At 72.2% G+C, this 57,671-nt stretch carries 49 protein-coding genes and 5 pseudogenes (1 of these 54 cut by a window edge); 24 read left to right on the top strand and 30 right to left on the bottom strand.

Annotated features, from left to right (window positions below; all coding sequences use genetic code 11):
- Window positions 1-498, bottom strand: partial view of a non-reducing end alpha-L-arabinofuranosidase family hydrolase gene (locus tag ABZ671_RS13815; RefSeq protein ID WP_357856404.1) — the beginning only. Its footprint begins 957 nt before the window's first position; 498 of the gene's 1,455 nt are visible here — the first part of the coding sequence; its start codon is at window positions 496-498; its stop codon lies beyond the left edge, outside the window.
- Between the two features lie 443 nt (window positions 499-941).
- Here ABZ671_RS13815 and ABZ671_RS13810 point away from each other — a divergent pair, with 443 nt between their 5' ends.
- Window positions 942-2,588, top strand: a complete 1,647-nt coding sequence (locus tag ABZ671_RS13810; protein ID WP_357856401.1) for a ricin-type beta-trefoil lectin domain protein — start codon at window positions 942-944, stop codon at window positions 2,586-2,588.
- A 123-nt stretch (window positions 2,589-2,711) separates the two neighbouring features.
- Complete coding sequence (locus ABZ671_RS13805) at window positions 2,712-3,989, top strand: APC family permease (protein WP_357856399.1); 1,278 nt, start codon at window positions 2,712-2,714, stop codon at window positions 3,987-3,989.
- 11 nt (window positions 3,990-4,000) lie between these two features.
- On the opposite strand, the gene ABZ671_RS13800 is transcribed toward ABZ671_RS13805, so the two are convergent.
- The 5 genes from ABZ671_RS13800 to ABZ671_RS13780 all read right to left on the bottom strand — a co-directional run bounded on the left by ABZ671_RS13800 (window position 4,001) and on the right by ABZ671_RS13780 (window position 8,094).
- On the bottom strand, window positions 4,001-4,309 hold the full coding sequence (locus ABZ671_RS13800) for a PadR family transcriptional regulator (protein ID WP_357856396.1): 309 nt from the start codon (window positions 4,307-4,309) through the stop codon (window positions 4,001-4,003).
- 87 nt (window positions 4,310-4,396) lie between these two features.
- The gene (locus tag ABZ671_RS13795; RefSeq protein WP_357856443.1) at window positions 4,397-4,768 is read right to left on the bottom strand and encodes a metalloregulator ArsR/SmtB family transcription factor; all 372 of its coding nucleotides are present in this window, start codon (window positions 4,766-4,768) and stop codon (window positions 4,397-4,399) included.
- 138 nt (window positions 4,769-4,906) lie between these two features.
- Window positions 4,907-6,646 (bottom strand): multicopper oxidase family protein, encoded by a 1,740-nt coding sequence (locus ABZ671_RS13790; RefSeq protein WP_357856393.1) that lies wholly within the window; start codon window positions 6,644-6,646, stop codon window positions 4,907-4,909.
- The gene (locus ABZ671_RS13785; protein ID WP_357856390.1) at window positions 6,643-7,095 is read right to left on the bottom strand and encodes a DUF6220 domain-containing protein; all 453 of its coding nucleotides are present in this window, start codon (window positions 7,093-7,095) and stop codon (window positions 6,643-6,645) included. Before ABZ671_RS13785 ends, ABZ671_RS13790 begins: the two co-directional genes overlap by 4 nt.
- Window positions 7,096-7,104: 9 nt before the next feature.
- Window positions 7,105-8,094 (bottom strand): carboxymuconolactone decarboxylase family protein, encoded by a 990-nt coding sequence (locus tag ABZ671_RS13780; protein WP_357856388.1) that lies wholly within the window; start codon window positions 8,092-8,094, stop codon window positions 7,105-7,107.
- Between the two features lie 142 nt (window positions 8,095-8,236).
- Between ABZ671_RS13780 and ABZ671_RS13775 the strand changes: the two genes are divergently transcribed.
- The 3 genes from ABZ671_RS13775 to ABZ671_RS13765 all read left to right on the top strand — a co-directional run bounded on the left by ABZ671_RS13775 (window position 8,237) and on the right by ABZ671_RS13765 (window position 10,766).
- A complete protein-coding gene (locus ABZ671_RS13775) occupies window positions 8,237-9,367 on the top strand; it encodes a sensor histidine kinase (RefSeq protein ID WP_357856386.1) in 1,131 nt (376 codons plus the stop codon).
- Complete coding sequence (locus ABZ671_RS13770) at window positions 9,364-10,026, top strand: response regulator transcription factor (RefSeq protein ID WP_357856383.1); 663 nt, start codon at window positions 9,364-9,366, stop codon at window positions 10,024-10,026. The genes ABZ671_RS13775 and ABZ671_RS13770 overlap by 4 nt, the downstream gene beginning before the upstream one ends.
- Window positions 10,027-10,118: 92 nt before the next feature.
- Entirely contained in the window at window positions 10,119-10,766 is a 648-nt protein-coding gene (locus ABZ671_RS13765; RefSeq protein WP_357856380.1) for a LysE family translocator, read from the top strand.
- Here the strand turns inward: ABZ671_RS13765 and ABZ671_RS13760 are convergent.
- The 5 genes from ABZ671_RS13760 to ABZ671_RS13740 form a co-directional block, all read right to left on the bottom strand.
- Window positions 10,747-11,529, bottom strand: a complete 783-nt coding sequence (locus ABZ671_RS13760; RefSeq protein WP_357856377.1) for a polyprenyl synthetase family protein — start codon at window positions 11,527-11,529, stop codon at window positions 10,747-10,749. The genes ABZ671_RS13765 and ABZ671_RS13760 overlap by 20 nt on opposite strands.
- A 1-nt stretch (window position 11,530) precedes the next feature.
- Entirely contained in the window at window positions 11,531-11,878 is a 348-nt protein-coding gene (locus tag ABZ671_RS13755) for a hypothetical protein (protein WP_357856374.1), read from the bottom strand.
- A gap of 84 nt (window positions 11,879-11,962) precedes the next feature.
- Window positions 11,963-12,781 carry an RICIN domain-containing protein gene (locus ABZ671_RS13750; protein WP_357856371.1) on the bottom strand — a complete coding sequence of 273 codons (819 nt, stop codon included), beginning with the start codon at window positions 12,779-12,781 and terminating at the stop codon, window positions 11,963-11,965.
- A 488-nt stretch (window positions 12,782-13,269) separates the two neighbouring features.
- Window positions 13,270-14,946 carry a hypothetical protein gene (locus ABZ671_RS13745; protein ID WP_357856368.1) on the bottom strand — a complete coding sequence of 559 codons (1,677 nt, stop codon included), beginning with the start codon at window positions 14,944-14,946 and terminating at the stop codon, window positions 13,270-13,272.
- Between the two features lie 53 nt (window positions 14,947-14,999).
- Window positions 15,000-15,713, bottom strand: a complete 714-nt coding sequence (locus ABZ671_RS13740; RefSeq protein ID WP_357856365.1) for a GPR1/FUN34/YaaH family transporter — start codon at window positions 15,711-15,713, stop codon at window positions 15,000-15,002.
- Between the two features lie 180 nt (window positions 15,714-15,893).
- Between ABZ671_RS13740 and fdh the strand changes: the two are divergent.
- The 3 genes and pseudogenes from fdh to nrfD all read left to right on the top strand — a co-directional run.
- A pseudogene (gene fdh, locus ABZ671_RS13735) lies at window positions 15,894-18,962 on the top strand (formate dehydrogenase); the annotation flags it as partial.
- A pseudogene (locus tag ABZ671_RS13730) lies at window positions 18,959-19,466 on the top strand (4Fe-4S dicluster domain-containing protein); the annotation flags it as partial. The pseudogenes fdh and ABZ671_RS13730, both read left to right, overlap by 4 nt.
- A 10-nt stretch (window positions 19,467-19,476) precedes the next feature.
- The gene (gene nrfD, locus ABZ671_RS13725) at window positions 19,477-20,238 is read left to right on the top strand and encodes an NrfD/PsrC family molybdoenzyme membrane anchor subunit (RefSeq protein ID WP_357856362.1); all 762 of its coding nucleotides are present in this window, start codon (window positions 19,477-19,479) and stop codon (window positions 20,236-20,238) included.
- Window positions 20,239-20,368: 130 nt separating this feature from the next.
- On the opposite strand, the gene ABZ671_RS13720 is transcribed toward nrfD, so the two are convergent.
- Complete coding sequence (locus ABZ671_RS13720; protein ID WP_357856359.1) at window positions 20,369-20,992, bottom strand: hypothetical protein; 624 nt, start codon at window positions 20,990-20,992, stop codon at window positions 20,369-20,371.
- Between the two features lie 179 nt (window positions 20,993-21,171).
- Between ABZ671_RS13720 and ABZ671_RS13715 the strand changes: the two genes are divergently transcribed.
- From ABZ671_RS13715 to ABZ671_RS13685, 7 genes are all read left to right on the top strand, one after another.
- The gene (locus ABZ671_RS13715) at window positions 21,172-22,401 is read left to right on the top strand and encodes a sensor histidine kinase (RefSeq protein WP_357856440.1); all 1,230 of its coding nucleotides are present in this window, start codon (window positions 21,172-21,174) and stop codon (window positions 22,399-22,401) included.
- Window positions 22,398-23,057, top strand: coding sequence for a response regulator transcription factor (locus tag ABZ671_RS13710; RefSeq protein WP_357856356.1), 660 nt, complete (start codon window positions 22,398-22,400; stop codon window positions 23,055-23,057). Before ABZ671_RS13715 ends, ABZ671_RS13710 begins: the two co-directional genes overlap by 4 nt.
- A gap of 399 nt (window positions 23,058-23,456) precedes the next feature.
- On the top strand, window positions 23,457-25,268 hold the full coding sequence (locus ABZ671_RS13705) for a hypothetical protein (protein WP_357856353.1): 1,812 nt from the start codon (window positions 23,457-23,459) through the stop codon (window positions 25,266-25,268).
- A 134-nt stretch (window positions 25,269-25,402) separates the two neighbouring features.
- A complete protein-coding gene (locus ABZ671_RS13700; protein ID WP_357856351.1) occupies window positions 25,403-26,611 on the top strand; it encodes a branched-chain amino acid ABC transporter substrate-binding protein in 1,209 nt (402 codons plus the stop codon).
- A gap of 51 nt (window positions 26,612-26,662) precedes the next feature.
- Entirely contained in the window at window positions 26,663-27,397 is a 735-nt protein-coding gene (locus tag ABZ671_RS13695; protein ID WP_357856348.1) for a hypothetical protein, read from the top strand.
- Between the two features lie 101 nt (window positions 27,398-27,498).
- Window positions 27,499-28,176: a YcnI family protein gene (locus tag ABZ671_RS13690; protein ID WP_357856345.1), complete on the top strand. Its 678-nt coding sequence runs from the start codon at window positions 27,499-27,501 to the stop codon at window positions 28,174-28,176.
- Window positions 28,177-28,309: 133 nt separating this feature from the next.
- Window positions 28,310-30,082 carry a DUF1003 domain-containing protein gene (locus tag ABZ671_RS13685; protein ID WP_357856342.1) on the top strand — a complete coding sequence of 591 codons (1,773 nt, stop codon included), beginning with the start codon at window positions 28,310-28,312 and terminating at the stop codon, window positions 30,080-30,082.
- A gap of 15 nt (window positions 30,083-30,097) precedes the next feature.
- On the opposite strand, the gene ABZ671_RS13680 is transcribed toward ABZ671_RS13685, so the two are convergent.
- Together ABZ671_RS13680 and ABZ671_RS13675 are read right to left on the bottom strand one after the other, a co-directional pair.
- Window positions 30,098-30,796: a response regulator transcription factor gene (locus ABZ671_RS13680; protein WP_357856339.1), complete on the bottom strand. Its 699-nt coding sequence runs from the start codon at window positions 30,794-30,796 to the stop codon at window positions 30,098-30,100.
- Window positions 30,793-32,037 (bottom strand): sensor histidine kinase, encoded by a 1,245-nt coding sequence (locus ABZ671_RS13675; protein ID WP_357856335.1) that lies wholly within the window; start codon window positions 32,035-32,037, stop codon window positions 30,793-30,795. The genes ABZ671_RS13680 and ABZ671_RS13675 overlap by 4 nt, the downstream gene beginning before the upstream one ends.
- Before the next feature lie 325 nt (window positions 32,038-32,362).
- On the opposite strand from ABZ671_RS13675, the gene ABZ671_RS13670 reads away from it, so the two are divergent.
- The 7 genes and pseudogenes from ABZ671_RS13670 to ABZ671_RS13640 all read left to right on the top strand — a co-directional run.
- The gene (locus ABZ671_RS13670; protein ID WP_357856332.1) at window positions 32,363-34,444 is read left to right on the top strand and encodes an MMPL family transporter; all 2,082 of its coding nucleotides are present in this window, start codon (window positions 32,363-32,365) and stop codon (window positions 34,442-34,444) included.
- Window positions 34,445-34,489: 45 nt separating this feature from the next.
- Window positions 34,490-34,969: a DUF6220 domain-containing protein gene (locus ABZ671_RS13665; protein WP_357856329.1), complete on the top strand. Its 480-nt coding sequence runs from the start codon at window positions 34,490-34,492 to the stop codon at window positions 34,967-34,969.
- A complete protein-coding gene (locus ABZ671_RS13660) occupies window positions 34,966-35,835 on the top strand; it encodes a hypothetical protein (RefSeq protein WP_357856326.1) in 870 nt (289 codons plus the stop codon). The genes ABZ671_RS13665 and ABZ671_RS13660 overlap by 4 nt, the downstream gene beginning before the upstream one ends.
- Before the next feature lie 8 nt (window positions 35,836-35,843).
- Window positions 35,844-36,722, top strand: coding sequence for a multicopper oxidase domain-containing protein (locus ABZ671_RS13655; protein WP_357856323.1), 879 nt, complete (start codon window positions 35,844-35,846; stop codon window positions 36,720-36,722).
- A 19-nt stretch (window positions 36,723-36,741) separates the two neighbouring features.
- Window positions 36,742-36,999, top strand: a pseudogene (locus tag ABZ671_RS13650) (SRPBCC domain-containing protein); the annotation flags it as partial.
- Complete coding sequence (locus tag ABZ671_RS13645; protein WP_357856320.1) at window positions 36,996-37,346, top strand: metalloregulator ArsR/SmtB family transcription factor; 351 nt, start codon at window positions 36,996-36,998, stop codon at window positions 37,344-37,346. The pseudogene ABZ671_RS13650 and the gene ABZ671_RS13645, both read left to right, overlap by 4 nt.
- Window positions 37,347-37,371: 25 nt before the next feature.
- Window positions 37,372-37,636, top strand: a pseudogene (locus ABZ671_RS13640) (SRPBCC domain-containing protein); the annotation flags it as partial.
- Window positions 37,637-37,705: 69 nt separating this feature from the next.
- Here the strand turns inward: ABZ671_RS13640 and ABZ671_RS13635 are convergent.
- The gene (locus tag ABZ671_RS13635; protein ID WP_357856317.1) at window positions 37,706-37,855 is read right to left on the bottom strand and encodes a hypothetical protein; all 150 of its coding nucleotides are present in this window, start codon (window positions 37,853-37,855) and stop codon (window positions 37,706-37,708) included.
- Window positions 37,856-37,914: 59 nt separating this feature from the next.
- Window positions 37,915-38,844: an RDD family protein gene (locus ABZ671_RS13630; RefSeq protein ID WP_357856314.1), complete on the bottom strand. Its 930-nt coding sequence runs from the start codon at window positions 38,842-38,844 to the stop codon at window positions 37,915-37,917.
- Between the two features lie 104 nt (window positions 38,845-38,948).
- Here ABZ671_RS13630 and ABZ671_RS13625 point away from each other — a divergent pair, with 104 nt between their 5' ends.
- The gene (locus tag ABZ671_RS13625; protein WP_357856311.1) at window positions 38,949-39,950 is read left to right on the top strand and encodes a stage II sporulation protein M; all 1,002 of its coding nucleotides are present in this window, start codon (window positions 38,949-38,951) and stop codon (window positions 39,948-39,950) included.
- 5 nt (window positions 39,951-39,955) lie between these two features.
- Here the strand turns inward: ABZ671_RS13625 and ABZ671_RS13620 are convergent, their stop codons facing one another.
- The 5 genes from ABZ671_RS13620 to ABZ671_RS13600 are packed head-to-tail and all read right to left on the bottom strand — an operon-like array spanning window position 39,956 to window position 45,089.
- A complete protein-coding gene (locus ABZ671_RS13620) occupies window positions 39,956-41,323 on the bottom strand; it encodes a DUF58 domain-containing protein (RefSeq protein ID WP_357856308.1) in 1,368 nt (455 codons plus the stop codon).
- Window positions 41,324-41,333: 10 nt separating this feature from the next.
- A complete protein-coding gene (locus tag ABZ671_RS13615) occupies window positions 41,334-42,332 on the bottom strand; it encodes a MoxR family ATPase (protein ID WP_357856305.1) in 999 nt (332 codons plus the stop codon).
- Window positions 42,329-43,615, bottom strand: coding sequence for a DUF4350 domain-containing protein (locus ABZ671_RS13610; protein ID WP_357856302.1), 1,287 nt, complete (start codon window positions 43,613-43,615; stop codon window positions 42,329-42,331). Before ABZ671_RS13610 ends, ABZ671_RS13615 begins: the two co-directional genes overlap by 4 nt.
- A complete protein-coding gene (locus tag ABZ671_RS13605; RefSeq protein WP_357856299.1) occupies window positions 43,612-44,307 on the bottom strand; it encodes a DUF4129 domain-containing protein in 696 nt (231 codons plus the stop codon). The genes ABZ671_RS13610 and ABZ671_RS13605 overlap by 4 nt, the downstream gene beginning before the upstream one ends.
- Window positions 44,304-45,089: a hypothetical protein gene (locus ABZ671_RS13600; RefSeq protein ID WP_357856296.1), complete on the bottom strand. Its 786-nt coding sequence runs from the start codon at window positions 45,087-45,089 to the stop codon at window positions 44,304-44,306. The genes ABZ671_RS13605 and ABZ671_RS13600 overlap by 4 nt, the downstream gene beginning before the upstream one ends.
- A gap of 281 nt (window positions 45,090-45,370) precedes the next feature.
- Here ABZ671_RS13600 and ABZ671_RS13595 point away from each other — a divergent pair, with 281 nt between their 5' ends.
- Window positions 45,371-48,283, top strand: coding sequence for a BTAD domain-containing putative transcriptional regulator (locus ABZ671_RS13595; protein WP_357856293.1), 2,913 nt, complete (start codon window positions 45,371-45,373; stop codon window positions 48,281-48,283).
- Here the strand turns inward: ABZ671_RS13595 and ABZ671_RS13590 are convergent.
- From ABZ671_RS13590 to ABZ671_RS13550, 9 genes and pseudogenes are all read right to left on the bottom strand, one after another.
- On the bottom strand, window positions 48,198-49,322 hold the full coding sequence (locus ABZ671_RS13590) for a zinc-ribbon domain-containing protein (protein ID WP_357856290.1): 1,125 nt from the start codon (window positions 49,320-49,322) through the stop codon (window positions 48,198-48,200). The two genes, ABZ671_RS13595 and ABZ671_RS13590, sit on opposite strands and share 86 nt — an antisense overlap.
- Complete coding sequence (locus ABZ671_RS13585) at window positions 49,319-49,843, bottom strand: phage tail protein (protein WP_357856287.1); 525 nt, start codon at window positions 49,841-49,843, stop codon at window positions 49,319-49,321. The genes ABZ671_RS13590 and ABZ671_RS13585 overlap by 4 nt, the downstream gene beginning before the upstream one ends.
- A 20-nt stretch (window positions 49,844-49,863) precedes the next feature.
- Window positions 49,864-51,822 carry a putative baseplate assembly protein gene (locus ABZ671_RS13580; protein ID WP_357856284.1) on the bottom strand — a complete coding sequence of 653 codons (1,959 nt, stop codon included), beginning with the start codon at window positions 51,820-51,822 and terminating at the stop codon, window positions 49,864-49,866.
- Window positions 51,819-52,229, bottom strand: a complete 411-nt coding sequence (locus ABZ671_RS13575; RefSeq protein ID WP_357856281.1) for a GPW/gp25 family protein — start codon at window positions 52,227-52,229, stop codon at window positions 51,819-51,821. Before ABZ671_RS13575 ends, ABZ671_RS13580 begins: the two co-directional genes overlap by 4 nt.
- A 5-nt stretch (window positions 52,230-52,234) precedes the next feature.
- Window positions 52,235-52,516 carry a PAAR domain-containing protein gene (locus ABZ671_RS13570; protein ID WP_357856278.1) on the bottom strand — a complete coding sequence of 94 codons (282 nt, stop codon included), beginning with the start codon at window positions 52,514-52,516 and terminating at the stop codon, window positions 52,235-52,237.
- Between the two features lie 21 nt (window positions 52,517-52,537).
- On the bottom strand, window positions 52,538-54,373 hold the full coding sequence (locus ABZ671_RS13565) for a VgrG-related protein (RefSeq protein ID WP_357856275.1): 1,836 nt from the start codon (window positions 54,371-54,373) through the stop codon (window positions 52,538-52,540).
- Window positions 54,363-55,139 (bottom strand): LysM peptidoglycan-binding domain-containing protein, encoded by a 777-nt coding sequence (locus ABZ671_RS13560; protein WP_357856272.1) that lies wholly within the window; start codon window positions 55,137-55,139, stop codon window positions 54,363-54,365. Before ABZ671_RS13560 ends, ABZ671_RS13565 begins: the two co-directional genes overlap by 11 nt.
- 4 nt (window positions 55,140-55,143) lie before the next feature.
- Window positions 55,144-55,581 carry a phage tail protein gene (locus ABZ671_RS13555; protein WP_357856268.1) on the bottom strand — a complete coding sequence of 146 codons (438 nt, stop codon included), beginning with the start codon at window positions 55,579-55,581 and terminating at the stop codon, window positions 55,144-55,146.
- Between the two features lie 46 nt (window positions 55,582-55,627).
- Window positions 55,628-57,671: pseudogene (locus ABZ671_RS13550) on the bottom strand (hypothetical protein); the annotation flags it as partial.

Genomic DNA, 57,671 nt, shown 5'->3' with positions numbered 1-57,671 from the left:
TGGGGGCGAGCTGGGCGGGGCAGTGGTGGGTGGGGCAGAACTTGCCGGCGGGGTGGTGCTGGGCGGCGGGGTGCTCGTGCCGCCGGTGCAGGTGGTGCCGTTGAGCGCGAAACTGGTCGGCGTCGGGTTGCTACCGGTCCACGAGCCGTTGAAACCGAACGACACGCTGGCGTTGGTCCCGATGCTCGCGTTGTAACTGACGTTGGCGGCCCGTACCTGGCCGCCGCTCTGGGTGACGGTGGCGTTCCAGTACTGGGTGACCTGCTGCCCGGCGGTGTAGGTCCAGGTGAGCGTCCAGCCGTTGACCGGGTCGCCCAGGTTGGTGATGGTGACGTTGGCGCCGAAGCCGTCCTGCCATTGCGATGACACCTGGTAGGTGACCGAGCAACCGGCGGCGGCCGCGTCGGCGGGCAGGGTCACGGCGGCGGCTGTGGCGGCGGCGACCAGACCAGTGGTGGCGGCGAGCGTTGCCGCCCTGGCTTTCCAAGTGGTGCGCATCAGGGATCCTTCCGTGGTGGTGGAGTGCCGGCCCGGACGGCGAGGAAGAAGAGCTCAGGCGGAAGTACGGCGGGGAGGGAGCCGGCCGTCCAGATCCGAGCACCGTGGCCGCCGGGTGCCCTCGGGGACTGCCGATACGGCCGCGATCGTTCGATGGCGGCGTGGGACCGGTCGGGACTCTGTCACCACCCGTCGATCCGGATGTGTCCGGTGCCCTTCGACGGCCGGCGATCCCGAGCGGGAGGGTGCCCTCGACTCCTGAGCGCAGAACATAGCATGTTATCGATAACAAGCTCAAGGTTGGACGGTCTGGTGCGGAGCTTTCGCGGCGATGATCGAGCCCGCGTCGCTGGTGGCAATCCATCCATGGATTGTGATGTTAGCGTTCACAGGGTACGTTGCCCGATGGGATCCTGAAGCATGTTCCGCCGGAAGGAGATTCGATGAGACAGCTCACCTCGGGCCGCCGCTGGGCGGCCGGCGTCGCAGCCGGGCTGCTGCTGGCCGGCACCCTGATCGGGCTGCGCCCACCCGCCGCGCTGGCCCTGGACAACGGCGTGGCCCGCACCCCGCCGATGGGTTGGAACAGTTGGAACTCGTTCGGCTGCAACATCAACGAATCGCTGATCCGGCAGACCGCCGACGCCATCGTGACCAGCGGTATGCGTGACGCCGGCTATCAGTACGTCGTGGTCGATGACTGCTGGTTCAACCCGAACCGGGACTCCGCCGGCAATCTTCAGGGCGACCCCGGTCGGTTTCCCGGCGGCATGAAGGCGCTCGGCGACTACCTGCACAGCAAGGGCCTGAAGTTCGGCCTCTACCAGGTGCCGGTCGACAAGACCTGCGCGCAGTACTTCGGTGGCTACCCAGGCGCCACCGGCAGCCAGGGACACGAGGCACAGGACGCCCGGCAGTTCGCCGCCTGGGGCGTGGACTTCCTCAAGTACGACTGGTGCTCCCCGAGCGGCACCATCGACCAGCAGGTGGCCACCTTCGCCAAGATGCGCGACGCCCTCGCCGCCACCGGCCGGCCGATCGTCTACAGCATCAACCCGAACAGCATCCACGCGAAGACCGGGCCGCAGCGCAACTGGGGCGACGTGGCCAACATGTGGCGGACCACCGAGGACATCACCAACGCCTGGGACACCGGCCAGACCAACGGCTACCCGATGGGTATCCAGAACATCATCAACGTCACCGTGCCGCTCGCCGGGTACGCACGCCCCGGCGCGTTCAACGACCCCGACATGATGGAGGTCGGCCGGGGTGGCATGACCGACGCGGAGATGCGCAGCCACTTCGCGATGTGGGCGGTGCTCGCGGCACCGCTGATCGCCGGGAACGACGTGCGGTCCATGACATCGGCGACTCAGAGCATCCTGACCAATCGGAACCTGATCGCGATCAACCAGGACAGCCTCGGCCTGCAGGCCACTCAGATCTCCTTCGACGGCACCCGCCGTGTGCTGGCCAAGAAGCTGGCCAATGGCGACGTCGCCGTAGCGCTGTTCAACCAGGGCAGCACCACCACCACGATCTCCACCACCGCGTCCGCGATCGGCAAGAGCGGCGCCAGCTTCACCCTGCTCGACGCGTGGACCAACGCCACCAGCACCACCGGCGGTACCATCTCCGCCAGCGTCCCCGCGCACGGCACGGTGGTCTACCGGGTCAGCGGCGGCGGCACTACCACCCCACCCCCGACCACCAGCGGCACGCTGGTCAGCGCCGCTTCCGGTCGCTGCCTGGACATCCCCCAGAGCAACACCGCCAACGGCACCCAACCGGTGATCTGGGACTGCAACGGTGGCGCCAACCAGCGCTGGACCATCAGCGAGGACACTCTTCAGGTGCTGGGCAAGTGCCTGGACGCGCCGCTGAACGCCACTCCGGGCGCCAAGGCGCAGCTCTGGGATTGCAACGGTGGTGCCAACCAGCGCTGGAACCGGAACTCCGACGGCACGATCCGGGCCCAGCAGTCTGGTCTCTGTCTCGACGTCAACGGCGCGGCCACCGGCAACGGCACCACCGTGATCCTCTGGACCTGCACCGCCGCCGCGAACCAGCGGTGGACCCTCAGGTAGGGCCCGCGGAGCACCCGGCATGACTGCCTCGCCGTTCGGCGTCGCCAGTTTGGCATCCGATATCGCGATTCGATATCTGTCCCCTAGTGTAGGTGGGGATGCGGGCGCGTCGGAGGAGGGCACATGGGCGGGGGAGCGACCACGGCGGCGGCATCGGGGGAGCTGCGACGGCGGTTGGGGACGTTCGACGCGGTGGTGATCGGTCTCGGGGCGATGATCGGCGCGGGCATCTTCTCCGCCTTCGCTCCGGCCGCGCGGGCCGCCGGCTCCGGTCTGCTGGTGGGTCTGGCGGTGGCGGCGGTGGTGGCGTACTGCAATGCGACGTCGTCGGCGCGGTTGGCCGCCCGCTATCCGGCCTCCGGCGGCACCTACGTCTATGGGCGGCAGCGGCTGGGTGACTTCTGGGGCTACCTGGCGGGCTGGGCGTTCGTGGTCGGCAAGATCGCCTCCTGCGCGGCGATCGCGCTGACCGTCGGCCTCTACGTCTGGCCCGCTCAGGCGCATGCGGTGGCGGTGGCCGCCGTGGTGGCGCTGACGGCGGTGAACTACGTCGGGATCCAGAAGTCCGCCCTGCTGACCCGGGCGATCGTCGCCACCGTGCTGGTGGTGTTGACCGTGGTGGTGGCCGCCACCCTCGGTTGGGGCGCGGCGGACATGACCCGGCTGAACGTCGGTGCGGACGCGACCGTCGGCGGCGTGCTGCAGGCGGCGGGCCTGCTGTTCTTCGCCTTCGCCGGCTACGCGCGCATCGCCACCCTCGGTGAGGAGGTCCGCGACCCGGCCCGCGTCATCCCGCGCGCCATTCCCCTCGCGCTCGGCATCACCCTCGCCGTCTACGCGGTGGTGGCCGTCGCGGTGCTGCTGGTGTTGGGCCCGCAGCGGCTGGCCGGCGCCGCCGCACCGCTGTCCGACGCGGTCCAGGCCGCCGGTATACAGCAGTTGGTGCCGGTGGTGCGTCTCGGTGCCGCCGTGGCGGCGCTCGGCTCGTTGCTGGCGCTGATCCTCGGCGTGTCGCGTACCACCCTGGCCATGGCCCGCGACCGTCACCTGCCGCACGCGTTGGCGGCCGTGCATCCCCGGTTCGCGGTGCCCCACCGTGCCGAGCTGCTGGTCGGAGCCGTGGTCGCGGTGCTGGCGGCCACCGCGGACCTACGCTCCGCGATCGGCTTCTCCTCCTTCGGCGTCCTTGTCTATTACGCCATCGCCAACGCCTCGGCCTGGACGCTGTCCCGGTCGGAGGGCCGTCCGCCCCGGATCATCCCCGTCATCGGGTTGGCCGGCTGCCTGACACTCGCCTTCGCCCTGCCGGCCGCCTCGGTGATCTCCGGGGCGGCCGTGCTGACTGCCGGCGCCGCCGCCTACGGCATCCGCCGCCTGGTCACCGGACGCCGGCACCGGTAACGATCGGCCGCTCAGGTGCGGGCGTCGTCGCCGAGGACCTCGCGGGCCAGCTCCCGCAGCGCCCGGCGGTCCTCGGCGAGCGCCTGCTCACCGGCCTCGGTCGCCCGGTAGACCCGGCGGGTACGCCCCTCGACGACTCGCTGCTCGGAGACCAGCAGCCCGTCGGCCTCCAACCGGTGCAAGGTCGGGTACAGGGTGCCGGGGCTGATGTCGTAGCCGTGGCGGGCCAACTCCTCGGTCATCCACGCGCCGTGGATCTCCTGCTCCGCCGCGTGGTGCAGGATGTGCAGCCGCACCGCACCCCGCTGAAACTCCCGCACCCGGTCCACCCCCATGCGCAAGAAGTCACGAAACCGATATCGGCATCCGATCTTACGCCGGCCGGGAGCGGTGCCCCTACCCTGCCGTCAGCGCGCCTTCTTCGTCGCCCGCTTCCGGGGCGGTGTCAGCAGGTCGGCGATCGTCGCGATCGCGGACGGCACGAGCCGGTAGTACGCCCAGACACCCCGCTTCTCGCGCTCGAGCAGGCCAGCCTCGGTGAGGATCCGAAGGTGATGACTCACGGTCGGCTGGGAGAGGCCCAGCGGCGCGGTGAGGTCACTCACGGACGCCTCGCCCTCCGGGGCGGACTGGATCAGACTGAGCAGTCGCAGCCGGGCCGGATCGGCAAATGCCTTCAGCACTCCCGCGAGCCGCTCGGCATCGGCGCGCTTGATCGGCTCGCCGGCAAGCGGCGAGACGGCAGGTGCAGTAGTTTTCGCAGTTCCCACGCCTTCTATCGTTGCACCAACACCATCGATAGGCCGGTCGAATCAGGACCCAGCCATCATCAATTTCCGACGCCGAAGGACCGGCCACGGCTGAGGTCGGCCCGAACGTGAAAGGATTACGGCACGGCGGCGGAACCCGTTTCGGGGTCACCGGTACATCAGGTGCAGCAGCATCCCGGCGTCGGCATGCGCCAGATTGTGGCAGTGGTTGGCCCACATCCCGGAGTTGTCGGCCAGGAACGCCACCTCCCAGACATCGCCGGGGCGTACGTCGAACGAGTCCAGCCACAGCGGACTTCCGGTCGTCGGCTTCCCGTTGCGAGACAGCACCAGGACGTGATGGCCGTGCAGATGCCACGGGTGCACCACCAGGGATCGGTTCACAATCGTGAACTTGACGACGTCGCCGAGGCGTACCACCTGCGGCGGGATGTCCGGATCGGCCGCGCCGTTGACGGTGTGGGCGTACCGCGGAAGCAGCCCGTGCAGGTCGAGGCCGCGATCGAGAACCAGGGTGAACTCCCTGTCGAACCGGGACCACGGCACCGGAGAACTGACGCCGTAGGCGAGTGGATCCAGCACCGGCCACGCGCCGGTCGCCGTGGAAACCGGTCCGGTCGAGTAGACCGGCCGCCCGTCGACGAACAGCGCCACCGGCGTGGCGGGCGCGGTGAACACCAGGTCGTAGCGACCCCCGGCCGGGATCAGCACGGCGGTGCCCACCAGCGGCGTCGGGCCGCGCAGGTCGGACCCGTCGATGGCGGCGACCCGGAACGGGGCCCCGGCCAGGGCGTACCGGTGGGTCGTGCTGTCGGTGTTGATCAGCCGCAGCCGCACGGGCACCCCGGCCTGGACGGGCTCCGTCTCCGGCGCGGGCAGCGGAAGCCCGGACAGCGTGTGCACCGGCACCGTGACGTCGACGCCGGTCACCGGCGCCGGGCGCACCACCAGGACACCGTAGAGCCCCATGCGCACCCCGACGTCGGATACCGCGTGCGTGTGATACCAGTACGTGCCGGCCTGATCGGCGCGGAACCGGTAGACGAACTCCTGCCCGGGCAGCACCGCGGCCTGCGTCACGCCGGGCACCCCGTCCTGACCGTTCGGCACGTCGTACCCGTGCCAGTGCAGCGTGACGCCCCGGGCGATGTCCCGGTTGCGGAGCGTCACCGCCAGGACGTCGCCGACGGTGGCGGTCAGTTCGGGCCCGGGAACCTGCCCGTTGAACGCCCACGCCGCGACATCACGCCCGCGCACCCGCACCGTGGCGGTCCCGGCCGTCAGGGTGACCCGCCTGGTCGGTTCGCCCACGGCCCGCGCATCCCCAGGTCGATGATCATGTCGTACGGCGGGAGCAGCGCCCGGGGCGGCGGCCAGCCCGGTTCCGGTCAGCAGCGCCGCGACCGCCACCACGAGGGCCGCCCGGGACACCGACCGCGACGGGCGCGCGCCCAGGGCCCGCCACGAGACGGCGGTGGCCGCGACGACCCCGGCGACCGCGAGCAGTCCCACGCCCGCCGACGCCGGATAGCCGTGCAGAACCGTCACGAGCAGGGCGGCGCTCTGGGCGTACCCGGCGAAGAGCAGCGAAACCGCGGCGGACCGGATGTCGGCCGGGGCACGCAGCAGCCGCGACCCGGCCACGACCACCGCCGCGAGTGACAGCGGGGCGGCGATGAGGATCTTCTCCGCCGCGAACCACCAGCCGGCCCTGGCGAGCGCGGTGATCGTGATCGCGCGGGCCACCGTGGCGAGCAGCGCGAACGCGGCCAGCCCCAGCGCGAGCCGACGGCGCCGGGCGGCCGACGCGGCGCCGCCGCCCAGCCACCCGGCGGCCGCGAGGACCGCGATCAGGAGGTCGGCCACGACCAGCGAGCCGACGGTCACGCGGACACCTCCTGCCGAACGGTCACCGGGGCGGTGTCGGCCGGCACCGGACGGGCCAGCTTTCGCGCCGCCCGGTGGACGCCGACCACGACATGCACCGCGATGATTCCGTTGAGCGCGTGCAACCCGGCGACGGTCAGGCCGACCCAGGTACTCGTGCCGGCGGCGTCGGTGGACGCGTTCGCGAGCATCGCGATGAGCCCCTGCAGGACGACGAGACCGAGCGGCAGGATCGCCAGCCCGATCAGCCGCCCCGGCGCCTTCGCCAGCACGGCGAACAGGGTGGTGAGCAGGATGAGAACGGGGATGACCGCCATCCCGGTGACGCTGTGCAGGGCATACGCGCCCTCGCCCGCGGGCCTGGTGAACGCGCCCACGGCGGCGAAGACGAACTGCAGAACGAACGCGACGAGCAACACGGTGGTGACGACGACGAGGGCCTTGCGCATGGTGACCTCCTACAGATGAGCCGGGGACAGGGCCTGGGCGACGTGATCGGTGGCCGTGATCGCCCCGTACGCGACCAGCCGCACGAGGTCGGCGTCGTCCGGACGGGACAGCCGCCACCGGGCGACGTCGTCGGTGCTGATCGCGTCGGGCGCGAACGCCGCCAGCAGCGCGATCCGGGTCCCGACGCGGTCCGCGCCGGGCAGATCCCGGATCAGCTCGGCGGCCCACTCGGCGGGCCGGGCCGGGTGCCGTCCGTCCTCCCACCGCACGGTGGCTGTCACGGTCCGACGCGCCACGTCGCCCAGAAGCTCGCCGCCCTGCGAGGCGACCTTCCTCAGCGACGCGTACGCGACGCCGACCGGACTGTCCCCGGCCCAACCCGGTGGTGCCACCGTGCCGGCGTCGAGGAGCGACAGGCCGCGACCGGGCTCCTTCGGCTCCCGAGCCGTCCTGGCGTAGAGCCGGCCCCCGACGGACCGCACCATCGGGGAGCGCTGCAGGCCGCCGGGCAGCAGATCCGGATCGAGCAGCGCCGAGACGATCCGGTTGATGAAGTGAAAGGCGAGCAGCGTGCCGGTGACCTCAGGCCGGTGCGGGCTGGACCAGTCGGCGGCCATCGGGCTGCGGCTGGCCTCGGCCCAGGCGACGAACTCGGCGTGCCTGGCCTCCGGTGGCGTCTCGCCCCGGGCGACGACCTCGGCCAGCTCGTGCTCGCCGAGCGCGTGCAGCAGCATCACGTGCGCGTCGACGCAGAACCGGCAGCGGTTGGCCCGGGACACCGCAGCCGCGACGAGCTCTCGGTCGACCCGGGAGGCGTCCCCGGCAAGCAGGGCCTCGCGCATCAGCGCCCACGTCGCGGCCAGCACCTCGGGCGCGGCCGAGAGCGCCTGAAAGGTGGGCACCGGCCCGAGGAACTCGTCCCGCAGCTGCCGGTAGACCTCGGCGGTGAGACCGGTCGCCGCCGACGCCTTCGCCGGGGTGAAGAAGCGGTATGTCATGGGATCGATGCTCGCCTCGACGGGCCGGGAAAACGTCGTGCTGTCATAGGCACTTGCCCGGCCCTCGATACCGCGTCCGCGGTACGTCCACCTACCCCAAACGCGGGATGCCGCCGGGCGGCGGGCGTTCTACAGTTCGGCCATGCGCCGCGACCTGCCGTACGCTCTCAGCGGTTTCCTCCTCGGCGTCTTCCTGCTCGGCACCACCGCGCTCGCGGCGGACGCCGCACCGGTGCGGGCGATCGACGTCGTCCTGGTCCTGGTCATGGCGGCGGCCCTGGCGGCGTGCCGGCGGTACCCGGTGGTGGCGCTGACCGTGGTGGGCGCCGCCATGCTGGCCCTCCACGTCCGGGTGCACCCCGGGGCGCACGCCGCGTTCCCCGTCCTCGGCGCGGTCTATGTCGCCGCCTGGCGGGGCCATCGATTCGCCCCCGCCCTGGCCAGCCTCGTCTTCCTCGGCGGCTTCCTCGCCCACGACATCTCGACCGCGTCCGCCGACCAACCCGGCGAACAGATCGTCGAGCGGACCGCCCTGCTGTTGGGCTGGTTCGTGGCGGCCAACGTCGCCGGGCTCGTCTCAGGCCAGCGCCGGGCATACCTGGAGCAGGTCGAGCAGCGGGCGATCGAGGCCGAACGCACCCGCGAGGAGGTGGCGTTGCGTCGCGCCGGGGAGGAGCGGCTGCGCATCGCCCGGGACCTGCACGACTCGCTGACCCACAGCATCTCGGTGATCAAGGTGCAGGCCGGGATCGCCGTGCACCTGGCCCGCAAGCGCGGCGAGGCGCCGGCGGCCGCGCTGCTGGCGATCCAGGAGGCCAGCGGCGCCGCCATGCGGGAACTGCGGGCGACGCTGGACGTCCTGCGCTCGCCCGAGGACGGCGACCGCGTCGGGCTGGCCCGGCTGGGCGAACTCGCCGAGCGGACCCGGGCGGCCGGCGTGCCGGTGCAGGTGACCGCCGTCGGTCAGCCCCGGGACCTGCCCGCCGAGGTCGACCAGGCCGGGTACCGCGTCGTCCAGGAGGCCCTGACCAATGTGGCCCGGCACGCCGGCTCGGCCACCGCCCAGATCCACATCGAGTACGCCCCGGCGCAGCTGACCGTCTCGGTGACCGACGACGGCCAGGCGTCGCCGCTCCGGCCGGTGACCCAGGGTGTGGGCCTGCGCGGCATGCGGGAACGGGTCACCGGCCTGGGCGGCACGCTGCACGCCGCCGCCCGCGACGACGGCGGGTTCGCGGTACGGGCCACCTTTCCGTTGCAGGAGCCGGCATGATCCGGGTGCTGCTCGTCGACGACCAGGCGTTGATGCGGGCCGGCTTCCGGGCACTGCTGGACGCGGAGGACGACCTGGCGGTCGTCGGTGAGGCCGCCGATGGGGCGTCGGCCGTCGAGCTGGCGCGACGTCTGCGGCCGGACGTCGTCCTGATGGACGTGCAGATGCCGGGGCTCGACGGCATCGAAGCCACCCGGCGCATCGCCGCTGACGGCGACCTCGCCGCGATCCGCGTCCTCATCCTCACCAACTACGGGCTCGACTCGTACGTCTTCGCCGCGCTCCGCGCCGGCGCCAGCGGGTTCCTCCTCAAGGACGCCGACCCCGCCGACCTGCTGCAGGCCGTCGCCGTCGTCGCGCGCGGCGACGCGCTGCTCGCCCCGGCGGTCACGCGTACGCTCATCAGCGAGTTCGTCGCCGGCCCGCCGCCGGCCGACCCGACGGTCGGGCGCGACGTGCTGACCGCCCGCGAGCAGGAGATCCTCGAGCTCGTCGCCCGAGGCTTGAGCAACGACCAGATCGCCGAGCGCATGGTGATCAGCCCGTTGACCGCCAAAACGCACGTCAACCGGGCGATGACCAAGTTGCACTGCCGCGACCGTGCCCAACTGGTCGTGTGGGCGTACGAGTCGGGTCTGGTCACGCCGCGTCGCCGGTGACCCCACAACCGCCGCGCGGCGCGCCTCGTCTGTTCCGTTCGTGAGAACCGGTCGGGAAATACGGCTGGAACTGTGCGCCCTCCGGTGGTTGCATGATCTTCATGGTGTCTGCCGACCGATTGCTCGCTTTCACGGCCATGTCGTTCCTGCTGATCCTGATCCCTGGGCCCAGCGTCCTGTTCGTGATCGGACGAGCGCTGGCGCAGGGGCGCCGCGCCGCACTGACCACGGTGGTGGGCAACACGGTCGGCGCGTACACCCTCGTCGTGGCCGTGGCCCTGGGGATCGGCTCCGTCGTGGAACGCTCGGTCGTCGTCTTCACCGCGCTCAAGCTGGCGGGAGCCGCCTACCTGGTGTACCTCGGGGTCAAGGCGTGGCGCGAGCGTGCATCGCTGCAGGCCTCCTTCACCGATGTGGGGGCATCGCGCGGAAGCCTGCGCACCTTCTGGGAGGGCTTCACCGTCGGTGTGTCGAACCCCAAGACCATCGTGTTCTTCGCCGCCGTGCTGCCGCAGTTCGTCGACCGCGCTCAGGGTCATGTCGCGGTGCAGATGCTGGTGCTCGGCCTGGTCTTCAACCTGGTCGCGGTCGTCTCCGACAGCGCGTGGGGTCTGGTTGCGGCCACCGCACGGGACTGGTTCGCCCGCTCACCGCGACGGCTGTCCCTGATCGGCGGGGTCGGCGGGCTCACCCTGATCGGCCTCGGCGTCACTGTGGCCGTCACCGGGCGCAAGGACTGAACCATCTGCCGCCGTCCGTCCGTGCGAGCTGGATTCGCGCGAGGAAGCGGGCATAGTCGCCGATCAGGTTGAGCGCGTCGTCCTGGATCTGGAACGCGGCGCCCAGATAGCAGCCGTAGCGGTCCAGGACGTCGACCCCGTTGTGCTGGCCGGTGGCGGCGACAAGGATTCCCGTGCGACACGGGTAGATGCAGGTGTACCAGGAGGTATTCTTCAGGCACATGCGGTAGTAGTCATCAGCGTCGAGGTCACACACGTTGTCGCGGATCCACCCGATCTCGATTGCCTGCCCTTCCAGCGAGTGGCGCAGCATGAGCTCGGTCTCTTCGAACAGCCGCCACGCGATCCCTGAGCCGAGTGCACCGCGGTTGGCGGCGAGCCGCTGTAGCGCAAGCAGGTTCGTCATGTTGCCGACGTTGAGGGCGACGCCGACGCCGTACTCGGCGTGCAGGGTCTGTGCCCCGCGCCGCTGCTCGCTCTCGTCCTGAATGTCGTCGTGAATGAGGAACGCGTTGTGGAACAGCTCCACGGTTACGGCGGCGTTGAGCCCCACCGAAGGCGTGCCGCCGAACGCCTGGCAGGTCGCGAGGCAGAGTGCGGCGCGCAGCCCCTTGCCCCACCGCCGTGGGTACTCGGCCACCAGGTCATAGAGGTAGTGCGGCCCGCCCTCGGGCACGTCAGCAAGCAGCGCGCCGATCGCGAGTGTGCGATAGCGCTCCAGCATGGCCGTAACGTGGCCGTCAGCCTCGCCGGTGGTCGACACGTCACTTGTCGGACGACGCCGGGTTCTGCGACGCCGACGAGGCGAGCCGGTCCACCAGCCCGTTCGCCATGTCCGGTACCAGCCGCGCGAGGTTGAGCACGCTGCCGAGGGCGTCGTGTGCGTCTGACGTGTACCGGCGGATGACCTCACCGCGCTGGTCGTCGGACGTCTTCAGCTGTGCCACGACGGTGTCGATCAGTGCGTGCCCGTCGGTGCGGACCCGTGTCACCAGTTCGTCGAACGCCTCCGGGTCCACCTTACGGTCGGCGCTCAGCTTCTCCTCCAGCCGTCGCGCGCTGGCCAGGCCCGCCGCGAGCTCCTCCTCCAGCACGGTGGCCGCATGTGTCACGGTCTCTGAAGGGTTGTGTCGAGCGTGTCCGCGCCCGGCGGCGCGGGCTGAGGTCAGCGCCCCGCGGGGCCTGTTGTCACGCGGTCAGTTCCACAGCTGGAAGAGGTCGCTGCCGGAGCAAGCCCACTGGATGATGTTCCCGTTCTGGCCGACGTCCGATGCCTGAGCGTCCAGGCACGTCCCGCTACCGGCGTTGTGCAGCCCGGCGTTGGCGTCACCGTTGGTGTTGAGCTGCCCGCTGCCGGAGAACCACCACCGCTGGAAGGCATCGCCCGTGGTGTTGCAGGCCCACTGGAAGATCGCGCCGCCGTTGCGTACGTCGGACGCGTTGGCGTCCAGGCAGGTGCCGGCACCGACGTTCTGGAGCACCGGGTTGTAGTTGTTCGCGCCGACCACGACGCGCCACTGCTGGTAGCTGTCGTTGCTGTTGCAGGGCCACTGGGCGATCCGCCCGCCGTTGCGTACGTCCGACGAGATGGCGTCCAGGCAGGTGCCGGCGCCCCGGTTCTTCAGCTGGAACGAGAACCCGGTGATCGCGTCGCGGGCCGTGTCCAGGTAGTTCCTCCACGCCCCGTTGTTGTACGTCGACCACGGGGTCCAGTTGCTGCCGTGGCTGGAGATGTTCCACGCCGCGTTGGCGTTGCACTGAACCTGGTAGGCGCAGGCGTCACTGACCTCGGAGTGCCAATAGTTGTTGATCTGCCACAGACCCCGGTCGATCGAGCCGGGGTTCTGGCCCTTCGCCGACGGGTTGCAGCTCGACTCGGCCATGGCGACCGCAACGGCGACCACGATCTTCCGGACGTTGCCCGCTGAGGTGCTGATGTTCTCGGTGTACGAGAAGCCGGCCTTGGCGGCCACCTTGGCGCAGACCGTGGCAGCGGCGGAGGCCGCAACCGTCATGCCCGTGGGCGTATCCGCCCCTGCGCCCAGCGACGCCGGCACCTGCCCGGCGGGGGCGACGGTACCGCCGGCGGCCGAGGCCGAGGCCGCACCCAGCGGGACCATCAGTACGGTGGCCAGTGCCGCGACCAACAGTCGCCCCGGCCGGATCAAGCCGGCGCTCCACCGCCACGGGATCCTTCTGCTTACCGGCTCAGATCGCACACATGCCTCCTCAGACGAGGTTCTGTCCGTTAAGGACTGAGGCGGTCGCCCCGCATCTTTGATGCGACGGGCTCGCCGCGACCATGTTACATGGAGGCATTTAAATATAGGAATTATGACTCGGGTCGGTTCACCCGCGAGTTCGCGCGGCCGACCTGGCTCTGCTGCGGGCACGAGAGCCCTGAGCCACCGTCCGGCGAGGGCGAGGAAGTCGTTGTGGTCGGCGACCGTTGACCAGCCAGTCGCGCCAGTAGGCACGAGCCCGGTATGGGCGCGCTCGGGAATCAGGCGTGGCAGTGAGGCAGGCCGTCATCGGCCGCAGCGGAGTCGACGAGGGAGAGCCGCAGCGGCGGGGCCTGCCAGGCGACCGCCGTGGCCCGCAGCACCCGGTACACGCCTGTTCCGGCTGCGGGTATCTCCTCGCCGTCAAGAAACGCGACGATCTGTCGCCGGACGTCACCGCTGTCGTACGCGCCGCCGTGCAGGGTGTCCACCAGGACGAAGGGCACCTCGACCGGGCCGCCGGGACGGTCGGCGAGGGCGGCGTCGAGGGTCACGAACGCTACGAGGCGGGTTCCGGGGACGGGGCAGAACATCTGGTCGCGGTAGCGCTGGGGGTTGTCCAGGAGCGAACGGAGGAACGGTGCGTCGGTGTCGATCCGCAGGCCGCTGGACCACCTGACAGCCGCCATGATTGCCTGCAGTTGGGCTCCGGCGGCCAGCCCCCAACCGTGCCGGGCGCCGGGCGGCGGATAGTTCGCCACGGCGGGATTGGGCAGGGCATTGAGCAGAACGGCCGCTACCACGTCCGGGTGCGGGTGGGTCTGCAGGTAGGTTCGGACGACGAGGGTGCCCTCGCTGTCTCCGAGCAGCGCCACGGGTTTGCCCGTGCGGCCGTGCAGCTTGGTGACCTGGACGTCGAGCAGTGCCGCGCTGCGTTCCAGCGACTGCTGAGTCTGCTCGGGCCGATACGGCAGCGGTCGCCCTTGTTCGTCGACACCGGCGTAGGAGAACAGCTCGATCGGAATGCTGTCGGCAACCTGCCGGCCGCCATCGATCGAGCCGCCGTCACCGGCGGAATCAAATCCGTCGACGTAGATGATTGCCGGGGGCGGGTCTCCGTTCTGCCGGGCAGGTAACGGTGCCGGCGGTTGCCGTTGCCCGGCATCCTGGACGGCGGCCCGGCCCAGGAACCCTGCCGGGGCGATGCCGACCACGAGCCCGACGGCAACCAGCGGAGCGACCGGGACCCGGGCAAGCCGGACGCGAGCCGCGAGCGCCGCTGCGAGCAGGCGGCGCCACAGCCAGGCGTTCACCGCGCCGGCGGCGGCTGCCAGCACAATCGGCAACGGGCCGGGCGTGGTGGACACGAGCACCGATGCGGTGGTCAGGATCAGGAACGCCAGCACGATCCAGAGCGCGCCGGCCAGCGGCGGCGCCCCCTGCCACCAGGTGGACACCAGGCCGGCCCGCTGCATGACGAGGGCAAGCACGAATATCGAACCCACGTCGCCGATGAAGAACCAGGACAGGGATGTCGTGCTGAGTGCCACCGAGATCGCAGCCCAGGGCAGCATGACGACCGCCAGCGCAGCGCTGCCGGTGACGCCGGTGAGGAGCGCCCGGCCCCACGTTGGTCGGGGTCGTAGATGTGACGGCCAGGCAACCAGCACGATCGCGGCGGTCCACAGGCCCCGTACCACGACCACGACGGCAAACTCCCCGGCGAACTGTGGCCACGAGTCGTGGTAGACGGAGATCCATCGCAGGTCATGGAAGATCGCGAAGGGAGGTGGGGCACTGGCCTGCGGGGCGAGCCCCACCGCGGAACGTAGCCCGTAGCTGGTCGACAGCGCCGCCGCCAACGTTGGCGGAAGCACGGTGAGGAGCAGGAGCGCCAGGATGCGTCCGGACGCCGGTCGCAGCCGAACCATCGCGCCGACCTCCTGCCCGCCGGCCATGCCGCCTCGTGGGCGCTGCTGCGGCTACTCCCACCTGCGCCGTCCCGGAGCGATCACTGACCGACCTTGACGCCCGGTTCACCGGACACGAACTGGATGACCTGCCGCGGCGACCGGCCCGGCACATTCGGGCCACGCCGCTTGCCCAATGGCAGGACGACGCGGCGCCAGGTTCCCTCCAACATCATCGCCGTGGCCACATACCAGCCCAGAATGGCCGAGGCGATGAAGAACCAGGCGCCCGCTGTCCGCCAGCCCGAGATGTTGGCGATCTGACCGATCGCGAGGCAGGTGGCACCGGCGGCGAGCGTCGCCAGCACGGCGGCGAGCCCGAGATTCTCCGCCAGCGCGGCCAACGCCCCGGACCAGGTGATGGCGGCGAGGGCCACGAACCAGTACCCGAGCGCCACGAACGGGGTCGGCGGCGCCAGCACCCCGACGGCCACCAGCAGGTACAGCAGTCCGTACGCGAGCCAGAACGAACCCCAGATGCCGCGCATCGCGGTGGCCAACCCGTCCCGTGCCCGGTACGCCCACATGCCGGCCAGCAACTGGGCCAGTCCGCCGGCGAACGCGGCGAAGGGGAACAGGAACACCGGCGTCGTCGTCGTGTTGCCGTACCAGCCCGCGAGGTTGGTGGCGACGATGAAGGTGGCCGCGGCGAAGCCGAAGAGCCCCAGGATCGAAGGCGCCGCGACGGGTTGCAGGGAAATCTGGGCATGGTTGCGCCAGAAGTCGAAATCACCATCAGCGTCCGGCTGTGCCATACGAGTCATCACAAGCCTCTCTCGTACGCTTCCCCTGGGTGGAACGCCGTCGATAGTTGCGCGCGCATACCCACCGCGAGCGGCTCTACACAAGCCCGCGCCCCCGGTGGCCGGTTGCAGGCCTCTTCGCCGAATCGTGAAACCTCCGGCCAAACCGGGGCAGTTGGCGGTAGACAGAGTAGCCGGGGCCGGCTGTGCCCGAAGGCGCCGCGACCAAGCAACTGGTCACCAACCCGCTGCGCCAGACGCGGGTGCGCTACCGCCGGCCCTACGGCACCCGGTGGGAGGACCTGGACCTCGACACGGCGATGGACATGATCGCCGACCGGGTCATCGCGACCCGCGCGCAGACCTGGACCGACCGCGACGAGCAGGGGCGGCGGCTGCGCCGCACGATGGGCATCGCGGCGCTCGGCGGCGCGACGCTCGACAACGAGGAAAACTACCTGATCAAGAAGCTCGGCACGGCGCTGGGCGCGGTGCAGATCGAGAATCAGGCCCGCATTTGACACTCTTCCACCGTTCCCGGTCTGGGAACCTCGTTCGGTCGCGGCGGCGCCACCACCTTCCAGCAGGATCTGCAAAACTCCGACTGCATCGTGATGCAGGGCTCGAACATGGCCGAGTGCCACCCGGTGGGGTTCCAGTGGGTCATGGAGGCGAAGGCGCGCGGCGCCACGCTCATCCACATCGACCCTCGGCTGACCCGCACCGGGGCGCTGGCCGACGTGCACGTGCCGATCCGGGCCGGCACCGACATCGCGCTGCTCGGCGGCCTGATCAACTACGTGCTCAGCAACGGCCTCGAATTCCGCGAGTACGTGGTCAACTACACCAACGCGGCGACGATCATCAACGAGGAGTTTCAGGACACCGAGGACCTCGACGGGCTCTTCTCCGGCTGGCGGGACGACACCTCAAGCTACTCGACGGACAGCTGGCAGTACGAGGGCGTCCGCGTGGCGAGCGCGGCCGGCAAACGGGAGCAGGGCGCCAAGCAGCGGCGGGAGGCCGGTGAGCAGCGGTCGCACCAGCGGCACGCGACCGAGCGGGGCCACGAGCACGGCAGCCACGGCGCCTCGTTGACGGACCTGCACAAGCTGAGCCGGGACGAGACCCTGCAGCATCCGCGATGCGTGTTCCAGCTGTTGAAGCGGCACTACCGCCGCTACACCCCGGAGGCGGTGGCGAAGATCTGCGGCATCCCGGAGGAACTGTTCGGGCAGCTGGCGCGGGCGGTGACGCAGAACTCCACCCGGGACCGGACCACGGCCTGGGCGTACGCGGTGGGGTGGACCCAGCACACCGTGGGGGTGCAGTACATCCGGGCCGCGTCGGTGCTGCAACTGCTGCTGGGCAACATCGGGCGGCCCGGCGGGGGGATCATGGCCCTGCGCGGTCACGCCAGCATCCAGGGCAGCACCGACATCCCGACGCTCTACAACCTGCTGCCGGGCTACCTGCCGATGCCGCACCCGGACACCCACGGCAGCCTCGACGCGTACGTCGCCGACGACTCCGCCGAGACCGGCTACTGGGGCAACATGCGCGCCTACGCGGTCAGCCTGCTCAAGGCGTACTGGGGGGATGCGGCCACCGCCGACAACGACTTCTGCTTCGACTACCTGCCGCGCATCACCGGCGACCACAGCACCTACAAAACGGTGCAGGCGCAACTCGACGGCACCTGCAAGGGCTACTTCCTCAACGGCCAGAACCCGGCGGTCGGGTCGACCAACGCCCGGGCGCAACGCCTCGGCATGGCGAACCTCGACTGGCTCGTGGTCCGGGACTTCGCCCTGATCGAGAGCGCCACCTGGTGGCAGGACGGCCCGGAGATCGAATCCGGCGAGCTGCGGACCCGGGACATCGGCACCGAGGTGTTCTTCCTGCCCGCGGCCGCGCACACCGAGAAGGACGGCAGTTTCACCAACACCCAGCGGATGCTGCAGTGGCACCACAAGGCGGTCGACCCGCCCGGCGACGCGCGCAGCGACCTGTGGTTCTGGTATCACCTGGGCCGGCGGATCCGGGCGAAGCTGGCCGGTTCGACCGCCGACCGGGACCGCCCGATCCTCGACCTGAACTGGTCCTACACCACCTCCGGCCCGCACGAGGAGCCGAGCGCCGACGAGGTGCTGCAGGAGATCAACGGCCGGCGGGCGGACGGCTCCTGCCTGTCGACGTACGAGGAGCTCGCCGATGACGGCTCCACCGCCTGCGGGTGCTGGATCTACTGCGGCGCGTACGCGGCCGGGGTGAACCAGACCGCGCGGCGTAGGCCGCACACCGAGCAGAACTGGGTGGCGCCCGAGTGGGGCTGGGCCTGGCCGGCGAACCGCCGCCTGCTCTACAACCGCGCCTCCGCCGATCCGCAGGGCAGACCGTGGAGTGAGCGTAAGGCGTACGTGTGGTGGGACGCCGAGGCGAAGAGGTGGACCGGGCACGACGTGCCGGACTTCCAGCCCACGAAGCCGCCGGACTACCGGCCGCCCGAGGGCGCGAAGCGGCAGTACGCCCTGTCCGGCATCGACCCGTTCATCATGCAGGCCGACGGGAAGGGCTGGCTCTACGTCCCGGCCGGGCTGTCCGACGGGCCGCTGCCGACCCACTACGAGCCGCAGGAGTCACCGGTGCCGAACCTGCTCTACGGGCAGCAGCAGAACCCGGCCCGGGAGACCAGCCGGCGGCGGGACGTCGACCCCTACCAGCCCAGCGGCGACGACACGGGCAGCGGCGTCTTTCCGTACGTGCTGACCACGTACCGGCTCACCGAGCACCACACGGCCGGCGGGATGAGCCGCTGGCTGCCGTACCTGTCGGAGCCTGCAGCCGGAGATGTTCTGCGAGGTGTCTCCCGAGCTGGCCGCCATCGTCGGGCTGGACCACCTCGGCTGGGCCACCATCGTCACCGCCCGCAGCGCCATCGAGGCGCGGGTGCTGGTCACCGACCGGATGGTCCCGGTGCGGGTGCACGACCGGATCGTCCACCAGGTCGGGCTGCCCTACCACTGGGGCCGCAACGGCATCACCACCGGCGACTCCGCCAACGACCTCACCCACATGTCCCTCGACCCCGATGTGCACATCCAGGAGGTCAAGGCCCTCACCTGCGACATCCGGCCCGGCCGCCGTCCCCGCGGCCCCGACCGTCGTCACCTGGTCGAGGATTACCTGCGGCGTGCCGGGATCACCGCGGCGACCGGCACCGCGCACCGCACCACGGAAAGGCACGGCGAACCGGCATGACCGACAACCTGCTGGAGGGTACGAGGGACCCGGCTCCCGACGCCGGCTACCCGCAGCCGCCACCGCGCATGGGCTTCTTCACCGACACCTCCGTGTGCATCGGGTGCAAGGCGTGCGAGGTCGCCTGCAATGGAGTGGAACCTGATCCCGGAAGACGGGCTCTCCCTGCTCGGAATGTCGTACGACAACACCGGCATGCTCGGCGCCGACACCTGGCGGCACGTCGCCTTCATCGAGCACGACCGCCCACTCGGCCGGCAGAACAACGCGATCGCCCTCATGCCGACCGGCCCATCCGCGGGCGCGCACAACGAGCTGATGGTGGCGGACGGGCGTACCGAACTGCGCTGGCTGATGGCCAGCGACGTGTGCAAGCACTGCACCCACGCCGCCTGCCTGGACGTGTGCCCCACCGGCAGCCTGTTCCGCACCGAGTTCGGCACGGTGGTGGTGCAGGAGGACATCTGCAACGGCTGCGGCTACTGCGTGCCCGCCTGCCCCTACCCGCCCGGGCATGCGCCGCGCCGCCCGGCTCATCTCGGGCGGCGCGACCGGGCTGTCGCTCGCGGTCCTGATCGGTGACCTCGGCCGGCCCGGGCGTTTCGTGCACATGCTGCGCGTCGTCAAGCCAACCTCACCGATGTCGATCGGCACGTGGCTGCTCGGCGCTTTCAGCCCGCTCGCGGCGGTCGCCGCGCTCGACGAACTCTCGGCCGTGCTGCCCCGCCGCGGGGCGGACCTCGTCGGGCGCCTGGCCCGTCCGAGCGGCCTGGCCGCCACGGCCGTCGCCCCCGCGATCACCACGTACACCGGCGCGCTGATCGCCAACACCGCCGTGCCGGTATGGCACGAGGCGCACCGGGAACTGCCGTACCTGTTCGGGGCGAGCGCGCTCGCGGCGGCCGGCGGCCTGGTGGCCGCGACCTCTCCGGCGCGCGAGGCGGCACCCGCCCGGATCGCCGGCATCGCCGGAGCCGTGGCGGCGCAGGAGCTCCACCGGGCCATCCACCGCCGGCTCGATACGGTGGCCGAACCGTTGACCGACGGGCGACCGGGCCGACTGCTACGCGCCTCCCGCTGGTGTGCCCGCACCGGAACAGCTCTGCTCGCGACCTCGGCGATCCGGCCCAGCCGGGCCCTGGACGTGGTAGGTGGACTGGCGCTGGCCGCCGAATCCGCGCTGACCAAGTTCGCCTACTTCCATGCCGGCACCGCGTCCGCCTCGGATCCGAAGTACACCGTGCTGCCGCAGCGCGAGCGGTCGCAAGGAGGTTGAGCAACTCGCCTGAGTCGCACCGGCGCGGGTCGGGTCGATCTAAGCGATATGCCCCTGAGTCATATCTATCTCTCAGGGGCATATCGCTCAACAGGGGAGCGGCTGGCCCAGCGGACGCCGCGGACCGCCGTCAGACGGCGGCCGGCTCGACGACGTTGCTCGTGGCGACCTCGCTGCGGTCGCGTACGGCGTAGACGCCGATCGCGAACAGCACGGCGAAGAAGACGTCGTCGGGAAGGATGAACCAGGCCCCGGGCAGCCCGAGGGCGCCGAGCAGGCACGACACGATTAGCGCGACACCGATCCACCACGGCAGCGCCCGGGCGCGCAGCACCGCGATGCCGAGGCAGATCGCGCCGACGACCAGGCTGAGCAGCGCGACGCCACCGAAGATGGTGAAGCCGGTGGGCTCGTCGGTGGGGATGCCGCCGTGGTCGACCAGGTACGGCTTCACGAACGCCTCGATGACGCCCTCGCCGATGTCCAGCATCAGCAGCGCGGCGGCGATGCCGACGTAGCCGACGATGTGCAGCTTCGGTGCCCGCCCGGCGAAGGTCAGGATCACCGGCAGCCCCAGCACGATGATGACGTTCCCGCCGATCGCGATCCCTTCGAACAGCGGCCAGAGGTGGTAGCGGAAGACCTCGTCGCCGCTGCCCGGCGCGAGAAGGTTCGCGGCGAGGTAGCCGAACGCCGCGACGATCGTGCCGATGATGAGCGCCCATCCGGCCAGGCGCTTGAGGTTAACGGTCATGGTCTCCTCCTGGGTCGCGCCGCCCCTCGACAGCGCACCATCAGCGTCGATGCCGCCGGGCCGGAACGTCGTCGTGCCTTGGTTGGTCGCGGGTAGTTCCCGGGTCGCGACCGGTGCGGGACGAATACGACCTGCGGATGACGCCGCCCGGGTCCGCCCGTCGGTAGCGTGCGGGTGTGATGCTGTGGACGGCGCCGGCCGAGTCGCCGGCGCGAGCCGAGTCGGAGGCGCGGGCGTGGCTGCGGCGCAGGCCGGCGGCGCTGCTGCCGGACGCTCTGCTCGCGCTCGCGGTCGCCGTCTTCGCCCAGCTCGACATCCTCTTCGACCTCGACAACTCGACCCGGTACGGCCCCATGCCGCCCGTGGTCGTGTCCACCCTCGTGGCGGCGCTGGTGCTGGCGCTGCGGAGGCTGGCGCCGCTCGCCACGGCTGTGGTCGTCGCGGTCGCGATCACCGCACCGATGCTGGCCACCCCGCTGACGTTCACCCTGTGGGGCGGCTTCCTGCCGCTGCTGATCGCCACCTACTCGGTGGCCCGGCACAGTGAGCGCACGCCCGCCTGGCTCGGCGTCGCGGCCACCGCCACCACGGTCGTCGTCGTGATGCTGCGCAACCCGGACGCCGGCACCGTCAGCAACATCCCGTTCGCCGCGGTGCCGTTCATCATCGTCCTCGTCGCCGGCCGGGTGCTGCGCGCCCGGGCCCGCAGCCACTCCGACGACCGGGCCCGAGCCCAGCGGCTGGAGGCCGAGCGGGAGGAGGCGATCCAGGCCGCGCTCGCGGAGGAGCGCTCCCGCATCGCCCGCGAACTGCACGACATCGTCGCCCACTGCGTCAGCGTCATGGTCGTGCAGGCGGGCGCCGCCGAAGACCTGCTCGACCGCGATCCCGCCAAGGCGCACGCGCCGCTGCGCTCGGTCCAGGAGACCGGACGGCAGGCGGTCGGCGAACTGGGCCGGATGCTCGGCCTGCTACGCGGGGAAGGGACGCGGCTCGCGCTCACGCCGCAGCCGGGCACCGCGGATCTGGCCGAGTTGGTCGACCACATGGCCGGCATCGGCCTGCCGGTCACGCTCACCGTGGCGGGCCCGGCGCACCCACTGCCGCCCGGCGTGGACCTGACCGTCTACCGGATCGTGCAGGAGGCGCTCACCAACGCCCTCAAGCACGCCGCGCCCACCACGGCCCACGTGATGCTGCACTACGACGAGCAGTCCGTGCGGGTGAGCGTACGGGACACCGGACGCACGGGCGCGCCGGCGGAACCGGACCCGAACGGGGTCGGCCACGGGCTGCTCGGAATGCGTGAGCGGGTGGGACTCTACGGCGGCACCCTGGAGGCCGGACATGCCAGCGGCGGCGGCTTCGCCGTGGCCGCGAGCCTGCCGTTGCAGGCGGCCCCCCGATGATCCGGGTCCTGCTCGTGGATGATCAGGCGCTGGTGCGCGGTGGATTCCGCTCCATCCTCAGCGGTCAGGAGGACATCGAGGTCGTCGGCGAGGCGGCCGACGGCGCGGAGGCGGTCGACAGCGCGTTGACCCTGCTGCCCGACATCATTCTCATGGACATCCGGATGCCACGCATGGACGGGATCGAGGCGACCCGCCGCCTGCTGCGGGGCGGGCGCTGCCCGGCGCGGGTGCTCATCCTCACCACCTTCGACGAGGATGAGTACGTCTACCAGGCGCTGCGCGCCGGGGCGAGCGGCTTCCTGCTCAAGAGCGCACCGCCGCGCGAGCTCGCCGGAGCCGTCCGCACGGTCGCCGCGGGCGACGCGCTACTGGCGCCGGAGATCACCCGGCGGATGATCGAGGAGTACGTACGCCGTCCGCGACCCGGCTCGGGCCGGCCGGCCGGGCTGGAGGCGCTGACCCCGCGTGAGCTTGAGGTGCTGGGTCTCATCGCCCGTGGTCGTTCCAATGCGGAGATCGGCGCGGAACTCTTCCTGAGCGAGCCGACGGTCAAGACCCACGTGACCCGCATCCTCGCCAAGGTCGGCCTGCGCGACCGGGTCCAGGCCGTCGTCTTCGCCTACGAGTGTGGTCTCGTTCAACCCGGCCACTGACCCTTGTCGGTGACCAGATCCAGATTGACGGCCGAACCCGGCCATTACGTGGCGAACCCGATGTCTGTCCCATTTCCGGGGTCGTGGGTGCTGCGGCTGGACATTCGGATCTCCGATTTCGACGAGACACCCGTACGTGTCCCCTTCGCGGCCCGCTGAGAGCCATCCGTGCCGGAGCCGAACGCGCGCTGACCAGGCTATTGCGCACCGGCGATGCCTCCAGCATGATCACCCGTTAAACAGCCTCTGGCTGCTTGGTTAATCACACCACCACTGTGGTGCAGCTTTCAGTCACGCTTCGTGGCGACATGAAGCCCGTCTATTGAACGTTCGGAGTAACGGATGAGATTACCCGTTGGAAGAGCGGGGAGGGGCAGAGCCCTCCTGAGAGGCGCGATCGTGCTTGCCACGGCGGCCGCGCTGCAGATGTCGTGCCTCGGCGCGGCCCACGCGGACCCGACCGGTCCCGTCAGGCCTGGCACGGTCGGGGCGGCCGAGGCCGACGCGACCAGACTGCAGAACCAGGCTGACACGGCCGCGAAGAACGCCGCGCGGGCAGCCACCCAGCTGGACAAGGCCAAGGCCAAGGCGGAGGAGGCGGCGCAGGCGGCGGCTGCCGCCGCCGCAGTGGCCGAGCAGTCGGGCAAGAACGGCGACAAGCAGAAGGCGGACAACGCCGCCGTCAAGGCCGCGAACGCGGCCGCCGAGGCGGCGCAGGCGCAGCTGGAGTACAACGAGAAGGCCGCCGCGGCGGCGCAGGCGGCTGCGGCCGCGGCGGAGGCGGCGACCAACGCCGAGCGTGAGGCCGCGTCGCTCGCCGGCATCAAGCCCGGCGTCGACATCGCGGGCACGGAGACTCTTCCGGACACCGGAATGTTCCCGGACAACGCGATGCACAGCGACAACGTCAAGGTTGTCGGCCACGTCCGTGGTGTGTTGTCCGCCGACGGCAGCTGCCCCGCCTTCAAGGCGACGAAGTGCCCGGCGTTCTCGTCGTTGAACTTCGTGCACTTCGAGACGCTCGGCTACGACATGATGGTCGCCAACGGCACCGGTGGTCTGGCCATCTGGTCGCTGAAGAACCCCGAGCGCCCGGAGTACATCGCCGCCGTCACCGTCGCCCAGCTCAAGCAGCCGGGCGAGACCATGACCCGGTTCTGGGAGGGCGAGAACCTCACGGTCGACAGTCGGCGCAAGCTGGTCTACCTGACCCGCGACTCGGGCACCAAGGGTCTGTTCATCATCGACATCAACGACCCGTGGCACCCGAAGCTGCTGGGCTTCCACCCGGTCCGGCTCGGCCACACCGCGACGTGCATCAACGACTGCCGGTTCATCTGGTCCGTGGGGTCGGGTGCCAGCGGCATCAGCGCCCCCGTCTACGTGACCGACGTGCGTGACGTCAACCACCCGTTCACCTACAGCAAGGCCGTCGCCGCCGACGTCCGGCGTACCGGTGTGACGAGCGGCTCTACGCACAGCGTCGACGTCGACTTCGACGGCGTCGTCTGGGTCTCGGGCAGCGGCGGCGTCCGTGGCTACTGGACGGAGGGCAAGCACTACGACCCGGTCACGAAGACCACGCGCTTCGCGACGGCGTACGACCCGATCCCGTACGCGGGCGGCAGCGTCACCGGGCTGGAGGGCGCCTTCCTGCACAACGCCTACCGCTTCCCGAACGCCCTGGGCGACCGCCCGAAGGGCGACGTCATGCTCATCACCAACGAGAACAACAACCAGAACTGCGCCAAGGCCGGCCTGTTCATCCTCGCCTCGATCGAGGGGACGCACGACGAGGGAATCACCTCCACGCCGGCGAACCCGGTCAAGATGGGGCAGCTCGCCACGTACAGCCCCGGGGGCAAGCCCGGCCATTACGTCGACCCGACGGGTAAGGCCGGCGACTGCTCCGCGCACTGGTTCACGGTGAACGGCAACATCGTCGCCGCCGGTTTCTACGAGCAGGGCGTCCGGTTCCTGGACATCTCCGACCCGCGCAACCCGCAGCAGGTCGGCTGGTTCCGGGTGCCCGACCGGGCCGCCGGCCCCGACGGCCCGGCGATCATCGGGAGCAACGCCTCGTCGGCCTACTGGCACAACGGGTACGTCTACGTCCCCGACTACGGTCGTGGCGTTGACATCCTCAAGTTCACCGACAAGATCCCCGGCAAGCGGGAGAACAAGGTCTGCTGGAACTCCTGCGAGAAGTAGTCTCCAGCGGGCATTTCGTACGTGGAGGGGCCCCGCGCCGCGACCGGCGGCGGGGGTCCCTCCCCGTCACCCGCCCCGAGGCCGCCTGCCTCGACCACCTGTTCCAGCACGACCGGAGCCGAGAGAAGAGCACCATGCAGCTCCCGACGACCCTCGACGGCCGCGGCCGTACCCGCCGCACCCGCTGGCTCGCACCGATAGCCCTCGCCGTCCTCACCCTCCCGGCCGTGGTCGCGTGCACCTCGACCGACGACCCGCCGGCCCCGCCCCGGGGGGAGATCGCCTTCGGTGTGCTCGCCCCGCTGTCCGGGCCGGACAAGGTACGCGGGCAGGACCTGGTCGACGGGGCGCGGATGGCGGTGGACGACCTCAACGTCCGTGGTGGAATCATCGGGCTGCACGTCTCCCTCGTCACCGTCGACGACGAGTGCCTCGACGACGGCGGCAAGGAGGCGGCAAAGCAACTTCACCTCACCGAGAAGGTCGCCGGCGCGCTCGGCGGCGTCTGCGACGATGCCGCCGAGGCCGCCGCGCGGGTCCTCGGCGGTAACGGGATGCCGTTCCTCATCACCTCCGCCAACGCGCCCACGCTGGTCAGCGCGGAGGACACTCCCACCGCCTATCTCACCAACGGCACGCCCTACCAGGAAGCGCTCGCGGCGGTGCACTGGATGGCCTACCAGGCGGCGCAGCGGCTCGCGGTGATCGCTGACGACACCCCGCAGTCCGCGTACCTGGTCAACCAGGTGATCTCGGTGGCGTCGCCCGTTCCCAAGGTGGTCAGCAAGCAGACCCTGACCGCCGGAAAGCCGGACCTGACCGCCGCCGCCACCACCGCGCTGGCCGCCGACCCCGACGTTGTGTACTGGGCCGGCTCGGCGCAGGAATCCGGCCAGCTGGTCGCGGCGCTGCGGAAGGCCGGCTACAAGGGCAAATACGTCGCCTCCGCGGCGTCGGAAAGCCCCGATTTCCTGTCCGCCGCCGGCCCGGACGGCGCCGAGGGCGCGTACGTGATCACCACGGCGAGCCCGCAGAATCTGCCCGCCGCCGCGGCCTGGACCGCGCGTTTCACCAAGGCCTACGGTCACGCGCCGGGCCGGGACGCGCTGCAGGCCTACGACGCGCTGCGCGCCCTGGGCCAGGCCGTGACGCAGACGGGAAAGGTGGACCCCGCGTTGAACAGCGAACAGCTGACCAAGCTCGAGGAAACCTTCACCACGTTCCTGGGGCAGCTGCGGTTCGCCCCCGACCACACGGTCAAGTACGACAACCATCTCGTGCTGACCGTCAAGGACGGTGCCCTCACTCTCGCCGACACACTGCGTTCGGACAGCGACTCCTGAGGGCCGGTGATCGAGTGCCCGCCTCTCCGCCCCCGATGAAGTGAGCCATCCGTGATCTTGAGCTCCCGCGCCACGGCGGCCCTCGCGCTGGCCGCCGTCTGCGCCGCCGTCACTGGCTGTTCCAGCGCCGCGGACGCCACGGCGAGTAAGCCCTCCTACACGGCCGACGATGTCAAGACCGCGTACTACACGGCCAAGGACGCCGGTGAGGGCGCGCGCGACTACTGGTACGACCGGGATTTCCACTCGCACACCAACTACGTGCCGCCGAGCGCCATCCAGACCTGCCCGTACGTGCAACGCTCGGACGCGCCCAACGCACCGGCCAACAACGTTCAGCCCGTTGGTGGCCAGCCTGTGGGGCAGTTCGCCGTGGAGCCCAGCCGGGCGACCGACACCAGCGTCCCCTACGTGACCCAGAACGCCCTCGTCTTCGCCTCGACCGCCATCGCCGACAACGCGATGGGCGAGGTGGACGCCGGGTTGGCCAGCTGCCCCGGGGCGTACGAGGTCGAAGGGGGGCCCCCGGTCATTCTCGGCGCCTACCGGGTGACCAGCCGCCCGATCGAGGTGTTCGGGTGGAAGGGGTACGTGCAGCAGCTTGCCCACACCTACCCGCCGGGGCAGGACGACGTCTATTACGAGGACATCGCCATCGTGGTGCTTCACCGGGCGAACCTCATCCTCTACCTCGACCTCACTCAGAAGAAGATCGTCGGAGACCGCGCCGACGCGGCCGACCAGGCCAGGGCAGCCATGGAGAAGGTGCTGCGGCGGCTGGGCTGACCGAGACCCGGGTACGCGGCGGCTGCCGCCTCTCAATCACCGATCAATCGAAGAAATCTGGAGTACACATGCTTCGCCGAGCCGTACGTAGCCTGGTAACCGTGGGCGTGGTGGCCTGCCTGGTCGGCGTCCTGCCGGCGGCGGCGTCCGCGCATGTCACGGTGAACCCGGGCACGGCCACCCAGGGCGGCTATGCCGCCGTGTCGTTCCGCGTCCCCAACGAGCGTGACAACACGAACACCACCGCGGTCGAGGTGCAACTTCCGACGGACACCCCGCTGGCCTCGATCTCGGTGAAGCCGCACCCCGGCTGGTCGTACGAGATCACCAGGAAGAAGCTGGACACGCCGATCGAGGCGCACGGCGTGCCGATCAGCGAGGTCATCGACAAGATCACCTGGACCGCGGCGGACCCGCAGTCGGCGATCAAGCCGGGCGAGTACGACGAGTTCTCCGTGAGCGCCGGGCCGCTGCCGACGACCGACCAACTGGTCTTCAAGACGCTGCAGCACTACAGCGACGGCGAGGTGGTGCGCTGGATCCAGGAGCCGGCCTCCGGTGCCGACGAGCCGGAGCGGCCCGCGCCGGTGCTCCGGCTCGTACCCAAGAACGCGGCCTCGTCGACGGGCACCGAGCAGGCGACTGTGGCCGTCGGCGGCACGGCTGCGGCCCAGTCGGATGCGGGGGTGCGGTGGGCGATCGGGCTGTCCGTGGCCTCGCTGGTGATCGGCCTCGGGTGCGCGGCGACCATGGTCGTACGGTCCCGCCGGACGCGATAGGCCCGCAACGGTTACGTCGTGCAGCAGGGTGTGGTGGGGTATATCTGAGATCTGTTCCGTCAAGCTCAGGACAGGCGGCCGCCGCAGCGTGATGGCTGCGGCGGCCGCGTCCGGACCGATCCAAGGGAGAGCCGTGAGCATTGCCGGTCAGTCAGCTGATCTGTCGCAACCGCCGGCCTCGGTCGCCGCGGAGAAGGTCGGCGTCAATGACGCCGTCGCGGCCGCGCTGACCCGGTGGATCGGGTCCATGCCGGCCCTCTACGTCGCGCTGGTCTTCGTTGGCGGCTGGATGGCGCTGGCGACCTGGGGGCCGCTGCACCAAGCCGATCCGTACCCGTTCGCGTTCCTGTTGTTTCTGAACAATGTGGTGCAGCTCGTGCTGTGCTCGGTGATTCTGGTCGGCCAGCGGGTGCTCGGCTCGGCCGCCGACCGCAGGGCGGTGCAGACCTACGAGAACGCCGAGGCGATCTTCGCGCGGGTCGCAGACCTGCAGGCCCACCTCGACCGGCACGACAGGGCGCTCAGTCGCGGGGTCAGCCTGCTGCACACCAGCCCACACCCCTGGATCGAACGACACCGGGTGCAACCTCCGCCGCAGGCCATCGACCAGGCGGTGGGCGCCAACGGTCGGATCGCGGCCTGGCTCACGCAGCGGCTGGGCAGCATGTGGGCCTTCTACGCCGCCGCCGGAACGCAGGTGTTGTGGATCGGTCTGGCCATCCTGGGCGCGCAACGGGTCGACCCGTACCCGTTCGCGTTCATGACGTTCCTGTCCGCATTGGCCCAGCTCATCTTCATGATCGTGATCATGGTTGGGCAGGACGTCCTGGATCGGGCCGCCGACCGTCGGTCCGAGCAGACCTTCCTGGACGCCGAGGCCATCCTGCACGAATGCCGGCGGATGAAGGCGCGGCTGACCGCACAGGACCGGATCATCGACAGCCTCGCCGACTACGCCGCGGCCGAGGTCACCGAGCACCTGGCCGAGGCGATCCACCACGCCCCGCTGCTGCCGACCTTCGAGACCGGTCAGGCCTCGGGCGGCGGCCCCGAGGGGCCGCCGTGGGACCAACTGCCCGAGGAACTGAAGGAAACGGCCCGCAGCCAGGCCCGGCGGATCGGCGAGCGGCTGGCCGAGATCCGCTGCCTCATGGTTCCGACGTTTGACCGCACACGTACCTTCGCCTTCAGCGACTATGAGGTGGAACTGCTGGCCCGGCGGGAGTACGAACACCAGACGATCGAGCCGGCGCCGGGCCCGGTGCCCGAGCCGACGCGCTGGGAGCAACTGCCCGACGAGACGCGCGCCCGGCACCTGGCGGCGGTGCGGCGTATCCCCGCCCTGCTGGCCGACGTGGGCTTCCAGGTGCTGCGCGACGGCACGGGGAACACCCCGGGGGAAACAGACTTCACCGCCGAGGAGTGGGCCACCCTGCAACAGGCGATGATGGCGTCCGGCGTGCTCGTGTCACTCGCCGAGGGTGTCGTGGACGCCGAGGAGATCTTCGCCCTGGTCAAGGTGCTGCGCGAAGCCAGCATCGCCCACCCCAACCGGTTCATCCGCGAGCTGGCGGCCGCGTCCACCTTCACCACCGGGCTGCAACCCGGCACCGGCTACGTCGACTACAAGGGTTTCGCGCTCGATACGATCCGCGCGGCCACCGCCATCATCGCCAGCAAGGCGCCGACGGAGGTGGCCGATTACCGTGCGCTGCTCATCGAGCTCGCCACGGTCGTCGCCGACGCGAACAACGAGGGCGGGTTCTTCGGCCTCGGCGCTCGACCCCGTACCCCTCGCGAGGCCGCGGCCATCGAAGCAGTGCGGCAGGCGACCGAATGTGACGGCAACAGCCCCAGGCCACCGGCTCAGGCCCGCTCCGACCAACCCCTGACCAGCGGTCGTTAGCTGTTCGGCGCGCAGTCAAGCCCGAGGGCTGACCAAGCCGGTCTGGTAGGCGATGACGACCAGCTGCGCCCGGTCTCGCGCACCCAGCTTCGCCATCGCGTGGCTGACATGGGTGCGGGCGGTAGCCGGACTGAGGAACAGCTCGGCGCCGATCTCGTCGTTGCTCAGCCCCTGTCCCACCAGGGCCATGACCTCACGCTCGCGTTGCGTCAGCACCGCCAGCCGTTCCTCGCCGGCCTGGGTGACGATCCGATCCGCGGTGAACTGGGCGATGAGGCGTCGGGTGATCCGCGGCGCGAGCAACGCCTCGCCGGCGGCGACCACCCGGATGGCGTGCAGCAGCTCGGCCGGACCGGCGTCCTTGAGCAGGAAGCCGCTCGCGCCGGCCTGCAACGCCTCGAAGACGTACGCATCAGTGTCGTACGTGGTCAGGATCAGGACCCGTACCTGCTCGAGACCCCGCGTCCCGGCGATCTGGCCGGTGGCCTTGATCCCGTCGAGCTTCGGCATGCGGATGTCCATGAGCACGACGTCGGGCCGGGTGGCCCGGGCCCGCTCCACGGCCTCGGCGCCGTTGGCCGCCTCCCCGACCACCGTGATGTCGTCCTCGACGTCGAGCAGCCCCTTGAACCCGGACCGCACCAGAACCTGGTCGTCGGCGAGCAGCACCTTGATCGGGGGGCCGTCGGACGACGACGTGGCCGTTGCGCTCACGAGTGCACCGCCTGGGCCGGAACCAGCGGCAGCCGCGCCTTGACCTCGAACCCGCCGCACGGCCGCGGCCCGGCGGTCAGCTCACCGCCCAGGAGGCCACAGCGCTCGCGCATTCCGATGATCCCACGGCCCGGCTCGGCCGAGCTGCCGGCGCTGGCCCGGTGTCCGCCCAGCGCGCCCGGACCGGCCGGGGCACCACCCGAGGCCTCCCGGCCATCCTCATTGGCCACCCGTACCTCCAGAGCATCGGTTCCATATTCGAGCTCGACCGTCACCCGGGTCGGTCCGACGTGACGGATCACGTTGGTGATCGACTCCTGCAGAATCCGGTAGGCGGTGGTGTCCACCGCGCTCGGCAACGACGTCGCCGGTGAGCTCACCTCGACCCTGACGTCGAGTCCGGCCTCGCGCGCCATCGCGGTGAGGTCGTTGACCTGGGCCAGGCCGGGGTGCGGCACTCGCCCGTTGTCCGGAGAACGAAGCACACCGAGGATCGCCCGCATCTCGTGCAACGCCTGGGCGCTCGTCTGTTCGATGATGACCAGCGCGTCGCGCGCCCGTTCCGGCCGCTTGTCGAGCAGGTACGCGGTGACGCCGGCCTGCACGTTGATGATCGCGATGGCGTGCGCGACGGTGTCGTGGACCTCGCGCGCGATCCGGAGCCGCTCGGCGTCGACCCGCGAGCGCGCCTCCTCCTCCCGGTTCCGTTCGGCCTGTCGGGCCCGCTCCAGGGCTTCGGCAGCGATGACCCGCCGGGATCGGACCGACTCACCCAGGGCGGTGGCCATGACCGACGCCGCGATCCGGAAGAACACCCATCCGATGGCGGCCCTCGGCTCGATGCCGGCGGCGGCGATGAGCCAGCCGGTGGCCAGCACCGTGATACCCACGCCGGCGATCATCAGCGACCTGCGCCCGTCGCCGTAGGCGGTCAGCGTGTACAGGGCGACGAAGAGCCCGATCCACACCGGCCCGTCCGAAAAGCCGACGGTGTAGTACACCAGGCTGGCAAGAGCGGCCGCGCTGAACACCGCCGCCGGCCAGCGGCGGCGCACGGCGAGTACCAGGCCAGTCACGATCAGCAGGAGGTAGCCCAGGTGCCCGAGGTCGGTCAGCGGCCGCGATCCCACCGCCGCGGGTTTCGCGAGGCTGCCCTGGACCTGCATCACGGCGACGAGGAGCCCGAGCAGGACGTCCTGCGCCAGGACCGGCAGGCGGAACGACGCCGCTCGGCGTTTCATCCCGTGATGATAATGGCCGCGCCTGGGTGACCGGCTACGGCGACGGGCGCGATCAGGCGGGGGCCGCCTACGCAAATCTGCGTAGGAACGGTCATCCGCTGCCCGAGGACGCGTGGGGGTCGGCGGCGCGACGATCGCTGCCGTGACTCAACCAACTGCGCTGTCCGCGCGCGACGACCGCCAACGCTCACCCGACACACCACGGCCGGGACCGCTGGGCAAACTCGGGGGCTGGGCCTTCCGCCGGCGGGGGAGAGTGCTGCTGGCGTGGGCCGTGGGCCTCGTCGTCGCTTTCGGGCTGTCGGCGGCTTTCAAGGGCGAATCCGTGAACGCCTCCTTCGCGCCGGGCTCGGATTCGGAGCAGGCACAGAGCCTGCTGGCAGAGCGGTTCCCGGCCCAGTCCGGCGACACGGTGCGGGTGGTGGTCCGGGCGGACGACGTCACCAGCGCCGACGTGCGACGTGACGTCGGCGCGCTGCTCGGCGAGCTGGGGCGCGTGCCGCACGTGGCGTCGGTCGACGATCCGTACGCCGTCAAGGGCTTCATCGCGCCCGACGGCCGGACGCTCGCCGCGCGCGTCTATCTCGATGTCACCAACCCCAACGACATGCCCGTCGAGGACACCGAACGGCTGCTGGCCGCCGCCAAGGGGGCCGAGCGCGGCGGGTTGGAGATCGCGCTCGGTGGACGGGAGGTGCAGGTCGCCGAGGCGACTCAGTCGGGATCCGAGATGATTGGCCTGCTCGCTGCTGCGGTGATCTTGCTGATCATGTTCGGGTCGGTGGTGGCGGCCGGGCTACCACTGGCCATGGCGATCGGCGCGCTGGCGGTGAGCGCCAGCCTGGTCGGCATCGTGGCGGCCGTGGTGGACGTGCCCGACTTCGCACCCGTCATCGGCATGGCGCTGGGCATCGCCCTGGGCATCGACTACGCGCTGCTGCTGGTAACCCGGTTCCGCGAATGGCGGGCGGTGGGACTCGACCCCGAGGCAGCGACCGTGGCGACCCTCGACACCGCCGGTCGTTCGGTCCTCGTGGCCGGCGGCACGGTCCTGGTGAGCATGTCGGGGCTGTTCGCGGTGAGCCTGTCCATCATGAACGGCACCGCCGTCGTCACCATGGTGGCGACCCTTGTCGTGGTGGTCGCTGCCATCACCCTGTTTCCCGCGCTGCTCGGCTACCTGGGGCAGCGGATCGACCGGCTCCGGGTGCCGCTGGGACGGCGTCGTGCCGCTCGGCTCACCGCCGACGGCCACCTGCTGCCAACCGCCGGCTGGACACGCTGGAGTGGGCTGGTGCGGCGGCACAAGGTGTTCGCCATCGTGGCGAGTGTCGCGGTGCTGCTGGTGTTGGCCGCGCCGTTCCTCGGTGTGCACTTCGGTCTGCCCGACGCGGGCAACGACCCCGAGGGCACGTCGAACCGGCGGGCGTACGACATGCTGGCCGGGGGCTTCGGCCCCGGCGAGAACGGGCCGTTGCTCGTCGTGGCGGAGGTACCGCCGGCCGACGGCGACGCGGCCCTCCAGCGGCTGCAAGCCGCACTCGGCGACACGGCGGGAGTCGCGGCGGTATCCCCGCCCCGGCTCAATCCGGCCGGTGACACCGCGCTGATCACCATCGTGCCCACCACCGGACCGCAGGAGGCCGCCACCGAGGACCTCGTCCAGCACCTGCGCGAGGAGGTGATCCCGGCCGCGACCAAGGGCACCGGCACAGCGGTGCACATCGGCGGGGCAACCGCAGCGGTGATCGACCTCAACATACTGATCGCCAACCGGCTCGCGCTGCTCATCGGCGGCGTTGTCCTCGTGTCGATGTTCCTCCTGCTGGTGGCGTTCCGCAGCATCATCATCGCCCTCACGGCTGCCGTGATGAACCTGCTGTCGGTGGCGGCGGCGTACGGGGTGGTGGCCTTCTTCCTCGAAGGCGGCTGGGCCGGCCGGCTGGTCGGCATCGACACCGCCACCCCGATGGCCGCGTTCGTCCCGCTCATCATGTTCGCGCTGCTGTTCGGCCTCTCCATGGACTACGAGGTCTTCCTGATCAGCCGGATGCGGGAGTCGTGGGTGCGTACCCGGGACAACAGCCGGGCCATCGTCACCGGACTGGCCAGCACCGGACAGGTGATCACCGCCGCCGCGGCCATCATGATCGTGGTCTTTGCCGCGATCGTCCCGAGTGACCAGGTCTTCATCAAGGTCTTCGGGCTGGGCATGGTCGCGGCGATCCTGGTGGACGCGACCGTCATCCGGCTGCTGCTCGTGCCGGCGGTCATGCACCTGCTCGGCCGTAGCAACTGGTGGCTACCGCGCGTCATGGAGCGCCACCTGCCCCAACTGCACGTCGAGGGAACACCCGACATCTTCCTGCGCCCCGGCGCCGACGCGGAACCGGTCCCGTCCCGATGAGGCAGGCGGATCATCCGTCCTGACCCGACCTGAAGGAGAAATGCTTTGCGAAAACTGTTCGCCGGCCTTGCGGCCCTGCTCATGCTGGCCGTCGTAGTGCAGTTCTACCTCGCGGCGAAGGGGGCCTTCAGCACCGCACCCAACGATGAGTCCTTCCGGCCGCATCGCGCGCTGGGGTACGTGATCTTCCTCTTGCCGGTCCTGATGGCGATCGTCGCCGCGTTGGCCCGGATGCCTGGCCGGCTCATCGGGATGGCCGCGCTGGTCGCCGGGTTGGCCGTTGTCCAAGTGGTGATCGTGGTGCTCGCGAAGGCGTTCAACGACACCGGCGACACCAGCACGACGGCCGGCCAGCTCGTCTTCGGCCTGCACGCGATCAACGGTCTGGCCATCTTCTCGGTGGCCGGGAACGTCGCCCGGAAGGCGAGAGCGCTGTCGAGGTCCGCGGTGACCGATCGGCAGGCCGGGGCGGGCAACACGGGGGTGGCCGGACCAGCGGCCGAAACGGCTCAGCCGGCATCATGACGACGGGTCAGTTGATCGTCGCGGACCACGTGGTCGCTCTGCTGAGCGTCGCCGCGTGGTCCGCGGCCGGCGCCACGACGGCCGCCCGCCGCGCCCGGCCCGCGCTCGGCCTCCTTGCGGCGGCCGTGCTCGTGACTCTCACCCGGGTGGCCACGGTGCTGCTGCTGGCCGGTCGGGGCTGGTGGTTCGCGCAGGAGAAACTGCTGCTGAACCTGCCGATGCTGACAGCCGCCGGGTCGGCCGCCGTCCTGATCGCCGGCCCGCGGCTACTCGCGGCCAGCCGCGAGTCGAAAGCCGGTGTACCCGCTGGCCGGGCATCGAGCGACGGGATACCGGCAAGCAGCGTGGTTCTGCTGCTTACCGCCGGATACGCGGCCCTGGCCGGGCTCGTGGTGACCTTCCTGGCCGGTCACCCCCTGACCTGGAGCACCGCACTGATCGCCTGTTCCGTCGTCTGCGCGGGCGCACTGTTGACCGCGCGGGTGGTGGCGGCACCGGTCGACACCACCGGCGGCGCCGCCCTCGCGCCCACCCCGGCATCGTCCGGAGAGCCCGGGCTGACGCGCCGCCGGTTCATCAGCTTCGCCGGGGGCAGCGCAATCGTGGTGGGTACCGGCACGAGCGGCGTCGGCCTGCTGTTCCTGCCGGCCGAACCCGACGACACCGGAGGTGCTCCCGCGGCCTCGTCCGGCTCCGGGCCGGCCGCGTCCGTGGTCGACCTGCTCGGGGCCGGCGCACCGGCCCCCGGCGGTACCAGGCGGCAGCACGTGCTCACCGCGCAGACCGCCACCGTACGACTCCCGTCCGGACACGAGATCCACGCCAGGCCGACAAGACCGATGCTTCCGCACGCGATCTGGACCTGACGCTTCCCGTGCACACCTTCGACGGCACCGTCGTGATCGCCGACCGGGACGGGCGTGCCGACCACCCCGCGCCGACCGGCGCCAAGGTGCGGTTGCGGCTGATCAACACCGACTCGGATCCACACCGGTTCGCGCTCGCCGGGGCGTCCTTCCGGCTGGCGGCCGTCGACGGCCGGGATCTCCACGAACCCGGCGAGATCAGCGCCGTCGGGCTCCGCCTGCCGGCCGGCGGACGGTACGACCTGGTCTTCGTCATGCCAGACACTCCGGTGACGCTCGTCCTCGACAACGACCACGCTGGCGGCCTCCGGCTGCGACCGGACGATCCCGCCGGTGCCGCCGTCGAGGGCCCGGCCGTCGAGGACACCGCCGGCTGGCCCGAACTCGACCTGCTGAGCTACGGAACGCCGGCCGCCGTGCCGTTCGATGCCCGTAGCCGCGCCGACCGTCGCTTCACGATGGTGCTGGACCGTGGCGTGGCCATGGTCGACGGCCGGCCGGCGTACGCGCACACGGTCAACGGGCGTGGTCACCCGTCGATCCCGGATCAGCTGGTGGCCGAGGGCGATCTCGTGCGCTTCACCGTGGTCAACCGGAGCCTGGAAACCCACCCCTGGCATCTGCACGGCCATCCCGTGCTGGTCCTGGCCCGGAACGGTACGCCCTCGACCGGCAGCCCGTTGTGGGTGGACACGTTCGACGCCCGCCCAGGGGAGGTGTGGGAGGTCGCGTTCAAGGCCACGAATCCCGGCATCTGGATGAACCACTGCCACAACCTGCCGCACGCCGATCAGGGCATGATGCTGCGGCTCCGCTACGACGGTGTCACCACGCCGTTCCACGGCTCGCACACCGCCCACCAACCCGCCACGCCGAAGCGCAACTGATGGTTGCGTCGTTGACGTGCGACCGCCGCAGACGTTCTCGTTCCGCTGGACGCACCCGACCGGTGAGGTCGCGGCGGCGGGCAACTCGCTGCTGGTCACCTTCGAACTGACCCCGTCAGGCGGCGGGACGCTGCTCAGGATGACCGAGACCGGCTTCCGCGAGATGGGCTGGGAAATCGCCGTCCTGGAGCAGCAGTACCAGGAACACGTCACCGGCTGGGATTTCTTCCTGTCGCGGCTGGCCCCGTACGCCGGGGCGCTGACGGTGCGGCCATGAACACCGCGCTGGCTGAGAACATCGACGACGACCTGTGGTCCGCGATCGGAGACCCTACCCGGCGTCGAATGCTCGATCTGCTGCTCATCGAGGGTGACGGCACCGCGACCACACTGAGCCAGCAGATGCCGGTCACCCGTCAGGCGGTCGCCAAGCACCTCGGCGTCCTCGACCGGGTCGGCCTGGTCCGGGCGACGCCGGCGGGGCGGGAGAAGCGATACCGGGTGGATGACGCCCAACTCGCCCGCGCGGTGGCCCAGCTGTCGTCGGTCGGATCGGCATGGGATGCCCGGCTGCAGCGGATCAAGCGAATCGCCGAGGCGATCCAGCGCAGCCAACAGGATTGACAACCAACGAGATCAAGGAAGGGTCGAGATGCGGCCGTCCGAGCGGGTGGTGTGGCGGGTTGTCGACGGTCCCGAGGAGTGGCTCGGGACCACGATCGGCTGGGATCTCCGCCAGGACGGCGACTACACCATCGTGCTGTTCAAGCACCAGGGGCTGGGCGGAACCGGTGGAGTTCATGCACCACTGCAGCACCAAGTGGGGCTCGTTCCTGATGAGCTTGAAGTCGCTGGTGGAGACCGGCGAGGGCGCACCGGCACCACGGGACGTGCAGATCAGCGACTGGCATTGAGTCGGGATCAGACCCCCGGCCAGGGCCGACTGGGGCGGTTCCGGAACTCGAACGCGTCGGCGTCTCCCGTTACACCCGCCTGCGGACCCAGCCGATGATCGCGGTCACGACGAACAGGATCGCCCCGATCACGAAGAGCCAGAACAGGCCCTTGACCACGAGTCCGATGATCACCAGGGCCAGCCACACCAGTAGCAGGGCAACGATCAGTGCGATCATGGGCGCCGGGTACCCCGTACGTGGCCGTGGAAACCCCGCGGGACCTGATTGCCGTGGCGTCATCGGCCCGCCGGGCGGTGGGGTGGGTGTACCGGGCCCGGCCACATCGCCGCCGTGCGGCCGCTGACGGCCCTGAGCCGCCGCGCCGCCCGAAGGTGCCGCTCGGCGTGCACCGCCGCCAGGTACAGGATCGGCGGCACGCCGGCCGGCGGCGCCGGCCGGATGACCGCCGCTACCTCGGACATCAGTTGGTCGGCCAACCGGCTGCGGGCCGGTTCGCGCAGCTTCGCCGACCGGTGCAGGAAGTGTCGCACCACCAGCGCCAGGTCGTCGTCCAGGCCGGCCAGGTCCAGCGTCGCGGCCCATCCCATCAGGGCGGGCGGCAGCACCGGGTAGCGCCCCCAACGGGCGACGGACCGGTCGTGGATGACCAGCGTGCCGGCGGCGTAGTCGCCCAGCCGCTTGGCCTGCGGGCTGACCGCCATCGTCCAGATGCTGGCCAGCCAGGTGAGCGGCGGCGCGATCAGGCCGGGCCACTCCACGGCCGCGCTGACCAGTCCCCGGGTGGCGGCCTGCCGGAACCGGATCGGCCCGCCGTCGTCGCGGACGACCCGCAGCCCGAGCGCGAGCTTGCCGAGGGTCCGGCCGCCGGTCAGCGCCTCCATGGTCACCGGGTAGCCGACGACCACCAGCGCCACGACCAGGACCATGGCGGCCTTGTAGAGCTCGCCGTCGAACACGACCACCCCGGCCACCTCCAGCAGGAGCAGCAGGAGAGGCGCGGTCGACGCGAGCACGAAGAGAAGCACGACCTGCACGACCAGGTCGACCAGTCGGGCCAGCATCCTGGAGCCGAGCTGCGCCACCGGCAGGTGCAGGCTGACCGCGTCCCCGGTGACGAACCGGACGGTGCCGCCCGCCGGGGGCGGCGCGGTGGGCGATGACGGCGCGGCGTCGGCGGGTACGGCCGGAGTGGCGTCGAGGGTCACCGCGACAGTCTGACCGACCGGTAGTCTCTGCGGGGGCCGCCCCCGGGCCGGCCGTGGGGTCGGCGCCGGAGCGCTTTGTCGAATACCACCCCCAGGGAGCCGTCGTGGACGTGGACGCGTTCGCCGCCGAACACGGGGCGGAGTGGCAGCGGCTGCGTACGCTGCTGAGCCGGCCGCGGCGCAAGCTGACCGCGGCCGAGGTGGACGAGCTGGTGATGCTCTACCGCCGGGCGGCCACCCACCTGTCGATCGTGCAGAGTCGCTCGCCCGACCCCGAGCTGACCACCGCGCTCACCCGCCTGGTGCTCGCCGCGCGGGCCGCGGTGACGCCGTCCACCGGTTTCCGCTGGGCCGGCGTGGGCCGCTTCTTCACCACCGCGTTTCCGCTCGAGATCTACCGTGCCGGGCGGTGGTGTGCCGGCACCGGAGTGGCGTTCGTGGCGCTCAGCGTGCTGCTCATCGCCATCGTGGCCGGTAACCCGCAGATCCCGCTGCAGGTCATGTCGCAGGACGAGATCGCGTCCCTGGTGGAGCGTGACTTCGAGGCGTACTACAGCAGCGCGCCCGCGCAAAATTTCGGCTTCGCGGTGTGGACCAACAACGCCTGGGTCTCCGCGATCTGCCTTGCCTCCGGGGTGATCGTGCTCCCGGCCCTGTACGTGTTGTGGCAGAACGCGCTCAATCTCGGGCTCGTCGGCGGGGTGATGGTCGGCAACGGCCGCACCGACCTGTTCCTCAGCCTGTTACTGGTGCATGGGCTGCTCGAACTGACCTGCGTCTTCGTGGCGGCCGGGGTGGGGCTGCGGATCGGCTGGTCGTGGCTGGCGCCGGGGCCGCTGCGTACCCGGGGGCAGGCGGTCGCCGCCGCCGGCCGGTCCGGTCTGGTGGTCGCCCTGGGTCTGGTTCCGGTGCTGCTCGTCAGCGGCATCATCGAGGCGTTCGTCACCCCGTCACCGCTACCCGCCGCGGTGAAGCTGGTGATCGGCACGCTGGCCTGGCTCGGCTTCCTCGCCTACGTGGTGGTGTGCGGCGGCATCGCGCACCGGGCCGGCCAGACCGCCGATGTGGATGCCGCCGACCGGGAGGCCGTCGCACCCACCGTGTGAAGCGGTTACAGGCGGCCCGCCGCCTTGAGGTCGAGGTACCGGTCGGCTACGGCCGAGGCGAACGTCTCCACCGGCGCCTCCACCACGTGCACGCCGTGCCGGGTCAGCGCCCGCCGTACCCGGTCGGTCTCGTCCAGGGTCCGCTCCGCGGCGGCGGCCGTGTAGAGCTGCGTCAGCCCGTCGCGGCCGGCGGCGAGAGCCGGCACCGAGGGGTCGCTGACCGCCGCCACCAGCACGGTGTGCTTCGCGACGAGTTGCGCGACCACCGGCAGCAGGCCCTCGCCGAGCGCCCCGGGGTCGAGGGCGGTGAAAATGACGACCAGCGCCCGTTTACGTTCGGTTCGCAACACCTCGGCGGCGACCCGGCTGAAGTCGGTCTCCACCAGCGACGGCTGCAGCGCCGCCATCGCCCGGGTCAGCCGGTCCAGGGCGGCCCGCTTGTGCGTCCCGGCCACCGTGACGCGTACCTGGCTGTCCACGGCGAGCAGGTCGACCCGATCGTCGGCGTGCGAGGCGAGCACGGCGAGCAGCAACGCCGCGTCGATCGCCGCGTCCAGGCGTGGCTCGCCGGGCGGCTCCGGCACCGCCTCGGTCGGGGCGGTGGCGACCCGGCCCGCGCTGGTCCGCCCGGTGTCGACCACGCAGAGAATCCGCCGGTCCCGCTCCGGTCGCCAGGTCCGCACCACGACATGCCCGCTGCGGGCGGTGCCCCGCCAGTCGATGGAGCGTACGTCGTCGCCGACCACGTACTCGCGCAGCGAGTCGAACTCGGTGCCCTGGCCGCGTCCCCGGGTCACCACCTGACCGTCGATGACCCGCAGCCGGGACAGCTTCTCCGGCAGGAACTTCCGCGCGGTGAACGGCGGCAGCACGGTCAGCGCCCACGGTGGCGTGAGCCGGGCCGCGCGCCGCTGTGAGGTCTGCCGGAAGGCCAGCCCGAACGGCCCGTACGAGCGCACGGTCACCCGGGCCGCCGGCCGGTCGCCCCGTCGGGTCGGCGTCAACCGGGCGGTCAACTCCGCGGACACGCCGGGATCCAGCTCCACGACGTGGGCGTACGGCTCGCCGGCGCCGGCCGAGGGCACCCAGGCGTCCCGCACCAGCCCGCGCAGCGTACGCAGGGACGTGTTGGTGATCGTCAGCGTCACCTCGGCCGTCTCGCCGAGGCGCACCTGCCGGTCGCCGGCGCGGGCCAGCCGCACGTCGCCGGGCGGTGCCGCGATCAGCCAGTCCAGCCCGGTGGCCAGCAGCACCACCCCGGCCGCGCCGGCCAGCCCCAGCCACATCCCGGCCGGGTCGAGCAGCATCGCGCCGCCCGCCAGCACGACTCCGCCGAGCAGCCCGAGCAGCGCCGGTACTCGCCAGGTCAGCATGGTTCACCCGTCACCGCGGTGCCGGAACGGTGTGCAGCAGGCCTTCCAGGACGACGTCGGCGGTGGCACCCTCAAGCTGCGCGTCGTGGCGTACCCGGATCCGGTGCCGCAGCGCCGGCCGGGCCACGCCCTTGACGTCGTCGGGGGTGACGTAGCTGCGCCCGCCCAGCCAGGCGGCCGCCTTCGCCGCGTTGAGCAGCGCGGTCGCGCCCCGTGGCGAGGCGCCCAGCTCCAGCGAGGGCGCGGACCGGGTGGCCCGGCACAGGTCCACCATGTACGCGAGCACCACGTCGGCCACCTGCACCCGCCGGACCGCCCGCCGGGCAGCCGCGAGATCATCCGGGGTGGCCACCGGTCGCACCCCGGCAGCGACCAGGTCGCGTGGGTCGAAGCCGTGGTGGTGAGCCCGCAGCACCCCGAACTCCTCGTCCCGCGACGGCAGCGGCACGGTGAGTTTGAACAGGAACCGGTCGAGCTGCGCCTCAGGCAGCGGGTAGGTTCCCTCGTACTCGACCGGGTTCTGGGTGGCCGCCACCAGGAACGGATCGGGCAACGGGCGGGGCGTGCCCTCGACGGAGACCTGCCGTTCCTCCATCGCCTCCAGCAGCGCCGCCTGCGTCTTGGGCGGCGTGCGGTTGATCTCGTCGGCGAGCAGCAGGTTGGTGAAGATCGGCCCCTCGCGGAACTCGAAGCCGGTGGTCCGGGCATTGAACACCAGCGACCCGGTCACGTCGCCCGGCATCAGGTCGGGGGTGAACTGGAGGCGCTTCGACTCCAGCGACAACGCCGCCGCGAGGGTCCGCACCAGCAGCGTCTTGGCCACCCCGGGCACGCCCTCCAGCAGCACGTGGCCCTGGCAGAGCAGGGCGATGAGCAGCCCGGTGACCGTGCCGTCCTGGCCCACCACCGCCTTGCCGACCTCGGCGCGCAGCCGGCCGAGGGCCTGCCGGGCGGCGGCCTCGTCATCGGCGGGTGGGGCGGCGGCGCCGGGGATCGTGGTTTCTGTCATGCCAGTTCCTTCGGGTGACGGTCGGACCGGGGGGTGGTCCGTGTGACGGTGTCGACCAGGGCGTCCAACCGGGCCACCGCGACGGTGAGATCGTCGTCTGTGGCCGGTTCGGCGGGATACAGGATGGCGTGCACCTCGGCGGGCGGCTGGCCGGACCGCTCGGCCAACCGGCCGATGAAGCTGTCCAGGTCGCGCCCGACGAACGCGGCGGCGTCGGTGCCCGGCGGCACCGGGCCGACCACCGGAGCGAGCCGACGCAGCGCGGCTGTTCGGACCGCGTCCCACGCGGTGGCGCGGGCGGAGACGCGCCGGTAGAGCCGGCCCCGCCCGGTGACGATCTCGGTGGCCGGCACCAGCACCGGCAACGGCTCGGCGACCGGCGGCCCGAGTCGGCGGGCGCGAACCAGCACGATCAGTAGGCCGAGGGCGGCCAGCAGCACCAGCCCGGCCGGCAGCACCGGCGGGAACGCCGACAGCAGCGAGTCGCCCTCGTCGCCGGAGCGGTGCGGCTGCCGGTAGTGGGGCAGCGGCGGCGCCTTGAGCGGAACCGGTTCCCGGACGTGCACGTCCACCCAGACCACCTGGTCGGTTGCGGACAGCAGGCCGGTGGCGAGAGCGGCGTTGCCCGTCTCGCCGATCCGGCCGTTGCGGAACGGGTCCGTCGAACCGACCGCGATCAGTTCCCCGCTGCCGGTGGACATCGCGACCAGGCCCCCGTGGTAGCAGCTGTACGTCTCGCCCTCGGCCCCCTCGTAGAAGGACCGGAACACCGCTGCCGCGCCGGCCGTCCGGGCGACCTGGGCGGAGCAGTCCGGGTCGACGGTGTCAGTCGCCCAACGTGGATATCCGGGGTAGAAGCCGGTGAACATCGAGGCCTTGAGCCCGGGACGGACCAGCACCACCCGGTGCCGGTTCTCGGTCAGGTCGACCAGGAACCGCGGGTCGACCAGATCCGGGGCCGGCACGAACACGGTGGTCGGTTTGCCGCCGGCCAGTAGTTCCCGGGCCTGGGCCGAACTGGTCGCGCGGCGCACCGTGACACCCCGCTCCGCGAGCAGCCCGGCAAGCCGGCTGGATCCGTCCCGGCCGGTGCCGGTGGGGGAGAGGGTGCCCGGATCGCCGAGGTCGGGTTCCTCCACGCTGTGGGCGACGCCGGTCACCAGGTAGAGCAGCACCAGCAGGCCGAACGGGATGGCCAGGCGGTGCCAGCGGCGGGGCCGTCGCGGGCGCGTCGGCCGGTCGGTGAGGGGCGTGGCCGTAGCGGCCGGGGCGGGGGTGGTCACCGGCTGACCTCCGCGGGAGACGGGCCGGCCGGCTCGCCGGGCTGCCGGGCGGCCGGTTCGGCGTCGAGGAGAGCGCGGACCTGCTCCGCCCAGCCGCGCATCGCGCCGTCGTCCTCGACGGTGGCCGGGCGGAGGCCGTACCAGATCTCGGAGAACAGGCCGGACGCGGCGCGCAGCGGCGTGGCGACCGGCGGGTGGGCCCGGCCGGCCGCCGAGGCCAGTTCGGTGACCGTCCAGCCGGGGACTGTGGCGATCACCTGCCGTTCGATCAGGTCCCGCACCATGGCACGCAGCCGTTCGCGGACCGCTTCCTTGAAGCGCCCCGCGGCGGCCAACTGGTCGGCGCTGAGCTCCAGCACGGCCGCCGGCAGATCCGGCAACTGTTCCTCGGCCAACTCAGGAGTGTGCGTGGGCGCGGTCCGCCGCCGGCGCCATGGCCACCGGAACCGGAACCGCAGCCGGCCCAACCGGAACCGGCGTCGGCCCGATCGCCGGCCGGGCCGCTTCCGGTCGCGGTTGCGGCCGCGCCGGCTCCGACCTGAGCGGCGGGTCGGCAGCCAGGCTGGCCACCAATACCACAGCGCGGCGACCAGCAGGGTGGCCAGGAACGACAGGATCACCAGCATCGGCACCCCGCCGGGCACGACGTCGGCCAGGCGGGCGATGAACTCGTTCCACCAGCGGGCGGTCACCGCGGCACCACCAGCGCGGCATCGCAGGAGACCCGGCGGCTCAGCGCCCGCCGCAGACCCAGATCCAGTCCTTCGGTACGCATCCGCAGATCCAGGTGGAGCACGGTGTCCAAGCAGGCCAGCGTCGGGTACGCGAGGGTGTTGACCATCAGCCAGGCCGCCCCGGTGGCGAGATGATCCCGCTCGGCGGTGCCGGTGTTCAGGAACAGGCCGAGGGCGGCCCACCCGGCCACGCCGGTGGCCAGCCGGATGAACAGCCAGGACAGGTAGCCGAGCAGCCGGACCCAACCGGCCCGCAACCCGCGCCGAACCGACAGCGACAGCGACCGCAGCAGCGCCCGCCCCGGCCCCAGCTGATCGATGACCAGCGCGGGCATGGCCAGCCCGAGCAGCAGGAAGACCACCGGCCCGGCGACCACCGTGGCGCCGGCCACCGTGGCGAACAGGCCGATGCCCAGCGCGAGCAGTGCGGCCCGGCCCACCGGCACCGGTCGCGCCGGGGCGGCGGCGCCGAGCAGCGCCCGCGGCCCGGCGCCGGAGGTGACCGCGCCCAGTGCGGCGATGCCGGCCATCTCGGTGCCGAACCCGACCAGCAGCAGGAGCGCGTACCAGCCCCACCGTTGCTCGTGCGGAAAGACCAGGTAGGTCACGTCGGCGGCCTGGCGGAGCGGAAACAGGACGACCTGTTCGAGCAGGGCGACCAGGAAACCCATGCCGAGCAGCACCCGGGCCCGGGTACGCAGCAGCGTGGTGGCGGCGTCGAGCAGCTCGCCGATGGTCATCGGCCGCAACGGCAAGGCGCCTGGCGTCGTGGCTGACTGGCGCAAAGCATCCCCCGTCGAGCGGCGATCGGCCGCCTATCCTGGCACGCCGGGCGACATCGACGCGACCCCGAGGTGGCGGCACGCGACCCCCCGGTGGCGCGATGAGTAGCGAGAGGCCACAAGGGATGGCGTGTGTCCGATCATGGACCGCTATGCGACGTTTCGTTTGGCTACTATGAGCGGGGTCCCGATCGCGGGGGCCGGTCCGATGGACGTCGGCCTCGGGAAAGGTGCGCGTGATGCCGTCCGCCCGCCATCAGTCGCCGAGCCTCGTACGATCGAGGCTGATCGCCTCGTTGAACGTGCAACCGCACGCGCTCGGCCTGGTCGTCGCCCCCGCCGGGTCCGGCAAGACCACCCTGCTCGCCCAGTACGCGGCCAGCGTGACCGGGCCGGTGTGCTGGTTGCGTACCGTGCCGTCGGACGCGGACCCGGCGCTGGTGTCCCGCCGGATGGACGCGGCGCTGCCCGACGGCGACGACGGGCTGCTGGTCGTCGACGACCTGCACCTGATCGAGAGTTCACCGGGGGAGTCCGCGCTGCTGGACCGGGCGCTCGCCCTGACCCGGGCGGGCATCCGGGTGCTGATCGGCACCCGTCGCGCCCCGTCGCTGATCCTGGCCCGGCACGAGTTCGCCGACAGCGTCGTCATCGACGCCGAACAGCTGCGCTTCCGCGCCTGGGAGGTCGAACGGCTGCTGCGGGACGTCTACCGGGAGCCGCTGCCCGCCGACGACGTGGCGGCCCTGGCCCGTCGACTCGGGGGATGGGCGGCCGGCCTGCAGCTCTACCACCTCTCCACCCGGGGCCAACCGTTGCCCGACCGGCGTCGCGCCGTGGCCTCGCTGGCCATGCGCCCGGTGCTGGCTCGGGACTATCTCACCCGTACGGTCCTGGCGGAACTGGCGCCGTCCCTGCGTCGGTTCCTCGTCCGCACCTGCGTGTTCGAGGTCCTCACCGCCGAGCGCTGCGATCGGCTGCTGGGCTCCGGCGACGCGCAGGCCGCGTTGGAGGAGCTGGAACGCCGGCAGGCGTTCACCGTCTCCCACGACGGTGGCCGCTCGTTCGCGTACCACGAGGTGTTGCGCGCCTACCTGACCACGGCGTTGCTCGAAGAGCTGGGGGAGGCCGAGGCTCGGGCCTGGCACGCCCGCGCCGGGCGGCTGCTCGCCGAGGAGGGCGCAGTTCTGGAGGCCGCTCGGTGCTTCGCCCGGGCCCAGCAGTGGCCCGAGGTGCACCGGCTGCTCGACGCCGCCGGCAGCGCCGTCGCCGTGCGGGGCCTCGAGACGTGGTCCGACCTGCTGCCGGGCTGGTTCATCGCCGAGGACCCGTGGCTGGTGCTGGCCGACGCCCAACACCGGATCAACGAGGGGCAGTTGGCGGCGGCGGTGCCGCTGTTGCGCCGCGCCGAGGAGATGTTCGGCGGCGGGCCGGGTGCGGCGCGGTGCCGGTCGCTGCGCGCCGACGTGACGGCCTGGCTGCCCGACGGCCCGCACTGGCGCGGGCACTGGTCCGGCTGGCTGCGCACCGCCACCCGCCGGCACCCGATGGTCGTCGTCGGGGAGGCGGAGCGGCTGACCGGTGCCGAGGACGCCCTGGTCCGCGCGGGCGCGCTGCTGTTGGCCGGCCACGTCGCCGAGGCGCTGCGCGTCCTGGACCGGCCGGCGCCCACCGACGCCGGCCTGGTCGGCCACGCCGGCCGGCTGCTGCGCGCCGCTGTCGCGTTGACCGGCGGAGACCCGCAGGCGCCCGCCGCGGTCGCCGACGCCGGCCTGGCCGCCGACCGCGCGGGCCTGCCATGGCTGGCCCGGCTCGCCCGAGCGGTGCCCGCCCTGGCCGGAACGGAGACCGACCTCAAGGAGGCCGACGCCGTCGCGGAGGAGTGCGACCGGCTGGGGGACCGGTGGGGCGGGCTGCTCGCGGCCGGCTGCGCCGCGCTGGCCCGCTCGCTGCGAGGCGGGCCGGAGCCGGCGGAGGCGGGCCGGCTGCTCGACCGGGCCCGCGAGGTGGACAGCGGGGTGCTCGCCGCCTGGGCGCAGTCCCTGCTCGCCCTGGCTGCCGTGCGCGCCCGACTGCCCGACGCCGAGGTCGAGGTCCGTCGGGCGGAGGGCACCGCCCGGGCCGCCGGGGTGCCCGGTGCCCGGGTCCTGGCCCTGGCCGGGGGTGTGCCCCCGGGACCTGGCCGGGCAGGGGCGCAGGCCGCCGTGCACATCGCCGCCGAGCAGGCCGGGCTGCCCCGGGCGGCGGCGACCGCCTGGCTCACCCCGGAGGCCCGGCCGTCGCCCGCCACGCCGGAGACCGCTCCGCTGACCGTACGCTGCTTCGGCGGCTTCCAGGTTTGCCTGCACGGAGAGCCGCTGGACTGGTCACCGCTGCGCCCCCGGGCCCGGGCGGTGGCCCGGATCCTCGCCATGCAAGCCGGCCGCGCGGTGCACCGCGACCGGCTCCTCACCGCGCTCTGGCCGGACACCGACCCGGCGACGGCCACCCGGACCCTGCACGTCGCCCTGTCCAGCCTGCGCCGATTCCTCGACGCCCGCCTGCCCGCCGGCGACGGGGCACGGCTGCTGCACCGCGACGGGGACGCGTACCTGCTGGCCCTGCCCGCGGACGCGTGGTGTGACGTCACCCAGTTTCGGCGGGCGCTGGAACGGGCGTTCCGGCACGGGTCCACCCGCGATCTCCGGGCGCTGGACGACCTGCGGGTGGCGGTGGCCGCGTACACCGGGGAACTGCTGCCGGAGGACGGCCCGGCGGAGTGGGTGGTGGCCGAGCGGGAGGCGCTGCGCCGGCAGGCGGCGGATGCGGCCGCCCGGCTCGCCGAGGCCGCCCTGCACGGGTTCGTCCGGCCCGAGGCCGGCCCGGCCGAGTCGGCGGCGGCGATGGCTGCCCGCTGCGTCGAGATCGACCCGTGCCACGACGCCGGCTGGCGGCTGCTGATCGCCGCGCACGAGCGGGCGGGCAACGCCGCCGCCGCCGAGTACGCCCGCCGCCGGTACGCCGACGTGCTCGTCTCCCTCGGCCTGGACCCGTCCCTGGTCGCGGCCGATCCGCCGCCCGCCCCGGTCAGCGTCGACCGAAGAATTCCGCTTCCCCGATCGCGACCGACGGGATCAGCCCGGGCCCGTACGTCGAGCGGACCACCAGCCTGATCCGCACCACGTTCGACGCCGCGACGTCGAAATGCTGTTCCCCGGGCTCGTCGCGCAGTTCGATGTCGCTCTTCTTCTGCTTCCCGTCGGCGTCGACGGTGACCACCGTCAGGCCGCGGGGCCGCCCGGCAGCGAGGAACGCCTGCCGCCGTGGGCTGACGCCGGGGGTGATCACCACGGTGAGTAGCCGCACGGGCTCTTCGAACCGCCCCTCCACCCAGGCGTCAACGGCGTTCCCGTTCGGCGCCCAGTAGCGGTTGTTCGCCCCGTCGACCAACCGGGCCGCCCCAGCACCGGGCGCCGCCGACGACGCGGTCACCGACGCCGGGACCAGCGGCACCGGGTCCTGGGTGCGGTCCCGCACCGCCTCCACCGCCCGCCGCGCCAGGGGCGGCCCGACGACGGCCAGCACCGCGAGCAGGCAGACGGCGAGCACGATCAGCAGGGTGCGGCGGGCCGCCCGAACGGCGCGGCGCTCCTCGCGCAGCGAACGGCGGCGGGGCGCCCGGCGGCGCAAGCGTTCCCACCACCGCTGCCACCAGGCCCGCTGCGGCGCGGGCTCGCCCGGGGTGGCCAGTTGCGCCCCGCACGACCGGCAGAACCGCCGGCCCGGGGCGTTGTCCCGGCCGCAGGCCGGGCAGACCGGTCGGGGCTCCGCCGAACGGGACGGGGAGTCGACCGGTCCCACCGGCGCCGGGTCGTCGGGCAGCTGCCCACGCCGGTCAGGCGACCCGGGCTGGCGAGGAGCGGGCTGGGCGTCCTCGCCGGCTGGGTCGGCCGGGTCGCGGCCGTCGCCGGGCCGGCGGGGCGGCACGTCCGGGGCGGCCTCGCCGGTGGCCGCCACCGGGTCGACCGGCGCGCGGGTGGCCACAGCCGGCGGGCGTTCGTCGGCTGAGCCCGTCCGCGGCCGTTCGCCAGCATCGGCCGGCCGCGTCGGCGGCGTACCGGCACCCGCGTCCCAGCGCAGGAATTCGCCGCAGGTACCGCAGAACTGGTCGTCGTCGCCGTTCGTCGCGCCACAATCCGCGCAGATGATCATGGCTGGATCTCCAGGGTCAGCCGAACGTGGGCCGGCAGGGCGGACGCGAGAACCTGGCGCACCAGCACCTCGTCGACCTCCCCGTGGACCCGCACCCGAACCTCCGGCGCCTCGTCGGGCGGCGGCGCGTCGGTCGGCGTCGTCGAGCAGGTCACCCCACCGCTGTCGGTGACCTCCACCCGCGCCCCGGTCGCGACCTGCAACGCCAGCGCGACACCGCGGGCCGTGCCGCGCCAGCGATGCACCTCGACGGCGTGCCGGACCAACTCCCGGCGTACGTCCGGCGGCCGGTCCCCGTCCACGGGCGCGGCCACCCAGCCGGCCAGCCAGTCCACGAAATCCGGTGGGGCCAACCCCAGGTCGAAGTAGGCGTCGAGGCAGTCGAGCGTCAGCAGGACCGGCGCCAGCACCTCGTCCAGCCCGGCGGTGAACCGCTGCGCGAAGTCGTCCTCCAGATACACCGCGGGCAGCTGCTGCCCGATCGGGTGCGGGCTGACCAGCCCCGGTACGGAACCTCGCATGATCCCCTCCTGACCTCGGCTCAGCCGGTGACCCGCACCTGATGGCCGTACGAGAAGGCGAGCGCGTTGACGCCGAGCTCAAGGCGCTGCACGGCCTCACCCCGCTCCCCGGTGGTCGGATCCGCCCCGAACAACCGGACGTCCTCCACCAGGTCCACCCCGTTGACGCGCTGCAACACCGCGTGCAGCTCGCCCGACTGGACCGGCCGACCGAACGGCCATCCGGCGCCGTCGGGGCCACCGCGGACCGGGTCCAGGTAGTCGTAGAGCGCGCGCAGCGCCCGGCGGCGCAGGTCGGCGGCCGACCCGCCGCCCCGGGACCGGGCCCGGACCTGGGCGACCACCGTCACCCCCTGATAGAAGGGCGGCTCCACCAGCACCCGGGCACCCACGCAGCGGCGCTCGTCGAGAAACGCCCGGATCCGTTCGAGGGTCTCCTCTCGGGGCCGCAGCGCGGCGAACCGGGCCGCGTCGTCGTCCGCGTCCGCGTGCTCGCCCAGCGCGGGCACGACCAGCACCCGCACCGCCGTCGAGCCGTCACCGGCCGGCACGCACCGCACCCGCAGCGCCTCCGGCGCGGCCTGTCGGGCGAGCTGCTCGTAGTCGTCGGCGGTGACCGCCCGCTCCCGGGTCCGCAGTGTCAGCGGCCCCCGCACCGACGTCTCGGCCAGCGACTCGCCGTCCACCCCACCCGTCGCCGCCGCCCGGTTGGTCACGGTCGACACGAACGGCACCGGGTCACGCAGCACGGTCAGCGTGCGGGCGGCCACGTTGCCCGGCCGCCCGCCACCGGTCCGGTACGCCGGAATCCGGATCGCCGCACCCTTCGGCGGCACCGCCCCGTACCGGCGTACCGTGCCGTCGGGCTGTCGCACAGCGGGCCCGAAGCTGACCTCCCCGCCGGCCCGGTCCACGCACACGTGCCGGTCCTCGGGCCCGGAATCGGCGAAGCTGGCCACCTCCCGCCACGTCTGCCACCCCTCGGCGGTGCCCACTTCGATCTCGACCGTGCCGTCGGCGGCCACGATCGGCGCCCGCTGCACTGTGAACCGCTGGCCGGGCACCCCCTCCGACGCGCCCAGGGTTTCCCCGGCGATCAGCTCCGCGTGGCAGGCCGCCACCGTCCCGCCGATGGTGGCCGCCTCGGCCCTACCCAACCGGGGCGGAGCGTGGAAGAACGGCTGCCCGGGGGCGGGCTCGCGCAGCCGACAACGCAACCAGCCGGCGCGGTGGCGGGCCACCGCCGACGCGACGTGGCCCGCCGGCACGTGCAGCACCACCTCACCGGCCCGGTTCAGCGCACCCGTGGTGTCCCGCTCCACCGCGCACTCCGCCCAGCCACCGTCCGTCCACGCCTCCCAGGCCAGCGGCGGATTCGTCGGGTCCACACCGCGCCCGGCGACCGCCCAGTCCATGGTGAGCAGCACCGCGCAGCCGGGCACCGGACCGTCCAGACCGAACAGCACGGCGTCGCCGGCCGCCGGCGGGTCGGCGAACGCCGGCACCCGGTCCGCGCCGCCCAGGTCGCCCGTGCGATCCGTCGGCTGGCCCCCGGCCGGCACGGTCACCACCCGTACCAGCCGGCACGGCGGCACGGTCAGCTCGCGCAGCGTCTCGAACGTGACCGGCTCGACGTTCTCCGCCCGCACCGTCGCCACGTGCGTGCCCGCCGGCACGACCACCGGCGCGTCGCGCGGCGCGGACAGCCAGAACGTCACGTCCGTCGAGGCCACGGCCGGCGGGAACGGGGTGACGCCGAGCAGGTCGAGGAACTTCACGTAATGCCGGTCCGGCACCCGGTTGAGCCGGTAGAGCAGCTGGTCGACCAGGTATGCGAACGTCTCGATCAGGGTCACCCCCGGGTCGGAGACGTTGTGGTCGGTCCACTCCGGGCAGCGCCGCTGCACCAGGCGTTTCGCGTCGTCCACCAGATCCTGGAAGCGGCGGTCGTCGAGGTGAGGCGCGGGCAGGGCCATCATGGGGCTCCGGGGTCGTGCGCGGGAATGACGTAGAACGGGAAGACCAGGTTGCGCGGGTCGTTGTCCTGGCGTAGCCGGTAGCGGATGTCGATGTGCAGCTCCCCGTCGGCGGCGTTGGCGAAGTCGACCAGCACATCGTCCAGCTCGATGCGCGGCTCCCACCGCTCCAACGCCAGGCGCACCTGGTACGCCACCTGACCGGCGGTGGACGGGTCGGCGGGGGCGAACGCCAGCTCGTGGATCGCACACCCGAACTCGGGGCGGCCCGGCCGCTCGCCGGGCGCGGTGGCGAGGATCAGCCGGATGCTCTCCACCACCTCGCGGTCCCCGCGCACCAGCGCGATCCCGCCGGTCGGGCCCGTCCGCAGCGGAAACGCCCACCCGGCGCCGACAAAATCCGCGACCATCGCCCTCAACCGCCGATCAGCACGGTCGGGCAGCCGGCGATGATCGGCGCCCCGCAACCGGCGAGGTCACCGAGGCGGGCGGCGGGTTGGCCGCCGATGAGCACCGTCGGGCAGCCGGGCGGCAGCAGGACCGACGGCGGGTGCGGCGGGATGCCCGGGAACGAGCAGGCGTGCAGGGTGCCCACCGTCGCGGCGGGCTGCCCGCCGATCAGCACGGTGGGCACCCCGGGACCGCCGACCGCACCCGGGTGGGCGGTCGGGTCGCCGACGCGAGCGGCTGGTGGCACGGCAGCCTCCTTCGGTTGACCTCAGTTGATCCGGACGACAGCGCCGCGCACGGTCACCGGGCCGCCGGCGGTCAGCTCCGCCCCGCCCTGCCCGGCGACCTTCACCGTCGCACCCTCCACGGACGCGCCGGCCGAGCCGCGTACGCCCACCCGGCCCTGTGCCTCGATCCCGACATCGCCCTTCGCCGAGACCGTGACCTGCTGCCCGGCCAGCTCCAACGGCCCGGAACCGGCGTCCAGGCTGATCCCGTTCTGCGCCCGGACGCTCACCTTCCCGTCGCTGACGATCTCCACCTGCCCGCCGGCGCGGTCCAGCCGCAGGGTGAACCTCCGGTCCCCCGTGGCCAGCAGCACCCCGTCGGGGCCGCTGCCGGCCTCCAACAGCTCGAGACGGTGGCCGGTGCGGGACACCAGCGCCCGCGCGGCGATCCGGCCGCTGCTGCCGTCCACCGGGTCGGTGTCCAGCTTGGGCGGCGCATCGGTGCCGTTGTGCAGCCCACCCAGGACGTACGCGGCGTCCAGGTTGCCGCCGGTGAACCCGACTAGCACCTCGTCGCCCACCTCCGGCAGCAGCACCGCCCCCCGGTCCGCGCCCGCCCCCGGCTGCACCACCCGCGCCCAGCCGGTGGTGTACGTCTCGTCCAGCCACGGCAGGGTGAGCCGGACCCGGCCCAGCCGCTCCGGATCCTTCACGTCGCTGACCACCGCCGGAACCAGCCCGTCGCCGGCCCGCTCCGCGCGTCCCGCGCCCGCGGTCAACCCGTACAGCGAACGGTCCGAGCGGCCGGAGACGGTGAACGCCGTGGTGTAGCCGGCCTGCTCGCTGAACACGTGCCGGGTGCTCGTCAGCACGTACCTGCCCTGGAAGGGCTCGCCGACGTTCGCCAACGCCACCGCCGCGCCCGCGCGCAGCCGGGCGTTGCCCTTCGCCACCCCCTCGATCTCGGCGCAGCCGCCGCCCAGGTCGCCGGCGAGCGCCCCGGCCACCGCCCGGACCGCGGCGTCCGAACCTAGCGTCGGATCCGCAACCAGGTACGGCGGGCCGCCCATCTGCTCGCCCAGCGCGGCCGGGTCCACGCCGACGCCCTCCGCGCCCGGCACCCTCGGCCTCGCGGTGGCGCTGACCGCCCGCTTGGTGGCCGGATCCCAGCCGCGCGCCCCCACCTCCGGCACCTGCGCGGTGGCGGTGACCCCAGCTCGCAGGGCGACCAGGTTCCGGTTCACCTCCAGCACCAGCGGATCCTGGCTGGCCCGCGCGGACGGGTCCGGCGCCCCGGCCGGCGGCTCGGGCATCCGCAGGTGCAGCTCCCCGTCCAGCACCAGCACCTGCGCGCCGACCAGCTCCGCGAGCCGGTGCAGGAACGCCCAGTCGCTGACGTTGTCCTGGCTCAGCTGCGCCTCCGGCCCGCCGCCGACACCGGTCACCGGGTCGATCCGGCCCGCCTTCAACCCGGCCCGCTGGGCCACCTTCCGCACGATGTCTGGCACGCTCATCCCCGGGTACGCGGCCACCCGCCGCCCCCGCAGCAGTCGGTGCGCCAGGTCCAGGCCGCGTACCTCCGTGAACGAGCCGGTGCCGTCCAACTCGTACTCCAGGGCGGTGACCTCGCCGGTGAGCAGCGGCGCGGGACCGCCCGGGTCGGACGTCTGCACGCTCAGCCGCACCGGGGCGCCGATGGCGAACCCGCCCTTGGCCAACACCGTCCGGTCCGGGTCCCGGTAGCGCAGCACGAACCGGTCGGGCAGGTTACGGCTGTCGTCCACCGCCGCGTACGTCAGCAGCGACGCGACCTGCGCGGGCAGCGGGCTGCCGCCCACCTCGACGAGGAGGGCGTTGGCGAACTGCTCATTGGCCACGGGCACCGTCCGGGCCGGTCAGCTCCTCCGGGGCGGGCACCAGCAGGGCGGTGCCGGGGCGCAGCCGCATCGGGTCGTCGATGTCGTTGGCCTCGGCGATCCGCCGCCAGAGCCCCGACCGCCCGTACGCGCGGTAGGCCACCGAGTGCAGGGTGTCCCCGGCGACGACGACGTGGATGTCCCGCGCGGCCAACGCCCCCGAGGTCGGGTTCTGCCCCGGCTGCTCGCCGGAGATCTCCTCCAGCGCGACCGTGCACAGCGCCCGCACCGGCGTGCCGCCCGGGGTGAACAACGTGTATTTGGCGCTGACGCTGGCCACGAAGGAGGGGAAGCCGACCATGCCGCCCCAGTGGAACACCACCCACGGCGGCGAGCCCTTCTTCTGCTGCCGGCTGGCGTCGGTCGGCACGCAGCACGCGAACAGCTCCTCGACCCGCTTCACCACCGAGCTGTCCATCGTGTCGGTGGCGTCGAAAAACATCTCCAGGGACAGCTTGCACGGGTCCGCACCGGTGAACTCCGGCACGCCGCTCTTCTGGGCGTTGCGCTGCGCGTCCCGCTTCCATTTGGCGGTCTTCGTCAGCGCCAGCTCCTTCGGGTTGAACTGGAACGGGATGCGACCCAGCTCCGGCCCGGGGGAGGCGGTGCCGCCGTTGCGGGGCGGCTCGTGCAGCTGCAGGTACGCGTGCGTCAACTGCGGCGGGGCCCCGCCGCCCGAGCCGGCGGGGCTGCCGGCGGCGGTGAACGTGACCGGGGAGGCGCTCACGCCCTCACCCCCCGGTCCCGGGGCCGAAGAAGCCGTGGTGGGCCAGCTCCAGCGTCTCCACCGCGACCTTCGGGTTGTCCGGGCTCAGCTGCGGCCCGGTCCAGCGCACCGGAATGACGTCCAGCAGGCCCCACCGGGCGATCACCGTGCCCTCCAGGGTGCGCGCCTCGATGGTCGCGGTCTTGCGGGTGATCCCGCTGGCCATGCCGGAGAACCAGCGCATCAGCTTGGCGCTGTCCGCCGTGACCGGTCGGGAAAGCTTGACGTTGGAGAACTTCATCCGGGTGGGCAGCTGCCAGATGTGCCCGTTGTTGCCGCCCTCCTCCCGCTGCTCGACGACCACCTCGCAGCCCAACCCGTCGCAGGTGTTGAACGCGCCGAGATCCTGATCGTCGATCTTCACGACGAAGGCGATCGCGACGGCGACCTCGTCCTTGGCCATCCCATCCCTCCCTGGTCGGCGCGGCTGCTGGCTGTGGTTCCGTTCATCACCCCGGCCCACCGAGCACCCCGTGCCGCTCCCGGTCGAGGCGCAGCTCGGTCTTCAACCGGCGCAGCAGCGGGTCGTACAGCTTCTTCAGCAGCTCCTCCGGCTCCAGCCCGCCCGCCGCGCTCCCCGGCGTGCCCGGGGCCGCCGGCCCGCCCGCCGGCGTCGGCTCACCGGCCGGTGGCGGTGCAACGGCCGTGGGCGGACCGGGCACGTCGGCCGGCGGCGGGCCCGGTGCGTCGGCCGGCGGCGGCGCGTCGTCAGACTCGGCCCGCTGCACGACGGGGCCGGGCGGTTCCCGGCCCGGCGCGATCGCCGCCGGTTCCGGCAACCCACCGAGGTACGCCAACGGCGCGCCCCCGCCCGCGCCGGGTGTCGCACCGAGCCCGCTCGCACCGGTCGGCGGGTCCCCACCCGCGTCGGTTCGCGGGTCGAGCCCGCCCACGCCGGCTGACTGCGTGGGCAGTGCCCCCACCCAGCGCTGGACCGGCGCGGGCCTGTCACTACCGGCCACGACAGCCGGGCCGGTGGTCAACTCGGGTGAGTCCGCGCGCGGGCCCGGCCACGACGGGTGCGGCTCGGCTATGGCGACCGGCGCGGCGGCAGCCGGTACTGGCGTCTCGTCGCGCGGCCAGGTCACCCGCTGCACGCTCGGGCCGGTCGGCGCGGGCGCGACGGGCAGGTCTCCGGTCAGTGGCCGTATCGGGCGGTCGCCGACCAGCCGCGCCACGACCAGGGGCGGGGGAGCGGGCCCCTCGTCCCCGCCCGCCGAGGCCCCGTGGGCGTCCGGATTGTCGCCGTACCCGCCGACCAGGTCGGCCGTGCCGTCCCCGTCGCCCGCGATGGGGTCGGCTGCGGCGACCGAATGGCCGGTTCCGCTGCCGGTTGGCTCGATCGGCGGCACCGCTGCCGGATGGTGCCCGGTCGCCGGTGCCGGCAGGCGGGACACCACCGGCAGGCCGGGACCGTCCGTCCCCGGATCGCCGGTCGGGTCCGCGCCTCGGGCACCGGGGATGTCCGCCGCACGGCCACTGTCCGGGTTACCGTCCGACGCCGTGACAATGCCCGACCGCAGGGTGTCGCCCTCGGGCGTACGCCCGGCTGTCGTGCCGGTGAGCGGCAGGTCACCGACCAGCGGCCCGGCGGACTCGAACTCGCCGTGTGGCCGTGCGGGGTCGACGGCGGGAACATCGGCGGCGAGGCGGGAGACGACGACCTCGCCGAGCAGCCCGGCCTGGCCGCCCTCAGTCGTGGCTTCCGCCGGAGCACCGCCGTTGTGCTGCTGGCCGGCGTCGGGCTCGGCGGCGGCCAGCTCGGCGGCTCCGCTCGATGGCCGGTGAACCAGGGCCGGGCTGTCGTCCCCGGCCGGGAGACGTTGCACGGGCGGGGCGACGGGCGGACCGGGGGAGTCGCGGGTGGCCGGCGCCGGGGCCTCGGGCGGCGGGAGCAGCGGCGAGACGATGGGTTCGCCCAGACCGAGCCGACGGTGCGGCCTGGGAGCGTTCGCCGCGAGCCGCTGCACGGGCAGGTCCGGCGCGGACCACCCGATGCCGGCGGCCGGCCCGGCGAGCCCCACGGGCGGTGGCTCGGGCCGCGCCTCGTTCGGGCCGCCGGCCTCGGCCGACGTCGGCATCGAATTGTCCTGGCCCAGAGTCGGTGCCTGCGGCGCGTCACCGGAGCCGATCGCATCGGTGTCGAGGGCCCGCCGAGCGATGTCGGCCGCCGGGTCGCCGGGATCGGACAGTCCGGTTTCGACGGCCCGCTGGACGGTGTCGGCCGCCAGATCGCCGGGATCGGACAGTTCGGTTTCGACGGCCGGCTGGGCGTTGTCAGCGGGCGGATGGACGGCGGGCACACGCAGCTCGACCGGCGGCGGGGGCGCGGCCAGCAGCCGGCTGACCGACACCGGCTCCACCGGCACCGGTCGGCTGGCCGGCACGGGCTGAGCCGGCACCGGTCGGCTGGCCGGCACGGGCTGAGCCGGCACCGGTCGGCTGGCCGGCACGGGCTGAGCCGGCACCGGTCGGCTGGCCGGCACGGGCTGC

This window comes from Micromonospora sp. NPDC006766 (assembly GCF_040636055.1).
In the GTDB taxonomy this organism is placed as follows: domain Bacteria; phylum Actinomycetota; class Actinomycetes; order Mycobacteriales; family Micromonosporaceae; genus Micromonospora.
This window is presented reverse-complemented; position numbering and strand designations above follow the sequence as displayed.

Bases quoted from the DNA above. Each gene is read 5' to 3' on its own strand.
- ABZ671_RS13750 (WP_357856371.1), bottom strand. From the start codon at position 12,781: ATGACGGTTGCGGCCTCCGCCGCTGCCACGGTCTGCGCCAAGGTGGCC.
- ABZ671_RS13580 (WP_357856284.1), bottom strand. From the start codon at position 51,822: ATGATGGCCCTGCCCGCGCCTCACCTCGACGACCGCCGCTTCCAGGAT.
- ABZ671_RS13785 (WP_357856390.1), bottom strand. From the start codon at position 7,095: ATGCGCAAGGCCCTCGTCGTCGTCACCACCGTGTTGCTCGTCGCGTTC.
- ABZ671_RS13745 (WP_357856368.1), bottom strand. From the start codon at position 14,946: ATGGCCGGCGGGCAGGAGGTCGGCGCGATGGTTCGGCTGCGACCGGCG.
- ABZ671_RS13710 (WP_357856356.1), top strand. From the start codon at position 22,398: ATGATCCGGGTCCTGCTCGTGGATGATCAGGCGCTGGTGCGCGGTGGA.
- ABZ671_RS13635 (WP_357856317.1), bottom strand. From the start codon at position 37,855: ATGATCGCACTGATCGTTGCCCTGCTACTGGTGTGGCTGGCCCTGGTG.
- ABZ671_RS13805 (WP_357856399.1), top strand. From the start codon at position 2,712: ATGGGCGGGGGAGCGACCACGGCGGCGGCATCGGGGGAGCTGCGACGG.
- nrfD (WP_357856362.1), top strand. From the start codon at position 19,477: ATGCGCCGCGCCGCCCGGCTCATCTCGGGCGGCGCGACCGGGCTGTCG.
- ABZ671_RS13675 (WP_357856335.1), bottom strand. From the start codon at position 32,037: ATGAAACGCCGAGCGGCGTCGTTCCGCCTGCCGGTCCTGGCGCAGGAC.
- ABZ671_RS13590 (WP_357856290.1), bottom strand. From the start codon at position 49,322: ATGATCATCTGCGCGGATTGTGGCGCGACGAACGGCGACGACGACCAG.
- ABZ671_RS13765 (WP_357856380.1), top strand. From the start codon at position 10,119: ATGATCTTCATGGTGTCTGCCGACCGATTGCTCGCTTTCACGGCCATG.
- ABZ671_RS13740 (WP_357856365.1), bottom strand. From the start codon at position 15,713: ATGGCACAGCCGGACGCTGATGGTGATTTCGACTTCTGGCGCAACCAT.
- ABZ671_RS13620 (WP_357856308.1), bottom strand. From the start codon at position 41,323: ATGCTGACCTGGCGAGTACCGGCGCTGCTCGGGCTGCTCGGCGGAGTC.
- ABZ671_RS13585 (WP_357856287.1), bottom strand. From the start codon at position 49,843: ATGCGAGGTTCCGTACCGGGGCTGGTCAGCCCGCACCCGATCGGGCAG.
- ABZ671_RS13775 (WP_357856386.1), top strand. From the start codon at position 8,237: ATGCGCCGCGACCTGCCGTACGCTCTCAGCGGTTTCCTCCTCGGCGTC.
- ABZ671_RS13575 (WP_357856281.1), bottom strand. From the start codon at position 52,229: ATGGTCGCGGATTTTGTCGGCGCCGGGTGGGCGTTTCCGCTGCGGACG.
- ABZ671_RS13660 (WP_357856326.1), top strand. From the start codon at position 34,966: ATGACGACGGGTCAGTTGATCGTCGCGGACCACGTGGTCGCTCTGCTG.
- ABZ671_RS13600 (WP_357856296.1), bottom strand. From the start codon at position 45,089: ATGACCATCGGCGAGCTGCTCGACGCCGCCACCACGCTGCTGCGTACC.
- ABZ671_RS13780 (WP_357856388.1), bottom strand. From the start codon at position 8,094: ATGACATACCGCTTCTTCACCCCGGCGAAGGCGTCGGCGGCGACCGGT.
- ABZ671_RS13555 (WP_357856268.1), bottom strand. From the start codon at position 55,581: ATGGCCAAGGACGAGGTCGCCGTCGCGATCGCCTTCGTCGTGAAGATC.
- ABZ671_RS13700 (WP_357856351.1), top strand. From the start codon at position 25,403: ATGCAGCTCCCGACGACCCTCGACGGCCGCGGCCGTACCCGCCGCACC.
- ABZ671_RS13715 (WP_357856440.1), top strand. From the start codon at position 21,172: ATGCTGTGGACGGCGCCGGCCGAGTCGCCGGCGCGAGCCGAGTCGGAG.
- ABZ671_RS13770 (WP_357856383.1), top strand. From the start codon at position 9,364: ATGATCCGGGTGCTGCTCGTCGACGACCAGGCGTTGATGCGGGCCGGC.
- ABZ671_RS13720 (WP_357856359.1), bottom strand. From the start codon at position 20,992: ATGACCGTTAACCTCAAGCGCCTGGCCGGATGGGCGCTCATCATCGGC.
- ABZ671_RS13645 (WP_357856320.1), top strand. From the start codon at position 36,996: ATGAACACCGCGCTGGCTGAGAACATCGACGACGACCTGTGGTCCGCG.
- ABZ671_RS13810 (WP_357856401.1), top strand. From the start codon at position 942: ATGAGACAGCTCACCTCGGGCCGCCGCTGGGCGGCCGGCGTCGCAGCC.
- ABZ671_RS13595 (WP_357856293.1), top strand. From the start codon at position 45,371: ATGCCGTCCGCCCGCCATCAGTCGCCGAGCCTCGTACGATCGAGGCTG.
- ABZ671_RS13615 (WP_357856305.1), bottom strand. From the start codon at position 42,332: ATGACAGAAACCACGATCCCCGGCGCCGCCGCCCCACCCGCCGATGAC.